The 53,280-nt window shown below is 65.5% G+C and carries 40 protein-coding genes; 10 read left to right on the top strand and 30 right to left on the bottom strand.

The window, feature by feature from the left end:
• Positions 1 to 106 precede the first annotated feature (106 nt).
• Positions 107 to 1,267: an amidohydrolase family protein gene (locus tag IAE41_RS07925; RefSeq protein ID WP_200732695.1), complete on the bottom strand. Its 1,161-nt coding sequence runs from the start codon at positions 1,265 to 1,267 to the stop codon at positions 107 to 109.
• Between the two features lie 185 nt (positions 1,268 to 1,452).
• Between IAE41_RS07925 and IAE41_RS07920 the strand changes: the two genes are divergently transcribed.
• Positions 1,453 to 2,094, top strand: a complete 642-nt coding sequence (locus IAE41_RS07920; protein ID WP_200732694.1) for a hypothetical protein — start codon at positions 1,453 to 1,455, stop codon at positions 2,092 to 2,094.
• Positions 2,095 to 2,410: 316 nt separating this feature from the next.
• On the top strand, positions 2,411 to 3,022 hold the full coding sequence (locus tag IAE41_RS07915; RefSeq protein WP_200732693.1) for a GNAT family protein: 612 nt from the start codon (positions 2,411 to 2,413) through the stop codon (positions 3,020 to 3,022).
• Here the strand turns inward: IAE41_RS07915 and IAE41_RS07910 are convergent.
• The 10 genes from IAE41_RS07910 to IAE41_RS07865 all read right to left on the bottom strand — a co-directional run bounded on the left by IAE41_RS07910 (position 3,019) and on the right by IAE41_RS07865 (position 18,445).
• Positions 3,019 to 3,804 carry a CDP-diacylglycerol diphosphatase gene (locus tag IAE41_RS07910; protein ID WP_200732692.1) on the bottom strand — a complete coding sequence of 262 codons (786 nt, stop codon included), beginning with the start codon at positions 3,802 to 3,804 and terminating at the stop codon, positions 3,019 to 3,021. The two genes, IAE41_RS07915 and IAE41_RS07910, sit on opposite strands and share 4 nt — an antisense overlap.
• 39 nt (positions 3,805 to 3,843) lie before the next feature.
• A complete protein-coding gene (locus IAE41_RS07905) occupies positions 3,844 to 5,538 on the bottom strand; it encodes a DUF2235 domain-containing protein (RefSeq protein ID WP_200732691.1) in 1,695 nt (564 codons plus the stop codon).
• Positions 5,525 to 6,022 (bottom strand): hypothetical protein, encoded by a 498-nt coding sequence (locus IAE41_RS07900; protein ID WP_200732690.1) that lies wholly within the window; start codon positions 6,020 to 6,022, stop codon positions 5,525 to 5,527. Before IAE41_RS07900 ends, IAE41_RS07905 begins: the two co-directional genes overlap by 14 nt.
• A gap of 19 nt (positions 6,023 to 6,041) precedes the next feature.
• The gene (locus IAE41_RS07895) at positions 6,042 to 6,905 is read right to left on the bottom strand and encodes a DUF4123 domain-containing protein (RefSeq protein ID WP_200732689.1); all 864 of its coding nucleotides are present in this window, start codon (positions 6,903 to 6,905) and stop codon (positions 6,042 to 6,044) included.
• Positions 6,902 to 9,673, bottom strand: coding sequence for a type VI secretion system tip protein TssI/VgrG (gene tssI / locus IAE41_RS07890; protein WP_325166988.1), 2,772 nt, complete (start codon positions 9,671 to 9,673; stop codon positions 6,902 to 6,904). Before tssI ends, IAE41_RS07895 begins: the two co-directional genes overlap by 4 nt.
• Before the next feature lie 194 nt (positions 9,674 to 9,867).
• Positions 9,868 to 10,380, bottom strand: coding sequence for a hypothetical protein (locus IAE41_RS07885; protein ID WP_200732687.1), 513 nt, complete (start codon positions 10,378 to 10,380; stop codon positions 9,868 to 9,870).
• Between the two features lie 396 nt (positions 10,381 to 10,776).
• Positions 10,777 to 11,382: a hypothetical protein gene (locus tag IAE41_RS07880; RefSeq protein WP_200732686.1), complete on the bottom strand. Its 606-nt coding sequence runs from the start codon at positions 11,380 to 11,382 to the stop codon at positions 10,777 to 10,779.
• A complete protein-coding gene (locus tag IAE41_RS07875) occupies positions 11,379 to 14,993 on the bottom strand; it encodes a M23 family metallopeptidase (protein WP_200732685.1) in 3,615 nt (1,204 codons plus the stop codon). The genes IAE41_RS07880 and IAE41_RS07875 overlap by 4 nt, the downstream gene beginning before the upstream one ends.
• A 21-nt stretch (positions 14,994 to 15,014) precedes the next feature.
• A complete protein-coding gene (locus IAE41_RS07870; RefSeq protein WP_200732684.1) occupies positions 15,015 to 15,653 on the bottom strand; it encodes a hypothetical protein in 639 nt (212 codons plus the stop codon).
• Positions 15,654 to 15,685: 32 nt separating this feature from the next.
• The gene (locus tag IAE41_RS07865) at positions 15,686 to 18,445 is read right to left on the bottom strand and encodes a type VI secretion system Vgr family protein (RefSeq protein ID WP_234458372.1); all 2,760 of its coding nucleotides are present in this window, start codon (positions 18,443 to 18,445) and stop codon (positions 15,686 to 15,688) included.
• Between the two features lie 225 nt (positions 18,446 to 18,670).
• On the opposite strand from IAE41_RS07865, the gene tssA reads away from it, so the two are divergent.
• Positions 18,671 to 19,729, top strand: a complete 1,059-nt coding sequence (tssA, locus tag IAE41_RS07860) for a type VI secretion system protein TssA (RefSeq protein WP_200732683.1) — start codon at positions 18,671 to 18,673, stop codon at positions 19,727 to 19,729.
• 58 nt (positions 19,730 to 19,787) lie between these two features.
• Here tssA and IAE41_RS07855 read toward each other — a convergent pair whose 3' ends face one another.
• From IAE41_RS07855 to IAE41_RS07830, 6 genes are all read right to left on the bottom strand, one after another.
• Positions 19,788 to 20,573: an OmpA family protein gene (locus tag IAE41_RS07855; RefSeq protein WP_234458371.1), complete on the bottom strand. Its 786-nt coding sequence runs from the start codon at positions 20,571 to 20,573 to the stop codon at positions 19,788 to 19,790.
• A 2-nt stretch (positions 20,574 to 20,575) separates the two neighbouring features.
• Positions 20,576 to 21,559, bottom strand: a complete 984-nt coding sequence (gene tagF, locus IAE41_RS07850) for a type VI secretion system-associated protein TagF (RefSeq protein WP_079222199.1) — start codon at positions 21,557 to 21,559, stop codon at positions 20,576 to 20,578.
• Positions 21,556 to 25,269 (bottom strand): type VI secretion system membrane subunit TssM, encoded by a 3,714-nt coding sequence (tssM, locus tag IAE41_RS07845; RefSeq protein WP_200732682.1) that lies wholly within the window; start codon positions 25,267 to 25,269, stop codon positions 21,556 to 21,558. Before tssM ends, tagF begins: the two co-directional genes overlap by 4 nt.
• A gap of 15 nt (positions 25,270 to 25,284) precedes the next feature.
• Positions 25,285 to 26,718: a hypothetical protein gene (locus IAE41_RS07840; RefSeq protein ID WP_200732681.1), complete on the bottom strand. Its 1,434-nt coding sequence runs from the start codon at positions 26,716 to 26,718 to the stop codon at positions 25,285 to 25,287.
• Positions 26,719 to 26,757: 39 nt separating this feature from the next.
• Positions 26,758 to 27,018: a PAAR domain-containing protein gene (locus IAE41_RS07835; protein ID WP_079222202.1), complete on the bottom strand. Its 261-nt coding sequence runs from the start codon at positions 27,016 to 27,018 to the stop codon at positions 26,758 to 26,760.
• A gap of 99 nt (positions 27,019 to 27,117) precedes the next feature.
• Positions 27,118 to 27,981, bottom strand: a complete 864-nt coding sequence (locus IAE41_RS07830; protein WP_079222203.1) for a M15 family metallopeptidase — start codon at positions 27,979 to 27,981, stop codon at positions 27,118 to 27,120.
• 215 nt (positions 27,982 to 28,196) lie between these two features.
• Between IAE41_RS07830 and IAE41_RS07825 the strand changes: the two genes are divergently transcribed.
• Positions 28,197 to 28,973: a hypothetical protein gene (locus IAE41_RS07825; RefSeq protein WP_200732680.1), complete on the top strand. Its 777-nt coding sequence runs from the start codon at positions 28,197 to 28,199 to the stop codon at positions 28,971 to 28,973.
• A 39-nt stretch (positions 28,974 to 29,012) separates the two neighbouring features.
• On the opposite strand, the gene IAE41_RS07820 is transcribed toward IAE41_RS07825, so the two are convergent.
• Entirely contained in the window at positions 29,013 to 29,954 is a 942-nt protein-coding gene (locus tag IAE41_RS07820) for a DUF6708 domain-containing protein (RefSeq protein WP_200732679.1), read from the bottom strand.
• Between the two features lie 152 nt (positions 29,955 to 30,106).
• The gene (locus IAE41_RS07815; protein ID WP_200732678.1) at positions 30,107 to 31,087 is read right to left on the bottom strand and encodes a DUF6708 domain-containing protein; all 981 of its coding nucleotides are present in this window, start codon (positions 31,085 to 31,087) and stop codon (positions 30,107 to 30,109) included.
• 681 nt (positions 31,088 to 31,768) lie between these two features.
• On the opposite strand from IAE41_RS07815, the gene IAE41_RS07810 reads away from it, so the two are divergent.
• The 3 genes from IAE41_RS07810 to IAE41_RS07800 are packed head-to-tail and all read left to right on the top strand — an operon-like array spanning position 31,769 to position 36,125.
• The gene (locus IAE41_RS07810; protein WP_200732677.1) at positions 31,769 to 34,786 is read left to right on the top strand and encodes a toxin VasX; all 3,018 of its coding nucleotides are present in this window, start codon (positions 31,769 to 31,771) and stop codon (positions 34,784 to 34,786) included.
• 38 nt (positions 34,787 to 34,824) lie between these two features.
• Positions 34,825 to 35,874, top strand: a complete 1,050-nt coding sequence (locus tag IAE41_RS07805) for a hypothetical protein (RefSeq protein ID WP_200732676.1) — start codon at positions 34,825 to 34,827, stop codon at positions 35,872 to 35,874.
• Positions 35,875 to 35,927: 53 nt separating this feature from the next.
• Positions 35,928 to 36,125, top strand: coding sequence for a hypothetical protein (locus IAE41_RS07800; protein WP_200732675.1), 198 nt, complete (start codon positions 35,928 to 35,930; stop codon positions 36,123 to 36,125).
• Positions 36,126 to 36,146: 21 nt separating this feature from the next.
• On the opposite strand, the gene IAE41_RS07795 is transcribed toward IAE41_RS07800, so the two are convergent.
• From IAE41_RS07795 to IAE41_RS07745, 11 genes are all read right to left on the bottom strand, one after another.
• The gene (locus IAE41_RS07795) at positions 36,147 to 37,100 is read right to left on the bottom strand and encodes a hypothetical protein (RefSeq protein WP_200732674.1); all 954 of its coding nucleotides are present in this window, start codon (positions 37,098 to 37,100) and stop codon (positions 36,147 to 36,149) included.
• The gene (locus IAE41_RS07790; RefSeq protein WP_200732673.1) at positions 37,069 to 39,798 is read right to left on the bottom strand and encodes a type VI secretion system Vgr family protein; all 2,730 of its coding nucleotides are present in this window, start codon (positions 39,796 to 39,798) and stop codon (positions 37,069 to 37,071) included. The genes IAE41_RS07795 and IAE41_RS07790 overlap by 32 nt, the downstream gene beginning before the upstream one ends.
• Positions 39,799 to 39,917: 119 nt before the next feature.
• A complete protein-coding gene (locus IAE41_RS07785; RefSeq protein ID WP_108758440.1) occupies positions 39,918 to 40,268 on the bottom strand; it encodes a hypothetical protein in 351 nt (116 codons plus the stop codon).
• A gap of 23 nt (positions 40,269 to 40,291) precedes the next feature.
• Positions 40,292 to 43,042, bottom strand: a complete 2,751-nt coding sequence (tssH, locus tag IAE41_RS07780) for a type VI secretion system ATPase TssH (protein WP_200732672.1) — start codon at positions 43,040 to 43,042, stop codon at positions 40,292 to 40,294.
• A gap of 66 nt (positions 43,043 to 43,108) precedes the next feature.
• On the bottom strand, positions 43,109 to 44,200 hold the full coding sequence (gene tssG / locus IAE41_RS07775; protein ID WP_200732671.1) for a type VI secretion system baseplate subunit TssG: 1,092 nt from the start codon (positions 44,198 to 44,200) through the stop codon (positions 43,109 to 43,111).
• Positions 44,164 to 45,999, bottom strand: a complete 1,836-nt coding sequence (gene tssF, locus IAE41_RS07770; RefSeq protein ID WP_200732670.1) for a type VI secretion system baseplate subunit TssF — start codon at positions 45,997 to 45,999, stop codon at positions 44,164 to 44,166. The genes tssG and tssF overlap by 37 nt, the downstream gene beginning before the upstream one ends.
• Positions 45,999 to 46,487 (bottom strand): type VI secretion system baseplate subunit TssE, encoded by a 489-nt coding sequence (gene tssE, locus IAE41_RS07765; RefSeq protein ID WP_079222221.1) that lies wholly within the window; start codon positions 46,485 to 46,487, stop codon positions 45,999 to 46,001. The genes tssF and tssE overlap by 1 nt, the downstream gene beginning before the upstream one ends.
• Before the next feature lie 126 nt (positions 46,488 to 46,613).
• Positions 46,614 to 47,111, bottom strand: a complete 498-nt coding sequence (locus IAE41_RS07760; protein WP_200732669.1) for a type VI secretion system tube protein Hcp — start codon at positions 47,109 to 47,111, stop codon at positions 46,614 to 46,616.
• Between the two features lie 146 nt (positions 47,112 to 47,257).
• A complete protein-coding gene (gene tssC / locus IAE41_RS07755; RefSeq protein WP_079222223.1) occupies positions 47,258 to 48,748 on the bottom strand; it encodes a type VI secretion system contractile sheath large subunit in 1,491 nt (496 codons plus the stop codon).
• A gap of 3 nt (positions 48,749 to 48,751) precedes the next feature.
• Positions 48,752 to 49,252 carry a type VI secretion system contractile sheath small subunit gene (gene tssB, locus IAE41_RS07750; RefSeq protein ID WP_079222224.1) on the bottom strand — a complete coding sequence of 167 codons (501 nt, stop codon included), beginning with the start codon at positions 49,250 to 49,252 and terminating at the stop codon, positions 48,752 to 48,754.
• A 30-nt stretch (positions 49,253 to 49,282) separates the two neighbouring features.
• A complete protein-coding gene (locus IAE41_RS07745) occupies positions 49,283 to 49,888 on the bottom strand; it encodes a tetratricopeptide repeat protein (RefSeq protein WP_234458370.1) in 606 nt (201 codons plus the stop codon).
• Positions 49,889 to 50,140: 252 nt separating this feature from the next.
• Here IAE41_RS07745 and tssJ point away from each other — a divergent pair, with 252 nt between their 5' ends.
• The 3 genes from tssJ (at position 50,141) to icmH (ending at position 53,108) form a co-directional block, all read left to right on the top strand.
• Entirely contained in the window at positions 50,141 to 50,764 is a 624-nt protein-coding gene (gene tssJ, locus IAE41_RS07740; protein WP_079222225.1) for a type VI secretion system lipoprotein TssJ, read from the top strand.
• A 218-nt stretch (positions 50,765 to 50,982) separates the two neighbouring features.
• Positions 50,983 to 52,317, top strand: coding sequence for a type VI secretion system baseplate subunit TssK (tssK, locus tag IAE41_RS07735; protein ID WP_079222226.1), 1,335 nt, complete (start codon positions 50,983 to 50,985; stop codon positions 52,315 to 52,317).
• A complete protein-coding gene (gene icmH, locus IAE41_RS07730; protein ID WP_174208688.1) occupies positions 52,314 to 53,108 on the top strand; it encodes a type IVB secretion system protein IcmH/DotU in 795 nt (264 codons plus the stop codon). Before tssK ends, icmH begins: the two co-directional genes overlap by 4 nt.
• Positions 53,109 to 53,280: the final 172 nt, after the last annotated feature.

Below are 53,280 nucleotides of genomic sequence, written 5' to 3'. Positions count from 1 at the left end.
CGGCGTGTCCTGACCACCCACACCGCCCCGCCATCCCACGGAATGCCGCTCTGGCTTTGGCCGTTGCCCTGGATTGAAGCAGGTGCAGGGCTGCAAGCCCTGCCCACTACACCCACCGCCCGCCAACAACGACGCGCCGCTCGGCCGGCACACCTGCCACCGCCGCTGGACCGTGATCCGCCCGCACCGCCACGAACGTCGCCGGCATCCCCTCGCCCATCCCGTACTCCGGCAACCCGATCACCGCCGCCGCATGGGTGGTCACCATCTCCAGCGCCAACATCAGATCCGCATCCGTGTAGAACCCCGAGCGGTAACCCAGCAACATCGCACGCTGCAGCAGGTCGCCATTGCCATACGGCCACCAGCAGTCGCGGATGTTGTCGTTGCCCGCGAACACCCGCACTCCCGCATCGTGCAGCGCCCGCAGCGGCGGGAACGGGTGGTCGCCCGGCGCGTTGCTCATGATCGCCACGCCGGCAGCGGCCAATGCCTCGCCCACCTGCAGCGCGCGTGCCAACGGCACTTCGCCGAGGGCATACGCGTGGCTGACCGCCACCCTGCCCTGCAGCCCGGCCGCGCGCGTCCGCGCGGCAATGCGCAGCAGCTGGGCCAGGCCGGTTTCACCCGGCTCATGCAGGTGGATGTCCAGGCGCACGCCATAACGCTCGGCCAGGCCGAACAGCAGGGCCAGCTGCCCTTCGGCATCCCCATCCAGCGTGGTCGGGTCGATGCCGCCCAGCACCTCCACGCCCTCGGCCAGGGCCTGTTCCAGCACCGCGGCCGTGCCCGCGCAGGACATCACGCCCGCCTGCGGAAACGCCACCAGCTGGATCTGCATGATGTCCGCACAGCGTTGCGCGGCCTCGCGTACCGCCTGCAGGTGGCGCAGGCCGGTGCTGGCGTCGATATCCACGTGGCAGCGCATGGCCACGGTGCCGAAGCCACTGCACTGGCGAATCAGCGCTTCGGCGCGGTCCACCATCGGTGCGGCCCCGGCGACGGCGGCTTTCTCCACCGCCAGGCGCTCGCGCAGGCTGGCCACCGGTTGATGCGGATGCCAGCGATCACCGACGAAGCTCTTGTCCAGGTGGATATGGCCATCGACCAGCCCGGGCAGCAAGGTGAAGCCCTGCAGGTCGATGATCTCGGCACCTTCGGCCGGGACCGCCTCGCGGCTGAGCCCGTCGAAACGGCCGTCGCGGATATGGAAATGCACCGGCGCACCATCGCGATCGACGCCGCCCTGGACGAACTGCAGGGTCATGGGGGGAACTCCCGTAAAGCCATCAAGGGGCCCATCGTGCGCCGCCCCCACGGCATCGGCCAACGAAATATCTGCATGTCTCGTATTCGCCAGCGCAATGAATGGCCACGGCTGCCGACGTGATCGGCACGCCCGGTGCACGCCTGAACGGGTACCATAGACACCTGTTTCCGCTGTGATGCCGCATGGGCCCGTCCGACCGCCACGATCGTCTCCGCCGCTGGCAGGCCGCATCCCTGCTGGCCGCTGCCCCGATCGCCAGCCTGTCCGCCGCAGATGCCGGTGCCACCGCGCCACTGCACGCACCGCCCGGTCAGCAGCGCGTCGCGCCATCCGCCCTGGTCGAACTGCTGCACCAGCGCGTGCTGGCCGGCCCCAGCGCAACCGGAACCCTCGAAAGCTGGTGCGCCGAGCACGGCCTGGCTGAACAGGCGCGCGTGCGCGCCGTCCGCGTACATGGCCAGGACAAGGCGGCACCGGCCGATGTGCTGAAGGCGCTCGGCGCAGGCGCCGGTACGCCGCTGCGCTATCGGCGGGTGCAGCTGGTCTGCGGCAACCGCGTGCTCTCCGAAGCCGACAACTGGTACCTGCCGGGCCGCCTCAGCACCGCCATGAACCAGGTGCTGGACAGCAGCGACGAACCCTTCGGCCGCGTGGTGGGTCCGCTCGGTTTCCAGCGCCAGACCCTGGCCGACCAGACCTTCTGGCCGCCGCGCGGCGAAGGCGACCACGGCGTGATCCTGGAAGTGCGCGCCCTGCTGCGCGACCGCCAGCAGCAGCCCTTCAGCTACGTCATCGAGTCGTACAGCGTGCAGGCACTGCCGTAACGGCCGGCCCGGCCCGTTCAACCAGGCTTGACGCTATTGGCTGATGCCGTTGGCGGCCAGGGCAGCAGAAAACACGAAGCGCCCCGCGTCGAACCCGTCCATGGAACCCAGGACGGTTTCGACATGCGCCGCCGACGGCGCATTCCACCATCTGCACCGCACCAAGCCAAGATCGTCGCCATCGGACCTTTCGTTTTCATCGCGATGCCCTCGGATCGGCCTGCGCCTGAACCAACGCAGGCCTCCCGCGCGCAGGGCAGCTCACTTTGCAACAATTTTCATGGGCATCGGCGCGCAAAGGCGCAATCGTGCCCACATGTGCATCGAACCGAACCCCGCTTCCCACCTTGCCCTGCACCCGGTACTGCGCCGCCACCTGCTGCACCTGGGCCACGGCTCCATCAACCTGCGCTCGCTGCAGCGCACCGATCTGGCCGGCTGGCGCACGCTGTGCGGACAGCGCCGCAGTGGCTGCCACCTGGCCTGCCGCACCGATGCCGAGGTGCAGCTGTTCATCGGGATCCAGCGCTCGCGGCTGCAGGAAGACAATGACCGCCTGCTGCTGGGCGTGTTCGACCAGGCCAGCCACGCCCTGGTCGACCAGATCACGGTGCGGCTGCAGTCGGCACGCGGTCGCAGTGCCGAGCTGCAGCGCTTCTGCCAGGCCGACTGGGGCGATGCGCAACGTTTTGCACACACGCTGCATGCACTGTGCCCCTTCCTGTTTGAACAGGTCGGGCTGCACCGCGTCTACGTGATGCTGCCGCCCGACGACAGCGCCGGGCTTTCGGAGGTGCTGCGCGCGGCCGGCTTCCAGAAGGAGGGCCTGCTGCGCGACCATCATCTGGGCGCGGACGGCTGGGAAGATCGCAGCCTGCATGCACTGACCGCGTCGACCTGGCGCCCCCGGCAGGCCGCGATGGGTTAGCGCACGCGCTCCAGCGCAGAGCCGGCGCCCGTCAGCACGCTGCAGGCATGGTCCTGCAGTTCCTCGGCACTGGCGTCGTTGCCGGTGGCGGGGTCGAGCCGGGTGGCCAGCAGCACGAAACCGGGCGCACCGTACACATCGCGGCGGCCCGCCACCAGCAGGCTCCAGTTGCCGACGTCAGCCGGGCCGCTCAGGTCGAAGGCCAGCAGGTTCAGCGGGTTGGCGGTCAGCTCCGCACCGGCCAGCAGGCGCGCCTGGTACTGGTGGCCACGCAGCAGCACCGGCAAAGGTGCCCAGCGCATCCCCAGCGCCGCCTGCTGCGCATCCAGCGCCTGCACCACATCGGCACGCAGGCAGTCCACGTGGATATGCAACTGGTGCTGCGAGCGGCCATGCGGCGAGTTCAACGCCAGGCTGGCCACCTCGCGCGGCAGCGGCTGGGCCAAGGCCTGCTGGGTGTGGGAACGGGCCCGCCAGGCCGCAGCAAAGTAGTTGGGTACGCCCTTGCGGTAGAGCCCCGGGCTCTCGATGCCACTGACCTTGTCCAGCGGCATCAGCAGGAACTGGAAATCGCCATGGGAGTCCTTCACCAGCACATCGCGCCGGTCAGCCGCTTCTTCCATCTGCAGGCAGCTGCCCTGCGGTCCCTGCGCGCTTCGGCAGTCGCGTTCGATCAGGCGCCACAACGCATCGGAATGGGCCGGAAGTGCCGGGGTGCTGGCACAACCGGCCAGCACGGACAGGGACAGGAACAACGGAAGCAGACGGGGCACGACACTCACATTCAACGGTTGGGCCAGCGCGCCATTGTATCGCGGCCCTCAGCCCGGCACGGCCGCCTCCACCTCGGCCTCTTCAACCTTGCCCGGCGTGTACTTGGTCGCACCGAAGTACAGCACGCGCCACTGGCTGAGGTTGCCGATGAACCAGTGCGCCACCGAATCGTGACCGTAGCCATCGAAGAAGGTTTCCACCTCCGGCGGCAGCAGGGTCGTGTCATCCCACGACTCGAGGGTCACCCGCTCGGCCATGGTCAACGATGCGCCCCGCTCGCGGCGACGCCGCAGGCCGACGATCTTGCCGACCATCGTGTCGTTCTCTTTCTCCAGCCCACGCCGTTGCTTGCGCACGGCCGACAGCTCGTCGTCACGCGCCTTGAGTTCATCGGACACGCGGTTCCACTCGGCGGTCTTGTCTGCACTGCCCTGGTCGGCCAGGTGCAGGTTGTCGTTGTCCCAGGGCGCGGGCAGCTGCGACTGCCGCCGGCGCAGGGTCCGTACCTGTTCGCGCAGCGCCTCCTCGCGTGCCGCCAGGCGCTGCATCGATGGCAACTGATCGCCACGGGCCACGCGCACCCGCATCCAGCGGTACAGCAGCTGCATGTGCGCGGCCTGTACATCCTCCATGCGCCCGCGCTTCACGCGTACAGCCTGCAGATAGGCGTTGAACACGGCCTGCAGCTCCGGATCCTGCTTGTCGAACTCGGCCTTGACGTGATCTTCCAGCAGGCTGATCGGGTTGAGCAGCACGCCACCGGCCTGCGCCATGTCGTACATCTCGTTGAGGGCAAAGCGCGCGATGCTGTTCTGCCGCCCCTGGTGCTGCGGGTCATAACCGCCGCCCACGTCCGAGTGCACGCCGGGGAACCAGATCTCGACCGTATTGGCCGGGTAATGGGCGTGTTCGCGCGTCGAATCCAGCGGGAACTGGCCGCGCAGCTCATGGGCGGCGGTCATGTGCACCGACTGCTCGACGATGGCCGGCACCGCCATGCCGTCGGCCCAGCCGGTATGCCCATTGCGGTAATTGATCCCCGCCGCGGCCAGGTTCGGCCACACCGAGCACACCGTATCGAACACGCCCATGAAACCGATCCGCAGCGGGATGCGTTCGCGGTACAACCAGGTGCCATCGGCCTGGCGCTTGCAGCGCGCCGCCAGATCCCGCGCGAACGCCCGCGCCGACGCAGCGCCCCGCGAGAAGCCCAGCACCGACACGCTGACCACCAGGATGCGCATCGGCTCGGGTTGGGTATCGATCAGCTCGTCCAGCGCCTGCAGCGCGAAGTCGATGCGCTCGCGCCCGCCCTTGCCGATCGACAGCCCGAGCAGGCCGCCGCTGTCGCCGACTTCCGGGCAGGGCGTGCCGACGCCCGCCAGATACTGCCGCTTGCTGTTGCGACGATCATTTACATGCGCGTCGTAGAGCCGGGCGATGTTGGAAAGCGCCCGCTCCCCCGCATCCTTGCCCAGCTCCTCTTCGCGATTGTTACCCGTGCCGTCGAAGAACACGCTCAGGTGCAGGCTCTGCGTGCAGCCGGTGGTCGCCGCTTCCTTGTCGGGCACCGTGCCGCACATCGCTTCCTGGCGACGGCGACGCTCGGCATCACTCAACGGACGCGTTCCGCGCGCCAGCCGCGCCGTGCGCGCCGTGCCCTCGGCCTGCGCGACCGGATCGGGGGTACCGGGTTCGAGATCCACCTGCCCCGGAATCGCGGTCGGATCAGTACTGGTCATGGTCCTTGTGCTCCTTCGGCACCGGCATGCGTCGCACATCCCATTTGTTCACGCCCTTGTCCAGCAGCTCCGCCTCGACATGGCCGTCGGCGTAGAAATGCAGCAGCAACGTCGCCGGGTTGGGCGGATACGGCGTCTTCAGCGGCACCACCGCCTCGCGCGGCACGCGACGCCCTTCACTCAGGTAGCGGTTGGTGGCCAGGTCGTAGCGGTTGGCCTCGATCCAACGCACCTGCACGCTGTCCGGCCCCTTGCCGCGGGGCGCGCGCGGCCCCATCCCGGAGCCGCCATTGGTGTAGCCGTCCACGCCACCCAGAAACTGCCCGTCGACCCGCACATCGGCCAGGTAATACGGGCTGTAGTTGAACGCGAACAACGACATGATCGGCGTCTTGCCGCGCGCCATCGCCCGGCTGCAGCCGACGCCCACCACCAGCAGCGCGATCACCGCCAGCGCGCTCCACCACAGGTACTTGTTGCTCATCATCGCGATCTCGCTCCGTTCAATCCCAGCTTTCTTCCAAGGGCCACACTTCATCGCCGATATCGGCCGCACTGCGCCGGCCACTGGCGAAATCCTGCAGGCGCTGCTGCCAGGCCGGATCCTCGCCGAGATCGCTGCCGGCCAGCAGCGCCCAGGTCGCCACCATCACCACGCGGCGGCTGTCCTCGATGCCGGCCGCCGCAGCCGTCGCCACCACGCGCCGGAAGAAGGTGTACCAGCGTGCACGTGGCAGCCGCGCCAGCAGTTCGGGGTCGGTCAGCTGGAAATGGTCGATCAGCGTATAGGGGTAGCTGGCGTCGATCAGCGCACGCCGCTGCGGCGCCTCCAGCACCCAGGGCGGGTCGTGCGGGTCCAGGGCCACGACTTCCAGTTCGAGGTGCGCCCATTGCAGGTCATGGCGCAGGTACCACCAACGCTCTCCCAGCGCCAGGAACGCGCGGCACTGCGCCTCGTCCAGCACCTGCACCCACCAGGGCAGGACGCGCGCATCGAAAAAGCGCGCAAGGAACAGCTTGCCGTTCGGATAGCTGGCATCCAGGCGCCGCTGCAGGCGCTGCTGCAGCTGCTGGGCGTCCAGGCTCGTCTCGATGATGCTGAGCATGCCGGGCGAACGCCCCTGCGAGGCGGCCCGCTGCAGGAACCGGTCATGCTCGAAACCGCGCGGCAATCGGGCCAGGAACACGCTGGCATCGTCGGCACCATCGGCCAGCAGGCCATCGAACAGTGGCAGCGGTGCCCACGGCAACGTGCGCAGCAGCTGCACCGGCTGGTTGCACTGCGCGCCGTCCAGCAGGACGAAGCGCTGCAGGCCCTCCTCCAGCGGCGGCAGATCCAGCGGCGGAAAATGCCAGTCGGGAATCACGCCGGCCCCCCTTTGGGCGTCAGCGGCGCTGCCCGCTGTGCAGCCAGCAGCAGGCATTCCTTGCAGACCGACTGAGGAAACACCGGCAACGGATAGCGTCCGCTGCCGCCCGGCAGGAACGACTTGCGCCCGGCCTGCACGGCGATGCGACCGGGCGCGTTGACCACGATGTTGCCCGCGCTGATGGTGATGCTGGCACCACCGGACGTCGCAACCTGGACGGTACGACCGGCGGCCACTTCCACCGACGCCTGCGCGCTTGCCGCGCGCAGCGCCTGCCGCGACTGCACGTCTACCTGATCCTGCTGTGCCTTGAAATCCAGCACCGCCTCACCGCTGGCCAGGGTCAGCGTCGGTGCCTGCGTGTCGGCGCCACTGGCAGCGGCAGCCAGCACGCCGATGGCCTGCCGGCCATGCCAGCGCGCATCCCCCATCACCACGGTATCGCTGTGCTGGCCACTGCCCAGCACCAGTGTCTCGCCTTGCCCCCAGTGCAACCCCTGGCCGGCCACCATCACCGCGCCCTCCGGTGACGACAGGCCCAGCACGGCATCGCCCGTATGTGGCACCACGCCGTCCCCCGCCCCACTGCTGCGCTGGCTGGCGGTCGCGGAGGCCTCTGCGAGCGCCTCGGCGGGCACGGTACTGCGGACGCTGGCCAACAGCACAGGCAAGGGCGACTGCGCACCATCCAGGCGTGATCGGTGCATCGACTGCACCCCGGCCTCCGCCGCGGGCAGCACCGTCCGGTGTGTTCCGGCCGCGACGCTGTAGCGCTTCGCCAGCGCCACCAGCTGCTGCAGCAGCGCTGCCGGCTGCGCGGCCTCGCCCGCCGGCGACGCACCGGCGTGGGCGTAGGCACTGAACCACGCCCCGGCCGTACCGCGCACCGCACCCCATGCGTCACTGCGCAGCTCAAAGCCCTGCCCGCGCAGGCTGCCCACATAGTTGTCGGCCTGATGCCGCAGATGGCCCAGCGTCAGCTGCGACACCTGCTGGCTGCTGGCCAGCTGCGTGCGCAGCTGCTGGTTCGAATCATCGAACAGCAGGTGGTTGCTGCCCTCGCCCCCTTCCCACTCGCGTGAGCGGATACCCCACAGCGCGCCGTCGTGGCGGTGCGCCTGGTCGCCGCTGCCCGCCGCGTGCCACACCGGCGCCTGGCCACCACTGAGGTTGGCCTGCGCACTGTTGCGTGCATCGGCGGCCTGGCCGTAGGCCGACAGATCATCCTCGGCGCTGGCACCGGCCGTGGTCGGCGCCACGCCCGCCTCGCCGCGCCCGTTGTACAGCGTGCCCAGCACCACCGGGCGGTCGATGTCGCCTTCCAGGAAGCCCACCAGCACTTCCTGGCCGATCCGTGGCAGGAACTGGCTGCCCACGCCCGGCCCCGCATAGCGCTGCGCCACGCGCAGCCAGGCGCTGTCGGCACCGCCATCATCGCCCTGGAAATGGAACCGCACCCGGATCCGTCCCAGCGCGTCGGCATGCAGGTCGTTGGATGCTGAAGCGCCAGCCACCACGATCGCGGTCTGGTAGCCCGGCGCCAGCGGCCGCGCATTGCGTCGCGCACCGGTGCCATCCTCCAGGATCGGGCGCCAGCGCCGGTCGCGCGCCACGGCGCTGAACGCATTTACGTAACCGTGCCGTTTCGCCGCGTCCTGCAGGGGGTCGGGCTCTGCCGCCTCACCCAGCAACACCTGCACGCACTCGCGCAGGTCGACCGGCAGGTTGTTGACCCCGGCGTGGGTCACTTCCACCAGCAGCAGCTCGGCCGGCAGATCACCCGGCAGGCCGGTCAGCGCCCAGGCATGGCCGGCATCCGCGCTGCGCACGCTGCCGCGACCCTGCCACTGCAGCGCCTGCGCCTCCCGCGCCTCGGCCATCAGCCGCGCATGGTGCTGCAGCTCGGCCGCATCGGCGAATGCATAGGCACCCACCGCATCGTAGTCCTCGCGAAGGCCCTCGCCGGCGCCCTCCAGCGGCAGCTGCCCGGTCAGCGAGCTCACGCTGCGATAGTCACTGCTGTGCAGCTGCACGCGCGTGCTCTGCAGCCGCCGTTGCTGCCCCAGCTGCTGCACGCCATCATCGTCCTCGGTGGCGTCGGCACGATGGAAACGGATCCCGCCCCGCGCCTGCGAGGCCGCCGATTCCGGCAGCAGCGTCGAGTCGGCAAACAGCAGCACACCGTGCCCGGCCGGTGCATCGGCCACCTCCTCCACGCACCAGCCCACGCCCTCCTCGGCCAGCAGGCGCTGCACGAAAGCCAGGTCCGATTCCCGGTACTGCACGCAGAAACTGCGCGGCCTCGAGGCCGCCAGCAGCGCATCGACCTCATCGCTCCAGCGCCAGTGTGCATGCGGCGCATGCGTCTGCAAGACCGCATCGACAATCGCGCGCACGTCCTGGTCCTGGAATACCCGGCTGCACACCGCCTGGTCCAGCCACCATGTCCAGTCGCGCAGGGTGATGCGGTAGCGCACCAGGCCGCCATCGGCCTGCAGGCACTGCGCAGCGGCAATCACGCCGTGGCGTGGCCAGTCCTGGCCGTCGGCCTGGCGCACGTACAGGCAGGCCGGCTGCCCCAGCCAATCGGCCAGCGGCAGTGCAGCGTCCAGCGACAGCACATCCACCTGCAGATGCCGACCCGTGGACAACGCATCGTGCCCTTGCCACGCATCCACCACCACGGCCGGCAGATCCGGTAGATCCAAGCGGAACAGGCGACTGCCAGCATCCAGACCGGCCGCCTGCACCATGAGATTGCGCATCGCTTCCATGGCGTTCCCACTGTTGCCGCGCACCGCTCCCCGGCGCGCGGTTCCTCCCCCTGCCAGCCGACGGTAACAGATGGAAAACGACAGCGCACGTCAACGCCTTCACGTGGAATCAACATTCCTGCAGGACGCTCCGCCTTGCCTGCAGGCAGATGTTTACCGCAGAAGTGCGAATGGCAGCGGGGCCTTCAATACGTCCCGAACGGAACTTCAACCTTCAGGACTGTGCCGCCACCCAGTGGCGTCAGGACGTACGTCAGTACGCCGCCATCATCGTCCGCCAAAGCGTGCTCGCTTCGCTGGAGCGAGTAACGCTTGCCCGACATCTCCAGCGCATTCACCCCGACTCCATGCGCGCCGGCCGGCAGCAGCAGTCCGCCGTTGGCTCCGCCTGTCGCCTCGAATACATGGCTGCCCAACGCACCCTGCACTTCCAGCATCTGCACGTGCGGTCGATACGGCGCGGCATCGAGATTCCAGCCGTTGGTGAGGTCGGTCACCCATGGGCCGGGGATGTCGAAGCGACTCTCCAGCTCGCTCTCACTTATCTCAGCACTTGCCACCGACAGGCAGCAGACGACCTTTCCTGTTGCCGCATCATAGACAGCCCATCGGCTTCCAACCGCTGCAGCACGAGGCAGCATTGAAAAATGGAACTGCCTCTCCAAGCGGCTGTCGGACACCTTGCGCCAGGCTCCCACATCAGGGTCCTGTGCAAGACAGCCGGCTGAGCTCAACACACCCGCTACTGCGAGCAACGCACGAATGGTGGAACCTGGCGTCTTGGTCGGCCCGCGTCCGGACCTTCGTTTCTCGGACGTTGAGCCGGCGCCGCAAGGCGGGAGGCACATCCGTCGCAGTTTGCGCATGTCGCCGCCCATTGGCTCCCTCATCCCCTCAGCGCGGCCTTGTTCACGCCGCATCGTGCATTCTCATGCCCCGTACCCACTGGCAATCATGCCTCATCCCTCACCGTCAGACGGCATGCAGGACGTCTTATGCATAGCGTGCATTCCCAGCGGGGGACGCGGGAACTGGGGCATCGTTGGCTTGTTGAAGGTTCGATACCGGAATATCCGAGCGACCGGTCTGCATCCTTACTGCATGTACTGCGTCGTGTGGCCAGTAAAGCGAACCCCATCGAATCCGAAACAGAACCGGCCTTCTTCAAACGCCCGGTAGACCAGCAATGCACTGCTGACGCAGAACGTGTCAGCTTCCCGCGAGGTTTCCACCTTGCCGTACTCGCGCGCACCCTCCTTGTCCACCAGCGGCCCGCTGAAGGCATCGATCGGCAGCGGGTATACCGTCCCGTCGCGGCTGTCGATCAGCACGATCGAGCGCTGGAAGTACTCCTTGCGCTCATCCAGCTGGGCCAGGATGTAGTGCGTGTTGAAGTTGGGGACCTGCGTACGGATCGCCTCATTGATCTGCGCGCGATGCGCCGCATCGCAGAAATCAACCGGACTGTATTGGTAGGAGCACCCTGAATGCGGATAGCTCATCACCACGCCCGCGTACGGCGCATTGCCCGATGCAGTACCCGCAGCAGCGGCAGGCGCGGCTGTGGGAGCAGCGTTTTCCCGCGATTCGGGCACAGGCGCTGCCCCGGACGGGCCAGCACCGCTGCATGCCGCAGGTAGGCAGGCCACTCCGAACCAAGCCGCCGCCAATGCAAATCCGCGCATGTTCATCGGGATCATTTCCGGCTCTCCGCAATTTCCATCAACACTTCCCTCAGCCCCCGCGTCGATCCGGCGTTGGCGCTGTTGGCCGCCCCCTCATGGTAGGACAGGTTGCCATCGGAAACGTTGTCCTTCTTCGTCTTGTACCCTTTCGGCGCGGCGATGGACGCCCACTCCTTTGCTGCCGCGTACTGCGCATCGTCCACGCTTCCAACGCCGTCGCGCACGAAGCTGGCCAGTGCGCCACCACCGGCCTTCGACAACAGGTATTCAGCGAAAACGCGCTCCTGCAGGTCCGCATCATATTTTTCGCTGCCGGTCAGCCCCATGGACTCCTTCGCAGCGCGCAGCGTCTTGATGATGGTCTGATACTTGCCCGTAGCGAACATGCGGTTGCGGTCTGTTCCGTCCAGCGCGTCCGTCGCCAGGATCTGATCAATGGTCTTGCCGGTGACCGTGCCCGCTGGAGCATGCACGAAGCTGAAGCCAACCTTGTCGCCCGGCACGTTCTTCGTACCCGTGTTGTAGGACTCGTAGCCACCTTCGCCGTGGGCAATGATGTCACCCACCCGGCGCACGAAGTCACCGCCACTGATCTTGGTGCCCAGCCCCATGAAATTGCTGATCATGGCCAGTGGATGGAAGTGGAACACGTCCAGCGAGGTGGGGAAGTCCTTTACGGATTTCACTGAATCCCACCACTGCAGATTGCGGATGCGCACCTTTTCGCCCGCCCACTCGTTGCCTTGGGCGCGCATCATCATGGCGTCCAGTTCGTCCCACTTCTGCATGCCACCGCCCCACTCGCTCTCATAGCGGGCGATCATCCGTTGCAGATAGCGGGCCAGCAGCGGATTCTGCTGTGCTCGCTTCAGCTCTTCCGGGCTCAGATCGCCATCGTTGTCGGTATCCAACAACTGGTAGATCTTGCGATGCAGGGAACTGCCCCGCACACGATCCGCGCGCATGCTGTGCTCGGCTTTTTCCGAAGGCTGCGACTTGGCCATCTGGAATACCTTCCAGGCCATCAGGTCCAGCGGCGTCAGCTGACCTTCCTCGACATATTCGAATCCCGGCCATGCCCAGGGCGATTCCCAATGGGTCAGCGGATGGTCCTTCTGCGCAACCCATCCGGAGGCCTGATCGGTGGATACCCACCACCAGCGATCACCCTTGTCGTCGGTTGCGATCGACTTGCTCTCAAGTGCGTCCAGCTCTACCCGGGCGATCACGCGCGGCAGCTTGCTGGCAGCCGTCGTCAGGTTGCCTGCCCGCAACGGATAAGCATTCCAGGCGGGCACGTCGCTGGCCAACGGCGTTCCTGCCGCAGCCGTCGCCAGCCGCGCGCGTTCGATCCACAGCTCCTCGGCGAGCTGCACCAGCACTTCGCGGTCAGGCCACTTGCCACCGGTCTTGGCGTCCTGCGTACGCTCGCCCTTGCTGCTGATGTACCAGCCGGTGAACTGCTCGCCACCCGCATAGCGCTTGGTCTTTTCGTTGAACTTGCCCAGCGACGTGCGTGACGCCTGCCGTGTCACGCACTTGTGTACCTTCACCCAAGGTCCCTTGGGACTATCTGCTGCAGCCACCACCAACGAACCGGCCGCCAGCGTTGCATCGCTGGCCACCGGGGTGGCCAGCTTCACGCCCACGTCCAGCACCAGCATGTTGCGCTCATTGGCCGGTCGCGTTGCCGCGTAGGCTCTGCAGCGACCGATGAAGCCGGGCACGTCGCCGCCGCTGAACATTTCCAGGTGCAGCATGCTGCGCATGCCTGGCGACGGCGATGCACGCGCCACGCCAAAGGTCTGGTATTCGCCGATCTGGCCGATGATATCGCCAGCCTTGACCGGGTACGGCTTGTCCAGCACCACGACCTGGTCCACCGGATCGGCCTTGTCAAACACGGCCTCCATGCGCGACAGATACACCCAACCGGTCTCCGCACCGGGCTTGATCTGGCCGTCCACGGCCTCGGAAGGAATGATCTCGCCCTCCAGCACTTCTCCAATATGGCCCCATACGCCCTTGCCCACCGCCTTGGTTTCGGTGAAGCGCACGCGGGCTCCCTGCGCCAGCATTCCCAACAGCTTGCCATTGGGCTCGGAGCGGATGTTCAGGCCCTTGCGCCCCTTGATGGCAGGCGCGACCGGTTCCGGCGCGGCCGCCGGGGCCGGCGCGGCCTCAGGATGAGGAGCAGGGGCACCCGGCGTCGGCAGGCTGCCGTATGGGACACGTTGTGGCGTCGCCTGTTCCACGGCGGCCTCAAGGCCAAAGCCTCTCTGGCCCATGCTTTCCTGCGCGCCCGCGCCACCCTGGCCCCACCCTCCGCCCAGGGGCGATTGGCCAAGGCCGAACGCACGGTCGTTGGCAAACGGCGAGCGCGCCGTCGGCGCGAACGGATCGGCCATCTCCTGGACTGGCGCAGGAGGCGGTGGAGGCGGTGGCGGAACTTTCTGGGTGTCTTCGGCCGCTGAGGCGCTCACTCGATAGGTGCTGTCGCCCTTCCAGTACTTCGCCCGCGGAATTGCCTGGTCCTGGCGGTAGCCCCGCCAGTCCATCAGATGCATGTAGAGGCTGAACAACACCAGGGTTTCCGGCTTGCTTTCGGTACGCTCCGGCGTTGCCGCGACCTTCGGCACTTCAGCCTTCTCGCCCTTCTTGGCGTTCTTGGCCGCCTCGGCCGCTGCCGTCTTCTGCGCCTCTTTCGCGTCTGCTGCGGCCTTTTTATCCTCCGCCTGCATCTTCACCGCCACTGCAGAGCGCATCTGCGCGGCATGGGTCTGCTCTTCAAGATCCCTGGATTCGGCTTCGGGCTGGCAGGCCTTCAGCTGCGTACTTTCCGGCAGCACCAGGGTGTGCCTCACCAGTGTGAAGCCGGTGGAGTAAAGCGCTTTCAGCTGCTTCTCGCGGAACTGAACCGCCGGATAGGTGGAATCCAGCTTGTAGGCCACGATTTCGCCATCGGCGATGCAGCGCACACCACTTTTCTCCGCCAGTTGGGTCGGCCCCTGCGCCAGCTCGCTCGCGGTTCCATCACCAAAGTGGATGCCGCCATGCCACAGGCTGTTCCCGCCCACTGGGTAGAACCCATCCTCTGCGCCGCGCATGGCGTGCATATACGCCGCTACGCTGCGCGGGGCTTCGCCGTCCTTGAGGGCAAACGGATAGCCGAACGCTCCTGAAACGGCCTCCGTGCCGGGAAAGTCGAAGGTCGCCGGATCCACCGTTTTGTGCAGGCCGAGCACGCCCGACTTTGCGTACGGATGCACTTCAAAATGGAGGTGATTGCCCGAGCTGACGCCACCGGTCATGCCCACCGGGCCGAGGGGATCACCCTTCTTGACCTTGTCGCCAACTTTCAAGGGGGACGGCGCGGACATGTGTGCATACATGGTATGCACCACCTGGCCGCGAATCAGATGCTCGACAGCAATCGTATTGCCGTAGCCATTCATCGATCCGGCATAGACCACATGGCCATCAGCCGCGGCCGGGATCGGGGTGCCCGCGGGCGCGGCCCAGTCCTGTCCTTCGTGGCGTTTCACCGTACCCAGCGTCGGATGTTTGCGGGCCTGCGACCAGTTGCTGCTCACGCGGAACGGCGGGCCAGGGTTATACGTCGGCATCGTGCGTTTCTCTATCCTTGATCAAGCCCAGTCGGGCGTACACATCAACTGCGACTTCTGCGTGTCATCACCGTGGGGGCCCAGTACCGGCTTCCGCCCCTGCTGGCCATCTGGACCGCCGCCAAGCTCCGTACCCAACGCCTTCTGCAGGCGCGAACGCGCCTGATCCAGCGGCAGGTCGATGAGGACGCCAATGGGCGTCGGCGCGGTACCCAGATGTGCCACGACCCGATAGACCGGCACCCCATGGAAATCGGCGTTCACACAGAAGTATGCGATTCCGAATTCTGCGTCGCGCTCGCAGGGCTGCGGCGCATTCCTGGCCAGGTAAGGGTTCGCCGGACGGCCGGATTCCGCATCGATATACCAGCCCTTCGGGCTGCAATCGAGCAGGCCCTCAAACAGCGTCGCGGTGCTGTCAGGGTCCCCTTCGAGCGCTGGCTCGCCACGCGCAGCCTGTTCATCGGCGTGCGCCTGTGCCCTGATCGCCTCTGCCTCGCTCGAGCCTTGTCCCTGTGTCGCGGCCTGCCCACGTCCGTCAGGCCCTGAAGTCACCTGGCCACAGGCCGCCATTGGCAGCAGCGCGGCGAGCGCCAGAGCCAGATGCGCTGGCCTGCGCGATGCCCAGGCACAGGACGTGAAAAAATTGATCCGAGTCATTGTCTTCACTCTGTTGCAGATAGCGCGCTGGCCTATCCCGAAAAGCCGGTAAGACGCCAGCTTGAGGTTTCGCTCTGGCTCCAGTTCGGCAGCTCGGTCTTGAACTGTGCCGGCCCCAGGAACGACTTGGTGGCAGCATGGACCGTGATCACGCCAGGACAGTTGAAGGTGATGTTGCCGCCCGCCACAGTAATACTAGCTCCGCCACTTGTGGCGACGTGCAGGACCTTGCCAGCCTCCAGCTCCACCACTCCCTGAGCGCTGGCACCGCGCAGCGCTTGCCGCGCCTGTACGCGGACGGCATCACCCTGTGCCTGCACATCCAGTTCGCCTTCACCACTGGCGATGGTCATCGCAGTATTGACTGCTGCGCCGCTGCTCGCCGCAGCCAGCATGCCCACTGCTTGGGATGCATGCAGGCGCGCCTTCTCCATCACGACCACATCGCTGTGGCCGCCACTGGACAACAGCAGCCCCTCACCCGTGGACCAGTGCATCGACTGCCCGGCCAGCTGGACGACGCCATCGGGCGCGGCCAGGCCCAGCAGCGGGTCGCCACTATGCGGAACACGCGATTCTCCGGGAGCGGCCTCGCGGCGCGGTGCTTCCTCAGCAGCGGGATCGAAGGCTTCGCCGGTCATTGTCGTTCGCACGCTTGCCAGCAGACCCGGCAGCGGAGACCGGTCGGTAATGAGCGTCGAGCGCTTCGCCGAACCTACCCCCTCCTGCATCGCCAGCGGACTGGTCAGATGCGTGCGGGCCGCCTGGGTAAAGCGCTCACCCAGCGTCTGCAGCTGCGTCAGCAGCGCCGAGGACTGCACGGCCTCGCCAGCGGGGGTGGTGCCGCCATGGCCATAGGCGGTGAACCACGCCCCTGCAGTACCACGCACCGCACCCCACGCATCGCTGCGCAGTTCGAAACCCGTGCCGCGCAGGCTGCCAACGTAGTTGTCGGCCTGGTGCCGCAGATGGCCGAGCGTCAGCTGCGAAACTTGCTGGCTGCTGGCCAGCTGGGCCCGCAGCTGCTGGTTGGAATCATCGAACAGCAGGTGGTTGCTGCCTTCGCCGCCGTCCCACTCGCGCGAACGGATACCCCAGAGGGCGCCGCCGTGGCGATGCGCCTGGTCACCGGCACCCGCGGCATGCCACGCCGGCGCCTGGCCACCACTGAGGTTGGCCTGCGCACTGTTGCGTGCATCGGCGGCCTGCCCGTAGGCGGACAGGTCGCCTTCGCCATTGGCACCTGCAGGCGTCGGCGCCACGCCCGCTTCGCCGCGCCCGTTGTACAGCGCCCCGAGCACCAGCGGACGATCAATGTCGCCATCCAGGAAGCCGACCAGCACTTCCTGGCCGATGCGCGGCAGGAACTGGCTGCCCACGCCCGGGCCCGCATAGCGCTGCGCGACGCGCAACCATGCGCTGTCCTGCACGCCGGCGCCCTGCGCCTGCTGGAAGTGGAAGCGAACGCGTACGCGGCCGTGGCTGTCGGCATGCAGGTCGCGGCTGCCCGCGCCCTGGCCGGCCACCACCACCGCAGTCTGGTAACCCGGCACCGTGGGGCGCGGATTCAGGCGCGCTCCGGTGCCGTCGATCAGCTGCGGACGCCACGGCGTGGTGCGCTCCACGGCCTGGAACGTGTTGCCATAACCCACTGCTTCGGCCTGTGCCCACAGCGGTGCATCCTGCGCATCGCCCGGTGCAACGCCAAGCGCGTCCTCCAGGCTGCGCCGCAGATCGGTCGGCAGGTTGTTGATGCCTGCATGGTCCACCGCGACGAGCAGGAGCTCGGGCGGGGTGGCGCCCGGCGCCTGCTGCAGGCGCAGCCAGCACCCGGAGTGCAGTCCACGGACCGTGCCGCGCCCCTGCCAGCTGCGGCTGTGGGCTTCACGGGCCTGGGCCTGCAATCGGGCCTGCCGCGAGGCCGAAGCCGCATCGCTGAAGGCATAGGCACCGACCGCATCGAAATCCTCGCGCGTCGACTGGCTGCCGCCACCGTCCGTCGGCGCCTGACCGGCCAGCGCTCGGACCTGGCGGTAGTCGTCGCTCTGCAGGTTGACGACGGTGCTGCCAAGGCGACGATGCAGGCCAATGGCCTGCACGCTGTCGCTGGATTCGGTCGCATCACTGCGGTGGAAACGCACACCGGCACCCGAACTGGCCGCATCTTCCGGCAGGTCGACGCTGTCGGCGAAGATCTCCATGCCATTGCCACACGGCGCTTCGTCATCCGCGTACAGCCGCCAGCCAAGACCTTCTTCGGCCAGCAGGCGCTGCAGGAAATCCAGGTCGCTCTCGCGGTACTGCACGCAGTAGCTGCGCACGCGCTGCCCGAGGAATGCGTCCATGCCCTCGGCCCACCGCCAGCGGGCGACCGCGGCGTGGCCGCCGAGCACCGCATCGACGATCTCGCGGATGCCCTGCTCCTGGAACACGCGGCTGTGCCGCGCGTACTGCAACCACCAGGTCCACGACACCAGCTGCAGGTGAAAACGAGCCAGGCCGCCATCGCTGCCCAGGCAGGACGCGTCCGCAACCAGCCCGCTGCGTCGCCATTCACCACCATCGGCGCAGCGGGTCACCAGGGTGGCGCGGGTGCCTGGCAATGCCGCCAGATCGATGCCCGCATCGGTGCCCACCAGGGTCACCTCCGTCCAGGCGTGCTCGCAGAGCGAATCGCGCCCCCGCCAGCGTTCGACCGTGCAGGCGGCCAGCGCCTCATGCTCCAGTCGATACAGACGCTGCGCATCACCAAGCCCGGCGACTGGCGTCATCACGTACTTCAGCTGATCCATGCCAATTCCAGAGTTAAAGACGTCAACCAACGTCGGTTTCCAGCCGGCGATGCTAGCAGATCGATAGGAGCGTCAATATCACGGCGGGATGACCTCCGCGAAACTGGGGGTTTCGTCACATAATTGACGGCACGGGCACTCAAGGGCGCTGTCGTTTCAGCGGACACCAGCGCGCTGTTCACACGCGCGGGCTAGAATCGATCCCAGTCCTCAACGAGACCTGCCATGCTGGATCAGGAAGCCCTGCTGGCCCCGATTTCTGACAACGCCCCGACCGGTGAAGACCTGTCGTTCTCCGCCGAGTTTGACCGGATCATCGAAAACCGTCGTGCCGACGACCCGACCCTGGATCAGGGCGCGTGGCAGACCGACATCAAATACGCCGACTGGAGCAGCGTCCTGCGCGACGCCAGCGACCTGCTGCAGACGCGAACCAAGGACCTGCGGCTGGCAGGCTGGCTGAGCGAGTCAGCCACCCAGCTGGAAGGCTTCCAGGGCCTGGCGGCCGGCTACCGGGTCACTGCCGGCCTTTGCGACCGCTTCTGGGATGACGTGCACCCGCAGGCGCCGGACGGCGATTTCGAAGAACGCATCGGCAACCTGAGCTGGCTGCTGACCAATTCCCTGCAGTGGCTGCGCGCCGTCCCGATCATTGCGGCACCGCAGGGCCGCTTCAGCCTGGCCGATTTTGAACACGCCCACGCCCGCGCCAACAGTGGCGAGGACGAGGACGGTCGCCCGGGGCTGGACATCCTCAATGCGGCGCGCCGCGATACCCAGCACAGTTTCTATCGGCAGATGGCCGATGACCTGCCGGACTGCAGCCAGGCCCTGGCCGAGCTGCAGGCCGCCGTCGACAACCGGCTCGGGCTGGATGGCCCCAGCTTCAGCGCCGTCCGCGAACAGCTGGAGCACCTGCAGCGCACCGTACTGCGCTTCGCGCGCGAGGCCGGCGTCCTGCTCGATGGCGAAACGCTGCCGGCAGACGACGCGTTCAGCGAGACCGCATTTGCCGATGATGGCCCGTCCTTCGACACGGCTCCCGTCGCACCGAGCCGCGGCCCGGCCGGCGCTCCGGCCTCACGCAAGGAGGCGCTGCAGCAGCTGCGGCAGGTGGCCGAGTTCTTCCGCCGGACCGAACCGCACAGCCCGGTCGCCTATCTGGCCGAAAAAGCCGCACGCTGGGGCGAAATGCCGCTGCACGTCTGGCTCAAGCGGGTCATCAAGGACCACAGCACGCTGGAGCAGATGGAAGAGATGCTGGATGTGAACCCGGAGGATTGACCTCTACTCCGGGCACCGCCGCAACGGAAGGATCGGGTGATACCCGATCGTTCTGTGTTTACTGGATCTTGAATTCGATACGACGGTTGCGGGCACGGCCGTCGTTGCTGGTGTTGTCGGCCACCGGCTCGTCCGGTCCCTTGCCCAGCACGTCCATGTGGCTGCCCGGGATGCCCTTGGCCATCATGTAGTTCTTCACCGCAAGCGCGCGCCCGTGGCTCAGTGCCAGGTTCGATTCGCGCTGGCCCACGTTGTCGGTGTGGCCGATGATGAGGAACCGGCTGTCCGGCATCTGCGCCATCTTGGCCACCATTTCGTCCAGGATGCCCATGCCGAACGGGGTCAGGCGGGCACTGCCACTCTGGAACTCGATGATGCGGTTGGCCAGCGTCTGGTCCAGCACGTTCTGCTGGGAACCCACCTTCAGGGCATTCGTCACCGTGTAGCTGGTATTGCTGGCCAGGCTGAGGTCGCTGGCGACCTGCTGGCGCAGCGCCTCGTTGCCGACCTCGCCAGTGATGCGCACCGACTGCCCATTGACTTCCAGCTTGCCGGGCGAGACACGCTTCAGGCCCGGGTTGATCATGCCCGAGACGTAGTCGCCCCAGTTCGGCGGGGTCGCGATCGTCTCCACCTGGATCCGGTCGACCACGCGGTCGGCGCCGTACACCGCACGCAGGTTGTTCAACAGCTTGGCCTTGGTTGCCTGGTCAGGCACCACACCTTCGATGACCACCGGCCGCTCGGTTGCCGCAGGCGCGCCCGCGGCGGTGTTCTGCGCGGCCAACGGTGCAGCCGCCAGCAGAAGCGGCAGCATGAAGTGGAGAGGATTGCACACGCGCATCATCAGGTTCCCAGGAAAGTCTCGCCGAACAGCTTGCGTGCGGTGGCCAGGGCCAGGTCGTCACGGTCAAGGAAGCTGCCAAAGCGATTGAGGTTGTAGTCGCCACGCATGTAGTCGTCGACCCATTCCGAATGCTGGGTGCGGATCAGGAAATCGCCGGCCTCTGCCGGGTCCAGCACCGCGCGCAGCACCTGGCGATCGGCGCCGTTGAAGCCGACGATCATGCTGGGCGCGGCGTCGTTGCGGATCAGCACGGCCAGTTCAAAGTCGCCGCGGGCGACGAAGCTGGACAGCAGGTCGAGCCAGAAGGCCGCCACCAGCGGGCGATAGGCCGGGTCGCGCACCAGCGGGAACACCAGCGCCTTGTCGATGTTGACGTCGCCCCCGCTCAACACCGGCTGCAGCAGCAGCCCCAATGCCGGCAGCACCTGCCGCAGTGCCACGTCACCGTGGCCGGAATCGCGCAGCCGCTGTTCGAGGTCGGCGACCGTGGTGCTTTCCAGGAAATCCTGGAAGCTGCCGTTGTAGTCACTGGGATCGGTGCTGATGCTGAAACGCGCATCAGCCAGCTGCGCCAGCGCCTGCGCGGCATCGCTGTCCTGGCAGGCCTGGCGTGCAAGGCGGGCCAGGCCCGACCAGGCGTTGGACATCGCCAGCGGGCTGCGGCCAATGAAGGGCAGCGGTTCCGGCGCGTCCAGGCGCAGTGCCGACAACAGCGGGAAGCGTCGCTCGGACGCGTCGCGGCTGGGCAGGAAGTGGCCGCACAGCACCATCTTGCTGCGCGAGCCGAGGAAGGCATAGTGTATCTCGGGCGCTTCGTCGTAGCGCTGCTTCCAGTCCGGGCTCTGGCTCAGCAGCTCCAGGCTTTCCCCGGCCCAGCGGTCGAGCCAGCCGAGCAGTTGGTGGTTGTCGGCCGCGCGGACGAAATCTCCGCGCGAGGGCACCTTGCCGAAATAGGACACGCCTGCACTGACCACCCGGCTCATTGCGCGCCTCCTGCGGCCGGAGCCGGCGTCGGCGTCGCTGCCGGTGCCGCAGTGGGGGCCGCCTGTGCAGCGGGTTCGCCACCGGCGACGCGTTCGGGCAGCTGCAGTCCGCGCTGCCAGTCGCCACCACCCTCGGCGGCTTCACCGGCACGACGCACGATGCGCATCTCCACCGGCACCGACACGCCATTGCCCGTCCAGGTAATGCGGCTGGAATCATCCAGACGCTCGACCTGGCCAGCGCCCATCAAGCGGTTGACGCCGTTCGAACCCGGCGCGCTGAACACTTCCACCGTCCTGCCATCGCCAGTCACCGCGGTGATCTTCACGCCCGGCACCTGGCCGACGTTCGGATACTGCATGGTCGTCCACTGCGGCGGCGTATTGCGATAGCGCAGCACCTGGCCATCGATCTCGATGGTGTACTCCAGCGCACCGGCTGCCGGCGCCGGCAGGATCTCGAACACCGTGGTGTCCTGCGCCGCGCCCGCTGCCGCGCCGCTGACCCAGTTGCCGTAGTTGGCGACCAGGTCGGCCGACAGGTTCACGCCCTGCCCTGCCCAGCGCCGGGTCTCCAGCAGCGGCCCGCGCTGGATCACCAGCGAACCCAGGGCTTCCTTGTTGAACGCCGCGATGCTGCCACTGGCGCCGAACACTGCGGCCACGTCGCTCGGAGCGGCATCGACGTCGGAGTTCAGGTTGAACGGATACTGCTGGCCGATGCGCGCCTTGAACGGGTCGTACACCTGGGCCTTCCAGGTCTTGTTCACCTCATCCTCGGTCGGCGTGATGAGCGCGCTGAAGGTCTGGGTGAGCGGGCGCAGCAACAGCGGCCGCAGGGCGGCGCGCTGCTTCTCGTCCAGGCCGGTCAGCACCTGCTCGTCGACCAGGGCCAGGCCCACGCTCAACTCGGACCCTTCGTTGCTGAAGGTGTCCTGCATCAGCTTGCGGGTGCCCACGCCGATCTCGCCCTGGCTCTTGATGGCATTGAGGCGGGCGCGCAGCTTGGCCAGCGTTTCGAAGTAGGCGGTCATGATGGCCGGCTGGTCACCGCGCTCGCTGGTCAGCCGCGCGATGCCCTCGAACGCCTTGCCGATCGGGCCGACCGGCTGCGCTGCGGCCGTCGCGGCCGGATCCTTGCGCAGCACGGTGCGCTGGAACCACGCCACGAAGCCCTTGCGCGCCTTCGTCGAACGCGCCAGTGCCGCCGGGTTGTCCCACACCGTCTCCTCGTTGATGCGCTCCAGCAGGATGCGCAGCGGCGAATTGGTCGCATCACCCAGCTTGTTGACGCGCGCCACGGCCTCGTCGAAGGTGCTGAATTCAGCCACGCTGAGGCCCTGCACGAACTTGCTCCACTCGCGTGCGTAGTCGTTCTTGTACAGGTTGACCAGCTCGCGTGACACATGCTCCGGGCTTCCCGCCAGCGAAAGATCGCTCTGCTCGGTGGTACCCAGCACCCAGTCGGTGGTGCTCAGCTGCGTGTTGGCCGCTTCCTTGATCGCGTCCTGCACATAGTCTTCCCATGCCTTGCGGGAGAACGCGCCGGAGATGGCGTAGCTGCCATTGATCAGGCGGCCGTTGCGCTCCACGCCAATCAGGTTGTCGACGGTGGTGGTGCCGAAACGGGCACCGGCGCGCGCCTTGATCTGCGCATACACGCGCTCCATCGCCGGCTGGCCCTTCATCACCTGGCCCAGCGCCTGGCGGGTATCGGACACCAGCGTGACCTTGTTCTGCACCTGCGGCCAGCTGGGCTTGCCCGACTGCGCCACGTAGAAGGTCATCAGCTTCTCGGCAGCACGCACCATCTCTTCGCGGCTCATCTGCCCACGGTTGGCTTCCAGCCAGGTGCGCCAGAACAGGGTCAACTGCTGCGACAGGTGGGCGCCTTCCACATACTTCGGGTTACCCAGCATCAGGTAGGTCTTGAGCGCGTTGTAGGCGTCGTTGGTGCTGGTCGGCGATGCGTTCTGGTACAGCACCTCGCTGTCGGCGGCGGCACCCGTGCCCTGCCCCAGCTTGTCGCGCTCGGCGACCACCTGGCCCAGGTAGTTCTCCAGGTTGGAGACGGTCGGCGCCAGCATCACCTGCTGCATGCCGTGGTTGTATTCACGCAGCAGCTTTTCGCGGATCGCCGTGCCCTGGTACAGGCCCAGGTGGGTGGTGATGCCACCCTCCTTGCCGTAGCGGTCCAGCTGCTCCATGCGGTCCTGCAGCAGCAGCAGCGCATCGATGCGTGACTTCAGGTCCATGCGGTCCTTCTGCACGCGCACGGCCTGGTCCAGATCCTTGGTGGCGTTGGCCACCAGCTGCGCATTGGTGGTGTAGGACCAGGTCCACAGGCCCAGCGCCAGCGCCAGCACGCCCACGGCACCGAGGAACACGCCATAGCGCAGGCGGTTCTGGTGTGGGCTCGAATACTGCCGGACCAGTTCCTTGTCGGCAAAGATGACCTTGCGGAACAGATCCTTGAGGAAGAACGCGGTGTGCCCGGTAGGTGCTTCGTCCACGTTCGAGCCGCGCTGCAGCGCGAACTGGCGGCCGACGCGCTCGGATGCATGGTGCACCGAACGGCCCTCCTGCAGCGCGCTGGAGAAGTAGAAGCCACGGAACACCGGCTTGAACTGGTAGGGGTTGTCTTCGAACAGGGTGGCGATGAAGGTGCGCAGCGCCGGCTTGATGCCCACGAACTCCAACGGCAGCGACAGCAGGCCCGGCGAGACGTCGCGGCCGCGCTGCATCGCCATGTGGGTCAGGCTCATTTCCTTGATGCCTTCGGCCAGCTCATCGAAATGGCTGTCGAACGCATTCAGCGCGTCGCCCTGCTGCTGCACGTCGAAGGGCAGCGTCGCGCCCCACACATGCTCGCGCTCGGCCGGATCCAGGTTATGGAAGAACTCGCTGAAGCCGGCCACCAGGTCGGCCTTGGTGAACAGCACATACACCGGCGCGAACACTTCCAGCCGCTCGGTGATTTCCTGCACGCGCTGGCGCAGGTTCTTGGCCAGTTCGATGGCGAACTCCGGCTTGCTGCCGGACAGCTCGGCCAGGCTGGCGGCGATGATTACGCCGTTGATGGGCGCGCGCGGGCGGTTCTTCTTCAGCAGGCCCAGGAAGGTCAGCCACTCCATGCGGTCTTCAACGCTGACCGAGTAACGGCCGGCGGTATCCAGCACGATGCCGTTGGTGGTGAAGTACCAGTCGCAGTTGCGCGTGCCACCGATGCCCTGCACCACGTTGCCGCGGTTGTCCTCGAACGGGAACTGCAGGCCGGAATTGAGGATCGCCGTGCTCTTGCCCGCCGCCGGGTTGCCGATGATCACGTACCAGGGCAGCTCGTACAGCGCCGCGCTCCCCTTCAGCACGCCCATCCGCGAGGACTTGATCTGCTTGACCGCGTCCATCATGCGCGTGCGCAGGGCCTCGGTGTCGGCACGCTGCGCGGGTTGCGCACCGGCCACCGCCTTGTCCGCCTCGTCCTTGACCATCGCCTCCACGCGCTTGGCAGCGCGGCGGGCCAGGATCCGCTTGATGATCCACACCAGCAGCGCCAGCACCAGCAGGCCTGCCAGCACGATCGCCACCCAGATCCCGATCTGCCGGGCTTCGGCCTCGCCGTAGTGCGCCAGCGCCGCGGCACCAACCAGGCCGACCACCAGCCAGAGGCGGTAGTCACGCAGGTAGTAGCTGAAATTGCTCAAACTCATGCAGGGGTCCAGGGGTCAGGAAGCCAGCGACGCATCGGCCGCAGGCATGGGGGAAGAAAGAGGATCAACCGCGCCGAACAGGCGCTGCTGGTTGTCGGCCACGCCCAGCAGCAGCACGGGCTCGGCATTGCGTTGAAGCTGTGCATGGGCCAGCGCCAACTGCGCCAGCGGCAGGGCGGGGCCAAGCTCACCGGCACTGACCGCCACGGCCAGGCTCTGCGGGCTGAAATCCAGGTCGGGCGACAGCGAAGCAGTGATCGCTGCCGCATCCACCATCAGATCGCCACGGTGGTCGGCATCATGCAGCACGAACTGCACCGGTGCGCGGCCCGCGCTGAGACCGGACTGCCACTGCGTCGCCAGGGCGGCAAGCTGGCGGCGCTGTTCCGCCGGGCGCTGCCCTTCGATCTGCTCGGCGCGCACCAGCTGCGGCCGCCACAGGCGCCCATCGCCCTCACGCCCCTGGGCCAGGGTCGCCAGCAGAACGCCGGCTGCACCCTCGCCGGGTACGCGGCCGTCGGGATTCTGCGCCGTAGCGAGTACACCCGCAGACTGCCACGAGGAGACGATATCGGGATCGATGCATGACGACGCCGCCAGCAGAAGGTGCCAACGCGGCACGGGGGACGCAGAAAGGGCATCGATCACCCGCTGCGCGTGCGGCCAGACCTCGCGCGCCGCGTCCAGCGTCGTGACGCGCACATCGAACCGCCGCGCGTCGATACCGGCCTTGCGCGCCTGCCCAAGCAGCCACTCCTGCACCCACGGCCGCAGCGCATCGGACCAGCGGCCCGGCACCAGCAGTTCGATCGTCAGCACGTTCTCCACGCGCTGTTCGTCGCGGCGGCGCAGGCCGGCCACCACCACTTCCTCGGATGCGACGATCTCCGGCAGCGCTGCGTAGACTGCTTCCAGCAGCTGCTCCAGCACCGGCTGCAGCAGGGTCATCGCGCGGCGCTCGTGGGCAGCCGTGTCGATGCCATCCTGCCGCACCTGCAGCACTTCCAGCTCGTCCAGGTCGGGCGCTGCGCTCATCCGCACAGGCAGGTTGTGGTTGTCGCGAAAACGCCCGTCCAGCGACGGCCGGGGGGGCGCGGCGGCCACCTCCAGCAGTGCCTGCGGTTCCAGGTCGATGCCCAGCTTCAGGCTGCCGGCCAGCAGAGCCACCGACGCCGGCACCGCTACGCCGGGCTCCTTCACTGCATCACCCTGCGGGGTCGTCGCATCCGTGGCGGCCGGCGCTTCAAGCGCACTGTCGACACCACGCCGCAGCGCACCGCGCACCATGAAGCCTGCACCGCTCAGGCCCACCGGCAGCAGCCCGAGGTAGGCCAGCATCTGCATGCCCGTAGGCACCGTGCCGCTGTTGCGCCAATAGAGGATCGTCGCGCCCCAGGTGGCGATGAAGACCATCACCACCGACGCCGCCCTGCCCAGCCATCCTGCCATCAGTTGCCGTGCTCCATGCGATGCTCCCTCAACCGCCGCTCAGCGCAGGCCCGTCACGGCCTGCGAAGCGACCAGCGTCGCCCCACACGCCGTGCGGTCGCCGTCGCGCGCTACCGGTTGTCCGTCGATGATGACAGTGGCATCGCCGCTGACGATGGTCGTTGAACCGTGCATGGCACACGCAGCGCGGTCACCCACACGCGCCACGGCCTTCCCATTGATGTCGGTCTGGCCGGTGCCAGCGACCACGCTGCCGCCGTGGCTGAGCTTGTCACCGACGACGATAAACGGTCGTGCCATCCATCACACTCCTTGATTCCATGTAATCCAGCCTTCCATCGCCACGGACGCGGCGACCTGGATCATCCCCGCAACGATACCAGTATCACAGAAGCGTTATCACCCTTGGCGTGAAAGCTCCTCGCGCTTGGCGGCGCGTGCGGCCCGGCAGCGCCCTGTCATTTCCACGTGAACGTAATCCTTGATGCTGCGCCAGTTGCCCCCCCAGTCCAGCCCGGCCTGCTCGGCAAGCTCGCCGTAGAGGAAGTACCCGCGCTTGGTCCAAGCGTCGTTCATATCCCACTGCAGCTTGCCATCACGCATGGGAGCGCTGTCCACGCCCAGCCCGTACTGATGGCAGCTCTGCCAGGCCCCTGCCCGCGTCGCCTTGCCGCCCGCCATCAACTCGGCCTGCCGCTGCGGGCTGCGATAGCCCTCAATCAGCACCATCTCATAGCCATATTGGCGCCGCATGACTTCGTAGATGGCCAGCACACGCTGCTGCAGGTCGGGATCGATCTGGTCCCACTTGCGGTCGGCCGTGACGATTTCCGGCCGCAGCCGCCGCACTTCTGCCGTGGTGAAAACCTCCGGTGGCGGTGGCGGTGGCGGCGCCAGGCGCTCCCCGCGCAACAGCTGCGCGACCATCGAACCCGACTCTGCGAAATCATCGCCCCGAAAATCCTCCAGCACCACCGTCTTTCGTGTGACCAATATCACAGTTGGAGGAATCAGCAGCGCCGCTGCCGCAATCGCCATGATTGGCCAATGGCGACGAATCGCGCTGTGCGCGGCGCCCGCTTCTTCACGAACCCCACTGCGCACCCGCGTCACACCATCACCGACCCGGCCCCCGACGCGGCCCGCCTTGCGGCGGAAACGGCCCAGCGTCGCACCCAGCACCGCGCGCAGCGACTCGACGCTTTCGGGGAACAGCAAAACCCAGCACACGCCGGCCACCAGCATTACAACGGCAATGGCCATAACCACGATTGGTACCACCGGTCCTCCCTGACATGCGCTCTGGTTGACGCCCCATCCGCTTTCACTAAGAATGCGGAAATTCGCTTCGGCAGCTGCCGACTCACACCAAGGGCTGGATGCACTTGAATAATGGCGGAATCAATCGGCCAAGTCTGCTCTCAGGGGGAGCGCAGGCAAAGGGCCAGGCACCGACATCGGGCCGAATTCTCGCAGACATGGAAGGTCGACAGACCACCACGTCCACGCGTGCCGCGCGCACACCGTCCGGCGGGAACCGCCGCATCGGCCTGTGGCTGGGGGTCGCCGTGGCGATCGTCGCCATCGCCGGCCTGGCAGCCTGGGGCTTGTCCGGCAGCGGCGGCTACAGCGATTCCGGCGAGTACTCGCTGACCCCGGATCCTGCGCAGCCGACCGGGCCTACCGGTCATCCCGACGTACCTGCCGGCGCCCCGCATGACGGAGCCGCGACGATTGTTGATGCACCTGCAGGCAGCGATGGCGCCGCCACGGGTGCGCCATTGGAGAATGCCGCAGCTGCACAGACCGATGCGGCGACCACTGCACCGGAAGCTGCATCGGCTGCAGCGGCACCGGCCGGTGGCGCACGTGGCACGTCGCAGGCCGCGCGCAGCGCTCGCGCAGGAACCCAGCCCGGCAGCAAGGGCCAGGGCGATGAGAACCTGCTCGGCACCCTGCTTGGCATCATCAAGGAAGAAGACAAGGACAAAGCGAAGGCCAAGGCGAAGGCCAATGCCCAGCCGCAGAGCATGGACGAGCTGATTGCGCAGATTGAAGCCGATCAGCGCAAGCGCACCGAGGACGAGCGTGCCGCATTCGAGCGCGTGGCCAGCAAGAAGTCCGCATCGACCGAGTCGAGCATCCAGGCACAGCTTCGCAGCTGCCCCAGCCCGACCTCGCTGAAGGGCGTGGACTGCCGCCGCCGCATCTGCGCGGCGGTGAGCGGGAAAGATCCGGCCTGCCCGGCGATGTAAGCCAAGACCGTAGAGTCGAGCCGTGCTCGGCTCTCCCGGTCAGATGGACTGACGACCCGCCTGCGATTGCGCCATGACCTCAGGCTCGGCCAGTCTCAGCGGGTCATTCGGATCGACCTTGCAGGCATCCTCCACCCATTGCGGCCATTCCGGCATGCGACAGGACCGCAGGACCAGCCAGCGGCACAGCACCAGGGGCAGCAGCAACGGCATCAGCACGAACCGGGCGCCCAGCATGGCTGGGCCAAGGCTGGCGACCACGAACAGGTAGCAGTTGCGCAGGGAAGGATTGACCGAAAGGTTCATCTGCCGGCCCTCGATCGTGTCGACCACGTCCGCCGGCCCTTGCTGCATGTAGCGCCTGACGAATTCCCACAGTCCCCTGATCGTCTGCTCGTCATCGAAGTAATGGCCCACGGCAAAGGTGCGCTGAACCACGCGCTCATCGATGAGGCTGCACCGGAGATCGCGCAGGAACGCCTGGCTGGTGCCTCGTCCGATATAGAACACCGCCTCATCCCAAGGCACTGCCACGGCCCCTTCCTTGCCGCCGGTGAAGAAATAGACCATCCGGTTGCGACGATTGAATCGGGTCGGATACCAGACGTACGTAAAGAACTCGTACTTGAGTGTCGTGTGCCAGAACAAGGCCGGCGCGCCGATCACGCACACGGCCACCATCGCGTACATCACCCAATCCCAGGCGTCGCCCTCAAGATGGGGGATCACCAGCGTGAAGAGAAGGAAGAAGCCGAGCAGGAACAAACCCAAGGTGCCCAGCAGGACCACGGTGGTCGACACCATGCCACGCAGCCTGAAGCGCCGGTCGATCAGATCGATGCAGGTTGAGTTGAAGCGGATGAGTGACGCGCGTTCGTCGGGCGCTGCGGCCTGGGCTGTATGGACATCGAAACGAGCGCGGCTCTCCTCTGGAGAGAGCGGCTTTCCTACGGGAAACTCACGCATCCATCCGGTGTACATCGCTCCATCCTTGACGACTGTCCTGGCGTGCATGTTAACCGCCTCCCGCGCAACAAGGATGGGGCAACGGAAGCGCGCCCTCGGAGTGCTGAGACTTTCAGTGCCACTGCCGATCTGTCGAATGAACAATGAGTTGGGAATGAGAACAAAGCCTATCTGCGACGCCTTTTACCAGCCTTGGCGGGCTTCCACAGGCTGAGTCGCTCCCTGAGAGCAGCGTCAGTGAAAGGGCCTGCCCCCACCGAGTTCAGAACCTCGATCGGCCAACGGGGATTCCGCTGCAAGCGGTAGCTGATGTAGCGATTCAAACCAATGTAGGCGCTGAGCGGCAGCGCGATCAGGCTGATCGTCCCCAGCAACCACATCGCTGGCCCCTTCTTCCAGTATTGATGTGAACCCGGGCCGATGAGCGGCTGCGCAATCGTCAACGCCTCGCCCAGATTGACGGCGAAGTCCTGATACCGAGGCTCGCCCGCCGTCCAGACCGGTCCGACGCCTTCCATCATTCGCCGAATGTACTCCCACCGTTCCACTGGACCGGAGGTATTGCCATAGCCAAAACCTGGCCCAACGCCAACACGCTGGATCTCAAGCGTGCTGCCGGGGCGATCTGCAATTGTGAGGACCAAGCTCGCTTCGCGGCGGGCCACCTGGCCGGTAAAGATGGTACGGCTGACCACCTCTGCTCTGACGCAATCCCAGTCATAGGTCTGCACCTCACAACGGGGCCGGGCAAAAATGTTCCAGCACCACTGCCACCAAGGGAGCCCAAGTGATTTGAATACATGGACCTTCCTTCCGCGGCGGTCAAACAGAACTGGCTCGGCACGGTAGCCCACCCAGTCGCTCTGTATAAGGGACAGCACTATTAGAAGAAGAATGATCTCGTTGACTGTCATCCAGCTGAATCCGAAGACAAAGAGCGAGAGATACAGTCCAAACCCCACCGTAAATACACCCACCCAACCACAGCTGCTGGCATACCCCCTCATGGCACTCATCTGATCGACAAATGAGACTCCATGCTCATAGACGTCGAGGACACCGCCATGCGTGAAGGCTCGAGGAGATGCCTGGCAACTTCTGTCAGGCAACTTGAGCACCGAAGAAGAGGCCGTTGAGTCACCTTGCATCATGCGTCCAGAGAGCAGCGCTGATCAGCCTGAGGCCAGATGGACCTGCCGCAGCCTTCGCATCATTCGCCAACGGCGAACGCAGGCCCAAAAATCCTGCAATCACTGCCCATCGATGGTCTACCTGCTCCATGGTGATCCTCTGCATACTGCGATCCAGTGCCTTTCCCACAATCTAGTGCAGATCATCGCCGCCGGTTGGCGCACAGCGCGGATGCGAGCGAGATTCCCCCATGCAACGTGGCGTCAGCGAGCGTCCACGCACCTACGGATCTGGTCGACGGCTAACAGTCCGTACTCACAATGACGTCGAGGCGCCCCTCGCCTGGGCCAAAAGTCGCGACAGGGTCTGTCGGCCTACTTACAGGCGCGTCTTCACTTTCGGCCACTGACCACCGAAGCCCACCGCTCGTTTACACGATACATGGAATTTTCATGACCTTCTGTGCCCCAACGTAATCTGCAGAAGCCAAGCACACTGCGGCATTCCGTCTTTCGTGGCAGTGGCGCGGCCACCATCAGTAAATATGCGATGAGCATCACAAAATCCCCAATTCACAGTTTTACCGCGCCATTTATGCTACCGGTGCTGCATCAGTGGGCCAACTGGATCAAATTCCATCATCCCTCTACTATGAGCTTTCCCCCTCGACTCATGCCATTCCAAGGAAGGCTGCCTGCATGAACGACGTAGCCGTTGCACCTGATCGCGCCAGCCAGCTCAATGCGGCTCTGGCACACGCACAAGGAAGCCAGTCGGCGCGCAAGGACGAATCGTGCCCCAGCTGTGACAAGCAGGGTCTGGCGATGCTGGTGGCGTTGTGGGCGGTAGTACCGCCCCAGAACTATCCGGCGTCCATCCGCGAGAACAAGACATACGTCAGCCACTTGCTGGCGCACCAGTTCTACGAGGGTGACTACCTGCGTGCACGGCCTCTCAACAAGGCCGAAGCCGGTGGATCCCTGGAATGCTCACAGTATGTCCTGCGCCGGCTCCGCCAGGGATTCCTCTACGTTTACTACCCGGATGGAAAGCACTGGGAAATCTACGCATCCCAGGCTGATGGCCGTCTGCTGCGTGTGAATCTTGATACCCCTCGACCGATGGGCAAGGGTGATGTTGCCTGCAAACGGTTTGGTACCGGAACCGGAACATTCCTGCTGACCATCGACACAAAGGCAGCGAAGAGCGGGAAAGTACATATCGGCTTCTCCGATGCCTTCTGGACAGCACGTGTGCGCGCGGACGTCGCGGGCAACGGTGATCTTCTGTCCAGCTTCTTGAAAGCAATCGATCTGTCCAGCGCCGGCAACATAGGAAGCGGAACCCACAAGATCAGCGATCAGGACATCGAGAATGTCGTCCTGGGCTTCCAGGAAAGGCCCCAGACCGATACGGTAAACCGGGAGGCCTACACCCGGCCCAAGAGCGTCTCGTCCAAGACCATCTATGCGGAGATGGTCCGCATGAATCAGGCATTTGATGCAAGTGGCAAGACCACTGGCATCCTGCTGCCGCTGCAGGATGACATCGGCATCACAACGCAGTTGAACTATGCAAAGTCCCGCGCTTATACGGACATAATGGGCGAGGACGATTCGTACACGCCGACCGACCGCAATAAAATGGATGCCGCCGCCCTGCTGGAGAACATCAGGAATGGCTCCAGTGAAGCCTGGTCGCGAATAGAAGATGACATCAATCAGGGTGATTTCGAAAGCTATCTGCAGAAGTACATCGCCTGCGCCGAAGCCACGGCCAATTACAAGGTGTTCTCCGCAGACTACTGCCAGTGGATGCAGCAGATAAAGTCGAAACCGCATTGGCGGCTGTTCGATGTGGAAGTGGAACAGAACGGCGCGCGCCTTTCCAGCATCGCGACTGACCTGTACACCAACTGCGGCCAGACCGAAACAGAGTTCAACGAAGTCCTGCTGGACGCGCTGAATTCAGAGCCGGAAAAGTCGAATGATCTTTTCTGGAGGGGTGCGGCGGCCGCTGACAGCGGCTTGCTGGGACTTCTGTCCAACCCGGCCATCGACAAGACCATTCTTGATGGAAAGAAGAAGTTCGACGATGTGAAGGGCCAGTTGGAACTACTGGGACAGATCAAAGAGGCCAAGACCCAGGCTGCGGCAGCCAACGCAAGGAATTGGGAGGCGCTGGCCGCTACCTTGATGGCGCGATCAGGTCGCCTCAGCAAGGCGCATCCAAAGGCGTTCCGCCGCACGATGCGCAGGATCCAGCTGCTGACCCTGCAGCATTCCGGTATAGCCGTGATCGAAGCAGCCCTCGAGACCGACAGCACCGGCTATCTCCGGCAGCTGAGGAATGCATACGCGACCAATCCACGGAAGATCAACCTGACACCGAAGGGCACGAATGATCGTCGTGCCGTCGTGCATCTGATTGTGGGCACCTGGAAGCCAGGGCAACCCATACCGCCGGCCCTGCAGGCGGCGACATCAGCGTTTGCCGTTCAACCCAGCGAGCTGCCGCCGAGCACCACCACTCATGTGGCCAGCTCCCCGGACAGTGCAGGAAAGCTCAAGGCGCTGGTTGGAATGAACATGGGTATCGGCGCGGTCCAGGCGTTCTCGCTGATATCAAGCATCAACAATCTCGGCGTCGACCTGACTTCGGCAGCTGCCAGCGGGCCCAACTTCTCACGAATTTCCAAGGACATCGGCGAGGCCAGTGTCGCAGCATTGGGGCTGTGGGCGACCGTGACAGAGACCCGCGCCGTGGCCAACCTGCTCTCCAACGCCGGCGGCAAGAGTGCCCGTTATTTCGAACTGACGTTGAAAGCTGCGCGCCTTGGCGCGATCGCAGGAACCATCGACGGGATATTCCAGTTCTACGACGCTTCCCTGTTGTGGAACAAGGGGGATACGGCGGCAGCGGTGTTCAGGGGCGTCTCCGGCGGCACGTCCGCGGGCGCGGCCTGGACAGGCTACGCGGCCACGCGCCTCATTGCGCGCCAGGCAGCGGTAGGCGTTGCCGGTGAACTTGCTGCTGGCGCAGCGACGGCATCCGGCGCGGCACGCGCCGGCGCGGTGGTGACCGCTGAAGCGCCCCCCGTGGCGCTGTGGCTTGGCGTAGCAAGCGGCGTTCTGTTTGCCGTTTCGATCTCAGCAGATCTTTACTCCAAGTACCTGACGACCATTCCCCTTGAAAAATGGGCCGACCGCAGCTTCCTTGGCAAGAATCGAGGCAAGTGGGGCGCAGCGTTCAAGGACTCCAAGGAGCAGCTGCATGCGCTGCTGCGTGAACTCTATGCGATCAAGGTGGATACGCCCAGCTATTGGGACTCGCTGCTGAAGTTCGAAATTGAAGTTCCCGTCTGGGGCATGGCCAGCAAGATCGACATCAAGCTCAAGATGAAAGATCGCATCATTCGTTGGTATGTGTACGAGAACAGCAACGGCACGACTACCGAAGCAAGCTGGCCATTGAAAATTGCCGGTGGCGATGACAATGATGATTTCGCAGGCACCGGCAGCGCCAAGGGTGAAGGAGCCACATTTACCATCACCATGGGCGATCAGTCGTGGTTCGAAGCGGTGAAGAACGTTCTTGGAATGAACCTGATCACCCCGGCGACCCGGATGATCTCGGGCATACCGTCAATCGAGGTTTCATATTGGCCAAATGCCGCTGCTTACGAGAATTTCTTCGTTGACGGAAAAGACAGCTGATGCCTTCTCCTGCCGGGCTTCGAGCACGCACCTGAACCATGCACACCCAACAAGATCTTCGCTTTACCGAAGGCCCCCTTCCCTTCGCTGCCAGCTCACAGGCCTACTCCGTACGCGACGTTGTGCGGCTTGACGATGACACCATGGTCTGTTCGGAAAGCACAGGCGCTTCGCGGTTGGAATCCATCATGCCGGTCGCTGCGTTGGCGTTGCTGTGCATGGCCATTGGCCTGGGTTACATGGGGGTGATGGTTGCACTTGAACCGACCGAAAGCATGGCAATGCGTGCCTTCGCATCAGCATGCGCGGGCCTTGGTGCCGCGGCACTCGCAGCAATCGCCTTTCTCTGCATCAAGCTGAGTATTGGCAGCAAACAGAGCGACCTGTATTTTTTCCGCAGGAGCAGGAAGGTTTTCTGCGTTGTCGATGGCAAGCAATGTCTGTTGGACTGGAACAACGTCAGGCCCTATGCCCGCGTCGGGTACGGCATGGTCCAGTTCGGCGCGCCCTTGATGATGGCTCTCGACCTGATGGAAATCTATCCGGAAGCCCCTGAGACATGGCGTCTGCGCTTCACCGTCGACGGCCCCCTTCCAGACCGGGAGGCTTGCCAGCAGTCATGGGAATTGATCCGGCGGTACATGGATGAGGCACCCGAAGCGATGCCCGCCACATTCCTGGTTGATCCATCGCACTGGACGACATCCCTGCTGGAGCGAGGGCCACTCTCGGCCGGCGGAGCGGGCAAGGAGATGATTGAACGCATCCGCGCCATGAACTGGAATGTGTTCATGGTCCCGCAGTACCTGGCGAGCGTACTGCTCTGGCTGGTCTTCTGGCCAGAGCCCTTGTCACAGATGCTCTATGCCCACTTCAAGCGACCCGTGGCGCCACCCGCGGAGCTTCTTGCCAGCAACTCGCTTCTCGGCAGCAGCGCGCACTACTCCATTCTACGCCCCAGCCCGCGAGACATTGCTGGTAGACGAAAGGCCGCCCTCCAGGTTGCCGTGGCATGCAGCATCTGCTGCCTCATCAGCATCACCGGCTGGGGTTTAATCACCTATTCGCTTCTTTTCCTGCGCACCTGACAGCGCGGCCTTTGCCTGCCGTTGTCCATCTCAAGCCTTCATCCGGGTATACCATGACGATTTCCCTCGGAAACATTTTCTATATTGCGTTGGCGCTTGGACTGATCGGGTTCCTGGCCCATTCCACCTATCATTACCTTGGGCGATTTTCCGGGTGGCAATCCAAAGGCAAGCGATGGCTTGCGATCAGTCCACTCATTGGCGGCATCGCACTCGTACTTTTCACCGTGATTTTTGTAAGCACGAGGTGAGATGGCGGGGAAAAACCCAGCTCAAGCCCTGTGCACAGTCGCTTGGCGTGAGTCGGTTGCTGTCAATTGGTTGATGACCACTGCCATGCAACCCTGCCGGCCCTGCATGCCCGACAGGGTGGAGACGATCTCCGGGTCCGCCCAGAAATCATCGCCGTAAACCCCGCAGCAGATGGCAAAGGCCACTCGATCATCCTTTTCCTGCATCTGCCAGCGATCCTCGGCAGCGCGCAGATTCCGGGCCACATCGAGTGCGTAGTCTTCACTGTGGACACAGCCAGCCTTCTCAAGCGACCCCAGTACAAGATTCACGTCAGGCAGCAACTGGATCAACCGCACCTGTTCCGTAGAGAGCTGGAGCTGTGCCGCCAATGGCGATAGAGGATCCTGCTGTCCCGGCTCATGCGCCTGAACACGAATGAGAAGGTCGCGCCGCATCCATGCATATGACAGGATCGGTGCCAGCAGTTGCCGGTGCTGATCCGTATCCAGAATTCCGTTCAGCAGGTCCATGACCCTTGGGTCCCAGAATCTCAGTGTCCTCCGCTCGCCCTGAATGACGAGCTGGCTGCTTCTTGCCAGCGCGCTGGCGACCTGCATTGGATTCTGGTCGTCCGCCAGTACAATCCATGCGCCCATCGAGCGAGCACTGGTCGAGCTGGAGCTGTCTGCGGAGTGTCCTGCCTGTTCAATGGCAAGTTGAAGGGAAAGATCGGCCACAGGATCACGGCCGAAGGCACCCGCGCGCAGTAGATAGGGCGCTGTGCCTTGCGGGAATCTGGCCGCGGGAAGCGGAAGCGTGAACCTGGGATTCCCGCTTTCCACGCCGGAGAATGGATCGTGGAGTGACGGATCCACCAGGAGATACAGCGCGCCCCCCGCCCTTTCACGCATCTCGATCAGTTGGCGTCGCAGGTGTTCGAACAGCCGATGATCGTTAGGATCAGACAAGCCCGGCCCCTTGGCTGGATGCATCTTCCAGCTTCAGTTCGCACCCCTTGAATTCGGCGCTCGGCAGCTTCGCCTCCCCCGCCACACTCGCCGGCCCCACCCACTCCCGCTGGCTCGCCTTGAACTCCACCTTCCCCGGCGCGCCCAGCTCGATGTTGTCGCCCTCGATCCGGATGTAGGCCCCCGCCGCCGTCGCCAGCAGGTGCTTGCTCGGCGCCGACAGCATCACGTCTGCTTCGGTGCTGGCAATGCGCACCTGGGTCTTGGCCGCCACGATCGCCTGGTTCTTGTGCGCGCGTGCGCTGACCTTGCCCTGCGCGGCATGCAGTGCGATGCCGCGTTCCTGGTTCGGGCTCTCGCCGCTGGGCTGCACACCGGCGGTGTACAGCACCAGGCCGCCGGCAACCGCCAGCGTCAGCGAGCCCTGCGTCATCCAGTTCAGCGCCACGCCGCTGGCCAGGGTGGTGTGCGTGCCGCTCACCCAGACTTGGTCGGCCGGGGTCAGGCTCAGCACGCCGGCCACGCCACTGCCCAGCAGAATCGGGGCGCTCCAGCCCGGCGCTTCGCCATCACCCCCGGTGATGCTGCCGGCCGTGCTGCCGCTGTGGGTCGCACGCAGGTGTTCCTGCAACTCGCCCAGCGTAGTGTCCGCGGGCAGTTCGGCCGGGTCGCTGGGCAGCTGCGCCTGCTGGTTGGCGGCCGATTCGGCCAGCTGCTGCAGCAGCTGCTGCCCTTCCTGCAGCTGGGCCAGCGCCTGTGGCGCGGCCATCTGTGGCGTGCCCTGCTCGGTGGTCAGCAGCAGGCCGCGGCCAGCGCGCAGCGCGCCCTGTGCCTGCGTGGCCAGCTCCACGCCAAAGCCACGCTCGCCGTCGCGCACGTTGTCCTGGCCGCCCTTCAGGTGGCCCAGCGTCAGCGTGGTCTCGTGCTGGGTGGTGGACAGCTGGGCTCGGCCCTGCCCCGGCGTGTCGTCGAAGCGCAGCTGCTGGTAGCCGCCGGTGCCGCCCTGGCTGTCAGCCAGCGCCTGGCTCTTGAAGCCGGTGTACACCGCCGCGTGGTCATTGCCCTCGAACCACGCCGCCGCGTTGCCGGTAGCGTTGCCGCCACCGCCGTTGATCTGGTTGTGCTGCGCATCCTGCTGGCCACGGCCGTTGTAGACCGCACCGACCACCACCGGGCGATCGATGTCGCCTTCCAGGAACGCCACCAGCACTTCCTGCCCGCGCCGTGGCAGCACCACGCCGCCCCAGTTGTCGCCGGCCCACGGGGTCATCACCCGCACCCAGGTCCAGGCGCCGCCGTTGGCCGGGGCGTTGTCGTCGCCACCGGGGTGGGCCAGGCCGTTGCTGGCGTTGCCACCGCGCTGCCACGGGAACTGCACCTTGATGCGGTGATCGCGGTCGGACAGCAGCGGGTCGCCATCGCTGACCACGATCGCGCTGAGCGTGCCGGTGATCGTCGGCCGCGGATGCAGGTGCGCGCCGTGGCCATCCTCGGTCTGCGGGCGATAGACCACCTCAGCCGGAATGGCCACGAAGCGGTTGTCGTAGAACGCGGTGGACACCTCGCCGGGGGCATCGCCATAGGCCAGCCCGGACAATGCGCCGGGCAGTGCCGGGGCCGCGACGCTGGCCGGGCCCAGGGTCTTCTCCAGCGCATCAAACACCTCGGCATCGAGGTTGTTGCGCGCCTGGTGCCGCACTGACACGCAAAGGAAACGGGCGTCCTCGCCCACCTGCGGGTGCTGCGACAGCCCGAATCGTGCACCGGGCGCCAGAGCACGCCACTGGCCGGCGCCGTCGATGGTCTGCGCGCGCACGCGCAGTGCATCCAGGTGCTGCTGTGCGCGGCGCTGGCCGCGGGCATTGTCCTGCCAGCCGTAAGGACCGCAGGTGTCACGGTCGATGATGCCCAGGTCGTTGCCCTGCCCGGCCTCGGCACTGGCTTGGCGGCGTTCCAGGGTGCGGTAATCCCAGGTGGCACGCTCGACCTTGCCCGGCCGCCAGCGGTTGGCGGTGGACCATTGCTGCACGCTGTCGCTGCGCTCGCTCTCGTCGCGGCGGTGGAAACGCACCACGCCCAGCTCGGCGCTGTCGTGGCTATGGTCGGCCAGCACCAGCGTGTGCGTGCCGAAGTCCGCGCCGCCGGGCTCGCCGGCATGCTCGAACCAGTAATAGATGCCTTCTTCGGCCAGCAGGCGCTGGATGAAGGCCAGGTCGCTTTCCTGGTACTGGGTGGTCAGGCTGCGCCGCGCGTACTGGCTGGCATCGCCCAGCGACCAGCGCCAGGCCGGCGCCAACGTGCCGTAATCGGCGAAGAGGTCTTCGACGATCTCGACCACGGTCTTGTCATGGAAGACGTAGCTGTCCACCCGCTGCGACAGGAAAGCCAGCCAGGGCTGCAGGCGCAGCCGGTAGCGCGCCAGGCCGCCATTGCTGCCCAGCCGCTCGGCGGCGGTGATGCGTCCATGCAGCGGCCGCACGCTGCCGTCGGCCTGTTGCAGCTGCAGCAGCGCGCCCTGCCCGATCAGCGGTGCCAGCGCCAGGCTCGCATCCAGCGAAAGCGCCGTGATCGTCCACTGGAAGCCGATGCCGTCGATCTGCTCGACGCCATCGAGGGTTTCGGCCACCAGCACATCGCTTCCCAGCGACGTATGCAGTCGCAAGAAGCGCTGAGCGTGTGACGGGCCGGCCAGTGCCGCCCGCAGGTTGTTTACCAGTTCCATGGTGTTTCCCCGACGTCCCGGACTTCAAGGTGGTCTGCATGCGACGTACGCATCGGTTGCCTCCGCTTCCCGCTTCCGCGTGGCCTGCGCCCCTTCCGGGCCGCAGGCACACACGGCGATCAGGCCGCCTGGACGATCTCTTCCAGCTGCAGGCGCACGCCTTCGCTGATCTTCAGGCGATAGTCGCGGCCACCGGCGGTGATCTGCACTTCACGCGCATTGCTCACCAGCTGCGGCTTGCCCACGACCGGGGCATCCATGTGGATGCGCCAGGAACCGCGGCTGATCTGCGCAGCGATGTTGCGGGCGTCCTGGCGGGCAGCCGGCACAGCGGTGTCCAGCAGTTCGATCACGTGTTCCGGGCGCAGCCGGTTCCACGAACGGACGCGGTCCAGTTCACGACCCAGGCCCAGTTCCAGGCTGTCGCAGTGGTTCAGGGCTGCTTCGCGGTCAAATCCAAAGAATTCCATCAGCGTTCTCCTTTTGCTCAGTGTCATGACACTTTGTATTTGAAGTCACCCTTCTTGCCGGCGGTGACTTTGATGGCGTTGATCCGGTTCCCCTCGGCCATTGCCGCCAGCACGCTTTCCGCGATTTCCGGCAGCAGGGTTCCATTGAGGATGTGGTCAACGTTGCGCGCACCCGAGTCCACTTCGGTGCAACGTGCAAGCACGGCCTCCACCAGGCTGTCGTCCCAGCTGAAGGTGGCCTTGTGATTGGCGATGACGCGGTCGCGGATGCGGCCGAGCTTGAGCGTGATGATCTGCACCAGCACGTCATCGTTGATGGGGTAGTACGGCACGACTTTCAGGCGGCCGAGGAAGGCCGGCTTGAAGGTGCGCATCAGCACCGGGCGCAGGGCCTCGCCAAGCGCGTCGGCCGCAGGGATCTCCTCGGCCGGCTTGTTCAGGCAGGCCTGCATGATCTGCGAGGAACCGATGTTGGAGGTGAGGATGATGAGCGTGTTGCGGAAGTCGATCTCACGGCCTTCGGCATCATCCATCACGCCCTTGTCGAACACCTGGAAGAACATTTCCAGCACGTCTGGATGCGCCTTCTCGACTTCGTCGAGCAGCACAACGCTGTACGGGTTGCGGCGCACCGCTTCGGTCAGCACGCCACCCTCGCCGTAGCCGACGTAGCCCGGCGGCGAACCCTTCAGGCCGGACACACTGTGTGCTTCCTGGTACTCGCTCATGTTGATGGTGACCAGCTTGCGCTCGCCGCCGTACAGGATGTCGGCCAGGGCCAGCGCGGTTTCGGTCTTGCCGACACCGGACGGGCCCACAAACATGAACACGCCGCGCGGCTTGTTGGGGTCTTCCAGCCGGGCCGTGGCGGTACGCACGCGCTGGGCGATGGCATCCAGCGCGTGGTCCTGGCCGATCACGCGTTCAACCAGCAGGTTGCCCAGCGTGCGCACCGTGCGGATCTCGTCCTTCACCATGCGGCCCAGCGGAACACCGGTCCAGGCAGAGACGATTTCGGCCACCACCGTGCCATCCACCTGCAACGGCACCATCGGGGTCTCACCCTGCAGCTCGCGCAGCTCGGCCTGCAGGCGTGCCAGCTCGGCATGCTGCGGCGACTGCACGGGCGCCGCCCTGCCACGCTTGGCTGCAGGCTTGGCGACGGCGACATCACCGTCGCCGTCATCGGCGGCGCCATCGCGCTCGACCGGCTCCGGGCTGCCCTGCTCCAGCTGCTGGCGCAGTGCGGCGATCTTCGTGGCCAGGTCGCGTTCGCGGCCGAGGCGTTCTTCGTTGCTGGCCAGTACCGCCTGCGCTTCGCTCTGCTGGACATGCAGTTCCGCCAGGCGCTCGCCATGGTCGCTGCCGCCGGCGGATTCGCGTTGCAGCGCGCTGATCTCGGCGTGCAGTCGATCCAGGTGCTTGCGCGTGTCTTCGATGATGGCCGGCGTGGCACTCTGGCCCAACGCCACCTTGGCGCAGGCCGTGTCGAGCACGCTGACCGCCTTGTCCGGCAGCTGGCGGCCGCTGATATAGCGGTGCGACAGGCGCACGGCTTCGGTCACGGCTTCGTCCAGCACGCGGATGTTGAAGTGCGATTCCATCAGCCCAACCATGCCGCGCAGCATGGCGGCAGCCAGTGCTTCGGTGGGCTCCTCCACCTTGACCACCTGGAAGCGCCGCGCCAGGGCGGCATCCTTCTCGAAGTACTTCTTGTACTCGCTCCAGGTGGTGGCCGCGATGGTGCGCAGCTCGCCGCGGGCCAGTGCCGGCTTCAGCAGGTTGGCCGCGTCATTCTGGCCGGCTGTGCCACCGGCACCGATCATCGTGTGCGCTTCGTCGATGAACAGGATGATCGGATGCGGGCTCTTCTTGACCTCATCGATGACGTTCTTCAGGCGGTTCTCGAACTCGCCCTTGACGCTGGCACCGGCCTGCAGCAGGCCCATGTCCAGGGTGTGCAGCTCGACGCCCTGCAGGACATCGGGCACGTCCTTGTCGGTGATGCGCTTGGCCAGGCCCTCGACCACGGCCGTCTTGCCGACGCCAGCTTCGCCGGTGAGGATCGGGTTGTTCTGGCGCCGGCGCATCAGGATGTCGACCACCTGACGGATCTCGCCGTCGCGGCCGATCACCGGGTCGATCTTGCCCTCGCGTGCGCGCTGGGTGAGGTTGGTGGTGAACTGGTCCAGCGCCGGGGTCTTGGACAGGCCGCCCTTGGCCTCGCCTGCCCCCACCTCGTCGCCTTCGGCCGGCTCGCCGGTCGCCGACGCGTCGGCGAAGCGGACGGTCTGCACGGCTTCCTGCGAACCTTCGGTCAGCTTGGCGAAGTCGTGCTTGAGCTCATCGCGCTTGAAGCGCACGAACAGCTTCGAGCCGCGGTAGGCCAGCTGCGCCAGATCGGGCTCGGTCAGCAGCGCCAGCAGCAGGTGGCCGCTGCGGATGCGGGTGGTTTCCGAATCCAGCGATGCGATCAGCCAGGCATGTTCGAACAGCTTGGGAATGTGCTGGGAAAACACCGGCGTGCGGCTGTTGCCGTTCTTGAACTGGCTGATCTCGTCGTTGAGATCGCGCTCCAGCGACTCGGGCAGAATGCCGCTGCGGCGCGCGATCAACACGAAATCGCTCTGCGGCTGCTCGAGCAGCGCCAGGAACAGATGTTCCAGGTCCACCTCGTAGTTGCCGCGCGCCATGCACAGGTTCGCGGCCCGCTCGGCCGCCTGGCGGCAGGTGTCGTCCAGCTTGCTGATCAGGGTTTTGAGGTTGATGCTCATGCGGAAACGCGCACTCCTTGCTGGAACCGTTCAGGAGCCGGCGGCACAACGGCCACCGGCAGGTTGTCATTGCAGCGTGTGGATGCCATAGGTGGTGTCCTCACGCGAAGTCACCTGCGGCTGGGTGCAGAGGTAGCTGTCCCAGCCAAGGCGGGCGCCACCGCCACTGCCGAGTGCGCTGCCCTGCACATCCTCGGCACGCAGCACCAGCCGTACTTCGTATTCAAGAATGCCGCCGGTCAACAGCGACAGCCATTTGGCCAATGCTTCGGCAGCGCTGCCGCCGGGCAGGAAATCATCGAATTGGTCGCGGCGAAGCGGGCCGATGCGCAGGCGCAGGCGCAGGTCGCGCTGCCAGACCCGGTCGCCGGCCAGTGCGCTGGCGCCAAGTACGGCGTTGGCCTGGCCCAGGCGGGTTGCCTGCCCCGCCGGCACCCGGTACCACGCGCCGACGAACTGCTCCACGTGCAGGGGCACCGTGAAGTAGTCCGAAAGCACGCGTTGCATCAGCGCTGCAGACACCGGCCGCTGGCGCACCGCACCGGCGTAGTAGGCCACCGCTTCGTCAAAGATGTCGCCCTTGCCCTCGTGCAGGCGATCGCGCAGCTCGCTCATGCCCATGCCGAGCAGCGACAGCACCAGCGGCAGGAAACGCTCGCGCCGGTCCAGTTCGTACTGCATGGCCAGGCGATGCTTCTTCCAGGCGGCATAGTGCAGCGACACCGCGCGGCTGGAGAAGATGTCCAGGAAGGCGCGTGCCGTGCGATCGCGCTGGTACAGCTCGCGCAGCTGCAGGGTTTCGGTGTAGTGCAGCGGCAACGCGCCGGCGGTACCGAGCAGGCCCATGAACTGCGGGGTCAGGTGCACTTCGGCGAGCGTCTCGCCGTGCAGCGCCTCCTCGATCGCCTCCTGCCCCTGCAGGCGGTCGCCCTGCAGCGAATAGACCTCGCCCTCTGCCGAGAGTTCGGTGGCCGGGAAGCCCAGCGAGAGCGAATTGCGGAAGCGCACCCGCATGGGCACGGCCTGGCCGGGCTTGACGCCCTGCCGCTGGAACACCTGCTCGAGGACCCGGACCGCCTGGAAGAACTGGAAGCGGTGGGGCTCGGCGAGCAGCTGCTGGGCTACGCCAGGATCGATTCGCCGCTGCGCGCTGGGCATCGGACGATCTCCTCCCCGCTGTCGCTGGACACCAGCACCAGTCGGGTAAAGCTGTTGGCATGCACGTACAGTGCAAAGAAGTGGTCCATCACCTGGGCGAAGGCGGCCACACCGGTACCCACGAAATGGGCTTCATTGAGGGTCAACCGGATCTCCAGGCCACGGACCACCGAGGCGAACTGGCGGCCGTGCATCCAGGTGGTGACCGGGGTCTGTTCCAATTCGAGGATGCCGTCGATCTGGCGCGCCGAGACGTTGCTGCCCGACAGGTCGTACAGGCGCAGCATCTCCTTCAGCGCAGGCAGGCCACTGGCCGTCAGCGAAAGCTGGTTCAGGGAAAGATGGGAGATAAGGCGCCACTGGGCATTGCGGCCATGGCGGAAGCGCAGCGGCTTGGTCGGCTTGCGCAGCAGGCTGATCGCCTTGGCCGGGCTGCCGCCCTCGATGTTCAGGTCGCCGCCGGCCACGCCGAAGGCGAGCTGGTTGGGCAGGTCACGATTGCTGCAGGTCAGCTCCAGGCTGACGGTATCGGTCTGCGGCAACACCGGGTTGAACGCCAGGTCGACGAAGCTGATTTCCGTCTCGAAACCCGGGCTCTGCCGCGCGACGTCCTCATCACGGCGCGCCACCCAATACTGGCCGGTGCGCTCGGGATCTTCACCGTGCTGCAGCGAATAGAACGGGCGGAACGCCTGGATCAGCTCGCCCTGCGGGGTCTGCCGGATGCGGTGTACCGAATCGATCGAATGCACCTCATAGGCGAACGCGCGACGCGCATCGGCCAGCACCGGATAGTTGACCGTGCGATGGGTGACCCGGATCGGCTCACCGCTGGTCTGGAACAGGTTCACGATGGGCGTGCAGCCCAGGCGCAGGTTATGCGGCCCCAGCTCCTCCAGCACCATCGTGCCGTTGCGGTCCTGCCCCTGCGCGTTGAGCACCAGGTGCAGGGTGAAGCGACGGCTCGCACTGGCGATGAGTGCAGGCAGGTGCAGATCGACGAAGCCGAACTTCTCCGGATAGGCGAACAGTTCGGTCAGCAGGCGATAGGCCGGATGCGATCGCGCCGGGAAATCAATCAGCGCCTCGTTGTCGGCGAAGCCGACCGGGCTGAGCGGCACAGTATCCAGCCGGCGCCAGCGGCCATCGCCGTCGGACTCGACGTATGCCGCCTTCACACCCAGCATCAGTGCGTCGCGCAAGGCAGCGCGCACCGACGGCTCTCCATCGAGGAACAGGCGGAGGTGATCGGTGCCCAGCTGGTGGAAGCCCAGCTGGTCGGACAGCAGCTGGAAACCGAGGGAAATCTGTCCGCCGGTACCGGCCGGCAGGGTCGTCGCCATCGGCGCATCGGCCACGCTGCGGTAGACCACCTGCTGCACGCCGATCGGCGCGAGCACGACGTCATAGGCGGTACGGAAATCGCAGGGCACGCCGCGAACCGGGCGGCTCTGCAGCGCGGTGCCGCGCGGCACCCGCACCGGGGCGCTCAACTTGGACGCCACCCCTTCCATGTCGAAGCAGGCGATGGAGCAGGACGGGAACGGCCGCAGGTAATGCGGGTACAGCACGTCCAGCAGCGCATCGGTGAACTCCGGGTAGTCATCCTCGATGCGCTTGGAGACGCGAGCTGTCAGCAGTGCGAAGGCTTCGATCAGGCGCTCGACGTGCGGATCCTGGCTGCCGTCGGCAGAGAGCTGCAGGCGGCCGGCGATCTTCGGATAGCGCTCGGCAAACTCCCGCCCATAGCGACGCAGGTAGCCCAGCTCACGTTCGTAGTAAGGCAGCAGATCCTGCATCAGGCGGCCTGCGTACGACGTGCGCGGCTGACCTGGTACTGCAGGGTCGAAGGCTGCAGCATCGCGTCGAAGCTGACCGGCTCGCGGGCCGGCTCCAGGTCGAGCAATGCATGGATGGTGAAATGCAGGCCACCTGCAAACTGGTTGCCTGCATCCAGGTGGACATTGACATTGCGCAGGCGACGCTCATGGCGCGCCACGGCCTGCTCCAGTGAACGGCAGATCGCAGCGCGATCGTACGCATTGGCCAGGCTCATCGCCGAGAAATCCGCCAGCCCGTAGGTCAGCAGCGATTGACGGCAATTGGGAAATTCCTTCATGTCCCCTTCCTGGAACGCGGCGCGTGAATTCAGCAGCCCCTCCAGGTCGCGGGCAATGGATTCCTTGTACTGCTCGAGCGAAACGGACTTGAATACAGGCCCGCCGGCCGGTTGCTTCGGCGCGTCGTCGAACAGTTTTTCCAGCAGGCTGGGTTCGAGTCCCTTCATTGGACGATCCACTCAGGTTCGGCATCCGTGCGGGCGGCAGCGGTGCAGCAAAGGCGAGGCCGTTCCTGGCCTCACCTGACGATCAGACTGCGATGGCGCACAAGGCGCCATCGCAGCGACACAACATCAAACGGTGTAGTTCGGGATGTTCTTGGTTGCGCTCCACTGTGCCACGGTCTTGCCACCAACTCCGCCTTCCGGCTTCTGCTGCTGGTAAGTCCACTTGATGGCGCCGAAGCTCAACTGAACAACTTCCTGCGGCATGCCTTCCTTGTCCACCGTGGTGGTGACGCGGTGGACCAGCACGTTCAGCAGCTCGATCATGTAGTAATTGATCGCGTTGCCGTCCTTGTCGGCGCGCATGAACTGGATCTGCGCCTTCGGGAAGGTGGTGCCGTTGGAAGCGGCCTGGTTCAGGGCCGTGGAGGCGAGGTCGATCGACTTGGTGATTTCGATCGGGGACAGGTTCACGCGGGCTGCGGTGGTGCCGCCGGAGGTCGACGCGGTGGCCGAACGCGGCTGCAGCAGGTCCTGCGAGAACGACTGGATTTCAATCCAGTCCTTGTGCTTGTCGTCGTGCGACTCGCCCTTGATGGTGTCAATCGAGAGGAAAGCGTGTTGCATATCTGGTCTCCTAAATTCCGTTCTTCCGTGAGATTTGGTGTGCCAGGCGGGGGCCTGGCGGTTAAGGGGGGCTACGCCCTCTTGAAATAAGCGTCACTGCAATCCGGGGGGGGAACTCCCCTGGACGCTTCAGGTACTGCAAATCGTTACGACTTCTTCGCGGACGCCGGCAGTTCGGCGACCAGACGCAACGAGACAGACAGCTCATCGAGCTGGAAATGCGGCCTGATGAAGGCCACCGCGCGGTAGACACCGGGCTTGCCCGGCACCTCCGAAACCTGCACAGATGCCTCGCGCAGCGGGAACTGGGCCTTGGCTTCCTGGGAGGCGTTGTCGTCCAGCAGCACGTACTGGGCGATCCAACGGTTCAGGAATTCCTCGACGTTCCCCGCCGAAGCGAAGCTGCCGATCTTCTCGCGCATCATCGCCTTGAGGTAATGGGCGATGCGCGAGACCGCGAAGATGTACTGCAACTGGGCAGACAGGATCGCGTTGGCATTGGCCGAATCGGTGTTGTACTTCTTCGGCTTCTGTGCCGACTGGGCGCCGAAGAACGCGGCGTAGTCGGTGTTCTTGCAGTGCACCAGCGGCATGAAGCCGAGGTCACTGAGTTCTTTTTCACGACGGTCGGTGATGGCCACCTCGGTGGGGCACTTCAGCGCCACTTCACCGTCGTCGGTACGGAAGGTATGGGTCGGCAGGTCTTCGACCAGGCCGCCACCTTCCACGCCACGGATGGCCGCGCACCAGCCAAAGCTCTCGAACGCCTGGGTCAGGCGCGCGCCCATGGCGTAGGCGGTGTTGCACCACAGGAACTTGCTGTGGTCGGCCGCTTCGATCTCTTCGACGAAGTTGAAGCCCTCGACCGTGGTGCCATCCTTCGGGTTGTACGGCAGGCGGCCGAGGAAGCGCGGCATGGTCAGGCCGACGTAGCGGCTGTCCTCGCTCTCGCGGAACGACTTCCACTTTGCGTACTCGACCGTGTCGAACACCTTGGCCAGATCGCGGGGCTTGCCCAGATCGGTGAAGGTCTCCAGGCCGAACATGCCTTCACTGGCGGCGGAGATGAACGGCGCGTGCGCGGCAGCGGCGACGTGCGACATCTGTTCGATGAAGTACATGTCCTCCGGCTGGCGGCCGAGGAAGTAGTCACCGATCAGCGCGCCGAACGGCGCACCACCGAAGGTGCCGAACTCTTCTTCGTAGACCTTCTTGAACAGCGCGCTCTGGTCGAAGTCGATGGCGGACTTGAAGTCCTTCACCAGGTCCTTCTGCGGCGAATTGAAGACCTTGATCTTCATGTTCGGGCCGGTGGAGGTCTGCTGGCACAGGTAGTGCAGGCCACGCCAGCTGCCTTCCAGCTTCTGGAAGGACTCGGCGTGCATGACCGCGCTGAGCTGCTCGGAGATGATCCGGTCGATCTCGGCGATGCGCGCGTCGAGCGTCAGGTTGAGGTTGTCGGAGACCACGACGGTGCCGTCCAGGACTTCCTTCGCCAGGGCGGCGATGATGTCCTTGGCGCGGTCGTGCTCGGTCTGCGACTTGGCGACCTTGCTCTTCTCGACGATCTGGTCGAGAAGACCGACGTCTTCCAGTTCGGTGGCCTGGGTGGCCAGTTGGCTGGCTTCGGCTGACATCGATCAGTCCTCCTTGGTCGCGCCGAGCTGCTTCAGCTGCTCGGTGTTGTTGAGCACATCGGTCAGCAGATCTTCCAGCTTCTCGTTGCCAGCCAGCTTGTTGCGCAGATCGGCCAGCTTGGTACGCGATTCGAGCAGTCGGCGCAGCGGTTCGATCTGCTGCACGACGGACTCGGGACGGAAGTCATCGATGGAGTTGAACTTCAGCTCGACACCGAATTCGCCACCCTCGTTGCTGATCTTGTTCGGCACGCGGTAGACCGCGCGCGGCGCGACGCCTTCCATCACTTCGTCGAAGTTGTCCAGGTCCACGTTGACGAACTTGCGATCCTTGACCTTGGGCAGCGGCTGTTCTGGATTGCCGCTGAAGTCGCCCATCACGCCGACCACGAACGGCAGTTCCTTCTGCTCGATCGCGTCACCCTTCTCGACGTCGTAGGTGAGCTGGACGCGCGGCGGGCGGATCTTCTGCAGCCGCTTCTGGATGCTTTCCTTCTTGGCCATGTGTGTCTCCTGACTGGGGCCGGTTCCGGATCAGTTGCCGATGTTCTGGAACGGATCGGAGTTGTTCGAACGGGCAGCGGGCTTGGCCGGCTGGGCGGCGGGCTGACTTGCAGCCGGCGGAGCCGAACGCGTCGTGCGGGTGCGGGCGCGGGGCTTGGGCTTGGGCGTCGGGTCGGCGAGGATCGCGTCACCCATCGTGGTGCGCAGGGTGTTGGCCAGCGTCTGCGCTTCCTTGCGGGCGGTGTCCGATGCCAGTGCACCACGGCCCTGCAGGCGCGTCAGCGACTGGTTGGCAACGCGGAAGCCCGCAACGGTGATCACGCCATCGGCAACCAGATCTTCCGGGTCGCGCTGCAGGACTTCTTCGGCTGCCACGATCGCGCGCGCGTACTGCCCCTGGTCGAACTGCAGCTGCGCGATGCGCACCCACGGTTCCTTGCGGGTCGGGTCAGCCTTGGCGGCTTCCTCGAACGCGGTGATCGCCGCATCGGCGCCACCCACGGTCACCTGCGCCTCAGCGTTGCTCAGCGTCGTCTCGAACGGAACGACTTCTGCCTTCTTCGGCGACGAGGAGCAGGCAGCAAGGCCCGACAACAACATCAGCGCGAACATCGGCCGGTACACAGCCTTCCCCATTGCCTTCACTTCCATAGTGATCCCTCGTCGAAATTAATTCCTGAAGGAAGCCGAATCTCCGCGGGTACAACGCACGGGATTCCTGCCCCATTCGCCGGAAGTGTACATTCGCGAATACGCATCGGTATAGTGAATTTCGTCAAGAATATGGCGGATTTGCTGGACACATTCTTCACATGCCGATGTGATATTCGCGAGGAAAACACGCTGTTTGCGTGAATTTGAACCCACCATCAGAGCCCATCCAACCACATGAATGTGCAGCCCCTCTCATTTCAACGCGTGATATCCGTCACGTTTTTGACGCTGATAATCTCCTCTTCCCTTTCCGGTTGCGCCTCTGACAGCAAGCTGGGCAAGGCGATGGACAAGACCCTGCAGGTCGTCGGCATCCGCGAGGACAAGCCAGAAGCCCCGCCGGTCATCCCCCTGCGCCTGTACGCTGGCACCAACCTCAATGCCGGCAATGACAAGCGCGCCTCCGCAGCCGTCGTGAAGATCTACCACCTGCGCAGCCTTCACCGCTTCGAGCAGGCGCCCTTCAATGCCTTCCTCGACCAGGCCGGCGAACAGGCCGCACTGGGCGCGGACCTGCTTTCGGTCAACGAAGTGGTGCTGACCCCCGGGGCGCGGCAGGAATTGTCCGAGCAGTTGAGTGAAGGAAGTGCAGTCCTCGGCGTGGTGGCGCTGTTCCGGGCCCCGGCCGAGAACCGCTGGCGCCTGGCCTTCGACACCAAGGGCAAGACGCTCCCCCAGGACGGCGTCACCATCGGCGTGCATGCCTGCGCGTTGACCAGTGACAGCAAGGCCCTGTTGACGCGGATCTCCGGCGATCCCGGCAGCCTCGCATCCATCCGCTGCGCGGGGGCAAAGTGAATGGCTGCCAGAATTCTGGCACTCGAATTCCACGATGGGATAGTATCTGCGTCGCGAGGCCAAGCCTCGAACAAGTAAATATGTGGAGTGTTTCACACTTTCACATTGAAGCGCCGGGCAGCTGTCATCCTGCCGCACGATAACGGCGGCGCCGCTCGCTGGCGCGGGCTTTTTTTTCAAGCTATTTCCAAGGATTGAACGTGGCTTATGTAAGCAGGATGTCGAAGGTTCTCTGGGGTGAGGGACTGTTCCTGCGCCCCCAGCATTTCCAGCGCCAGGATGCGTACCACGAGGCGCGACTGCAGGACCTTTCCCAGACGCTGCACCCGTATGCATGGGGCGCGCGTCGCGTACGTTTCGATCCACACGCGCTGTCCGGTGGCACCCTGCGCCCGCTGGACCTGTCGGCGGTGTTCCCCGATGGCGAAACCTACGACGCCCCGGCCCACGACAGCCTGCCCGACGCGGTGTCGCTGCATGAGCTGCCGCCCGGCATCCAGAGCACCGTGGTCTATCTGGCGCTGCCCCTGCTGCGTGACGATGGCGCCAACTGCGCTGACGCCGAAGGCACGGTGCTCGCGCGGTACCGCCAGGCCAACCGGGACACGCAGGACCTGTTCACCGACGCGGTCGAGGCCGAGCTGTCGTACCTGAGCAAGGCCGTGAAGCTGCTGACCGACGACCAGCCGCGCGATGCGTACAGCACCGTCGCGGTGGCGCGCGTGCGGCGCACGTCCAGTGGCGGCTTCGAGCTGGATGACGAGTTCATTCCGCCCTCCGCGCAGCTGCAGGCTTCGCCGTTCCTGCACCGCGAACTGCGGGCGGTGCTCGATGCACTGCAGGCGAAGGTGGATGCGCTTTACGGCCTGCACCGGCAGACGTCGCAGAACATCATCGAGTTCCGTTCAGGCGACATCGCCTCGTTCTGGCTGCTGCACACCATCAACAGTTCCTTCAGTGCGCTGGCCCACCTGCTGCACCATCCGCAGCTGCATCCCGAGCGCCTGCACCAGGAGCTGCTGCGCATGGCGGGCGCACTGCTGACCTTCTCCAACGCCTACCAGCTCAGCGACCTGCCGGTGTACCGCCACGACCAGCCGGAAGCTTCGTTCCGCAAGCTGCTGGAGATCGTGCGTGCCCTGCTGGATACGGTGATCTCGACACGCTACTTCAAGATCGCGCTCAACGAGGTCAAGCCGTCCTACCACCTGGGCCGGCTGGACTCGCAGCGCATCGACGGCGAGGCCTCGTTCTACCTGTCCGTGTCGGCATCGATGCCGGCGCAGGAGCTGATCCAGAGCGTCCCGGTCCGCTTCAAGGTCGGCGCGCCGGACGACGTGGAGAAGTGCGTGCTGTCCGCGCTGCCGGGCGTGAAGCTGGTCCACGCGGCGCAGGTGCCCGCGGCGATTCCGGTGCGCCCGGGCAGCCACTACTTCGAGCTGGATGCACGCGGCGCACTGTATGAGCGCATGCTCAAGTCGCAGTCGCTGATGATCTACGTGCCGGCCGGCATTGCCGAACTGAAGATGGAACTTGTGGCGGTGACCTCATGATGAATTCCCCCCTGCCCCCGACCCCGGGCCCGATGCCTTCGCTGACCGCAAACGGCGCGATGGCCAACCCCACGCCGCAGGCCGCCAACCCGCAGAGCCTGCAGGACCTGATGTCCGACGGCTTCTACCTGCTGCTGCTGCTCAAGCGCGGCCAGCTGCCGAACGATGCCGAAGGCTTCGTGCAGACCGTGCAGAAGTTCCTTGATGGCGTGGAACGCAATGCGATGCGCCTGGGCGTGGCCTCGGAAGATGTCTATGCCGCCAAGTACGCCTTCTGTGCCGCCGTGGACGAGGCGATCCTGTCGCAGCCGTCGCAGCTGCACGAGACCTGGGAGCGCAACCCGCTGCAGCTGCGCATGTTCGGCGAGCACCTGGCCGGCGAGCACTTCTTCGATCGCCTGGAAGAGCTGCGCCGCCAGGGCGCCGCGCGCCTGCCGTCGCTGGAGGTATACCACTACTGCCTGCTGATGGGTTTCGAGGGCAAGTACCGCCTGGAAGGCACCGAGAAGCTGGGCTACCTGACCGCGCGACTGGGCGATGAAATCGTCTACCTGAAGGGCAAGCGCCACGGCTTCGCACCGCACGCGCTGCCGCCGGACAACGTGCGCCACAGCCTGCGCCGCGTGGTGCCGTTGTGGCTGCCGGCGGTGGTGGTGGGCTGCTTCGGCATCGTCGCCTTCTTCGGCGTGCGCACCTACCTGGGCCACGAGACGCGCCAGCAGCTGGCCGCCTACAACGACGTGGTGCAGATGCCCGAGCGCACCGCCCACATCACGATTACCCTGCCATGAGCCTGATGATATGGACATCCCAAGCTCCTCCCTGCTTGCATCCCTCGCCTCGCTGTCGCACCGCGAACGCCTGATCCAGCTGCAGGGCCCCGAACAGGGCCTGGTGGTCGAGCGCTTCGAGGGCACCGAATCGGTCTGCGGCGACAACCGCCTGCAGATCGACTGCCTGGCG

This window comes from Stenotrophomonas sp. S39, from assembly GCF_016624665.1.
GTDB lineage: Bacteria > Pseudomonadota > Gammaproteobacteria > Xanthomonadales > Xanthomonadaceae > Stenotrophomonas.
Note: the sequence above shows the minus strand (reverse complement) of the source record. Positions and strands in the feature narration are given on the sequence as shown.

What these genes read in the sequence shown, in the direction of transcription:
- icmH (WP_174208688.1), top strand. Translation starts at nt 52,314, where the DNA reads ATGATGAATTCCCCCCTGCCCCCGACCCCGGGCCCGATGCCTTCGCTG.
- IAE41_RS07805 (WP_200732676.1), top strand. Translation starts at nt 34,825, where the DNA reads ATGCACACCCAACAAGATCTTCGCTTTACCGAAGGCCCCCTTCCCTTC.
- IAE41_RS07800 (WP_200732675.1), top strand. Translation starts at nt 35,928, where the DNA reads ATGACGATTTCCCTCGGAAACATTTTCTATATTGCGTTGGCGCTTGGA.
- IAE41_RS07830 (WP_079222203.1), bottom strand. Translation starts at nt 27,981, where the DNA reads ATGGCCATTGCCGTTGTAATGCTGGTGGCCGGCGTGTGCTGGGTTTTG.
- IAE41_RS07835 (WP_079222202.1), bottom strand. Translation starts at nt 27,018, where the DNA reads ATGGCACGACCGTTTATCGTCGTCGGTGACAAGCTCAGCCACGGCGGC.
- tssC (WP_079222223.1), bottom strand. Translation starts at nt 48,748, where the DNA reads ATGTCAGCCGAAGCCAGCCAACTGGCCACCCAGGCCACCGAACTGGAA.
- tssH (WP_200732672.1), bottom strand. Translation starts at nt 43,042, where the DNA reads ATGAGCATCAACCTCAAAACCCTGATCAGCAAGCTGGACGACACCTGC.
- tssB (WP_079222224.1), bottom strand. Translation starts at nt 49,252, where the DNA reads ATGGCCAAGAAGGAAAGCATCCAGAAGCGGCTGCAGAAGATCCGCCCG.
- IAE41_RS07865 (WP_234458372.1), bottom strand. Translation starts at nt 18,445, where the DNA reads ATGGATCAGCTGAAGTACGTGATGACGCCAGTCGCCGGGCTTGGTGAT.
- IAE41_RS07840 (WP_200732681.1), bottom strand. Translation starts at nt 26,718, where the DNA reads ATGGCAGGATGGCTGGGCAGGGCGGCGTCGGTGGTGATGGTCTTCATC.
- IAE41_RS07825 (WP_200732680.1), top strand. Translation starts at nt 28,197, where the DNA reads ATGGAAGGTCGACAGACCACCACGTCCACGCGTGCCGCGCGCACACCG.
- IAE41_RS07905 (WP_200732691.1), bottom strand. Translation starts at nt 5,538, where the DNA reads ATGACCAGTACTGATCCGACCGCGATTCCGGGGCAGGTGGATCTCGAA.
- tssI (WP_325166988.1), bottom strand. Translation starts at nt 9,673, where the DNA reads ATGCGCAATCTCATGGTGCAGGCGGCCGGTCTGGATGCTGGCAGTCGC.
- IAE41_RS07790 (WP_200732673.1), bottom strand. Translation starts at nt 39,798, where the DNA reads ATGGAACTGGTAAACAACCTGCGGGCGGCACTGGCCGGCCCGTCACAC.
- IAE41_RS07745 (WP_234458370.1), bottom strand. Translation starts at nt 49,888, where the DNA reads ATGGGGAAGGCTGTGTACCGGCCGATGTTCGCGCTGATGTTGTTGTCG.
- tagF (WP_079222199.1), bottom strand. Translation starts at nt 21,559, where the DNA reads ATGAGCCGGGTGGTCAGTGCAGGCGTGTCCTATTTCGGCAAGGTGCCC.
- IAE41_RS07925 (WP_200732695.1), bottom strand. Translation starts at nt 1,267, where the DNA reads ATGACCCTGCAGTTCGTCCAGGGCGGCGTCGATCGCGATGGTGCGCCG.
- IAE41_RS07875 (WP_200732685.1), bottom strand. Translation starts at nt 14,993, where the DNA reads ATGCCGACGTATAACCCTGGCCCGCCGTTCCGCGTGAGCAGCAACTGG.
- tssM (WP_200732682.1), bottom strand. Translation starts at nt 25,269, where the DNA reads ATGAGTTTGAGCAATTTCAGCTACTACCTGCGTGACTACCGCCTCTGG.
- tssG (WP_200732671.1), bottom strand. Translation starts at nt 44,200, where the DNA reads ATGCCCAGCGCGCAGCGGCGAATCGATCCTGGCGTAGCCCAGCAGCTG.
- IAE41_RS07785 (WP_108758440.1), bottom strand. Translation starts at nt 40,268, where the DNA reads ATGGAATTCTTTGGATTTGACCGCGAAGCAGCCCTGAACCACTGCGAC.
- IAE41_RS07915 (WP_200732693.1), top strand. Translation starts at nt 2,411, where the DNA reads ATGTGCATCGAACCGAACCCCGCTTCCCACCTTGCCCTGCACCCGGTA.
- IAE41_RS07795 (WP_200732674.1), bottom strand. Translation starts at nt 37,100, where the DNA reads ATGCATCCAGCCAAGGGGCCGGGCTTGTCTGATCCTAACGATCATCGG.
- tssK (WP_079222226.1), top strand. Translation starts at nt 50,983, where the DNA reads ATGTCGAAGGTTCTCTGGGGTGAGGGACTGTTCCTGCGCCCCCAGCAT.
- IAE41_RS07900 (WP_200732690.1), bottom strand. Translation starts at nt 6,022, where the DNA reads ATGAGCAACAAGTACCTGTGGTGGAGCGCGCTGGCGGTGATCGCGCTG.
- tssJ (WP_079222225.1), top strand. Translation starts at nt 50,141, where the DNA reads ATGAATGTGCAGCCCCTCTCATTTCAACGCGTGATATCCGTCACGTTT.
- IAE41_RS07815 (WP_200732678.1), bottom strand. Translation starts at nt 31,087, where the DNA reads ATGCAAGGTGACTCAACGGCCTCTTCTTCGGTGCTCAAGTTGCCTGAC.
- IAE41_RS07870 (WP_200732684.1), bottom strand. Translation starts at nt 15,653, where the DNA reads ATGACTCGGATCAATTTTTTCACGTCCTGTGCCTGGGCATCGCGCAGG.
- IAE41_RS07920 (WP_200732694.1), top strand. Translation starts at nt 1,453, where the DNA reads ATGGGCCCGTCCGACCGCCACGATCGTCTCCGCCGCTGGCAGGCCGCA.
- tssE (WP_079222221.1), bottom strand. Translation starts at nt 46,487, where the DNA reads ATGAAGGGACTCGAACCCAGCCTGCTGGAAAAACTGTTCGACGACGCG.
- tssF (WP_200732670.1), bottom strand. Translation starts at nt 45,999, where the DNA reads ATGCAGGATCTGCTGCCTTACTACGAACGTGAGCTGGGCTACCTGCGT.
- IAE41_RS07820 (WP_200732679.1), bottom strand. Translation starts at nt 29,954, where the DNA reads ATGTACACCGGATGGATGCGTGAGTTTCCCGTAGGAAAGCCGCTCTCT.
- IAE41_RS07760 (WP_200732669.1), bottom strand. Translation starts at nt 47,111, where the DNA reads ATGCAACACGCTTTCCTCTCGATTGACACCATCAAGGGCGAGTCGCAC.
- tssA (WP_200732683.1), top strand. Translation starts at nt 18,671, where the DNA reads ATGCTGGATCAGGAAGCCCTGCTGGCCCCGATTTCTGACAACGCCCCG.
- IAE41_RS07880 (WP_200732686.1), bottom strand. Translation starts at nt 11,382, where the DNA reads ATGATCCCGATGAACATGCGCGGATTTGCATTGGCGGCGGCTTGGTTC.
- IAE41_RS07810 (WP_200732677.1), top strand. Translation starts at nt 31,769, where the DNA reads ATGAACGACGTAGCCGTTGCACCTGATCGCGCCAGCCAGCTCAATGCG.
- IAE41_RS07855 (WP_234458371.1), bottom strand. Translation starts at nt 20,573, where the DNA reads ATGCGCGTGTGCAATCCTCTCCACTTCATGCTGCCGCTTCTGCTGGCG.